The sequence below is a fragment of the Bacteroides sp. genome (genome assembly GCF_030151085.1).
Classification (GTDB): Bacteria; Bacteroidota; Bacteroidia; order Bacteroidales; family Bacteroidaceae; genus Bacteroides.
In genome coordinates this window covers 1-57,179 of sequence record NZ_JASLER010000035.1, presented here as the reverse complement: position 1 = coordinate 57,179, position 57,179 = coordinate 1, and the positions used below count along the sequence as shown (strand labels likewise).

General features: G+C 42.3%; 61 protein-coding genes (1 of these 61 running past the window's edge). 56 read left to right on the top strand and 5 right to left on the bottom strand.

The window, feature by feature from the left end:
- The 36 genes from Q1W14_RS06515 to Q1W14_RS06340 all read left to right on the top strand — a co-directional run.
- Positions 1–253: the 3' portion of a DUF3467 domain-containing protein gene (locus tag Q1W14_RS06515; protein ID WP_300700055.1), read on the top strand. 59 nt of this gene lie to the left of the window's left edge; only the last 253 of its 312 coding nucleotides appear in the window; the start codon falls outside the window, past its left edge; the stop codon is at positions 251–253.
- 117 nt (positions 254–370) lie between these two features.
- On the top strand, positions 371–781 hold the full coding sequence (gene rpsL, locus Q1W14_RS06510) for a 30S ribosomal protein S12 (RefSeq protein WP_300700053.1): 411 nt from the start codon (positions 371–373) through the stop codon (positions 779–781).
- Positions 782–919: 138 nt separating this feature from the next.
- Positions 920–1,396: a 30S ribosomal protein S7 gene (gene rpsG, locus Q1W14_RS06505; protein ID WP_300700051.1), complete on the top strand. Its 477-nt coding sequence runs from the start codon at positions 920–922 to the stop codon at positions 1,394–1,396.
- Positions 1,397–1,454: 58 nt separating this feature from the next.
- Positions 1,455–3,572 (top strand): elongation factor G, encoded by a 2,118-nt coding sequence (fusA, locus tag Q1W14_RS06500; protein WP_300700049.1) that lies wholly within the window; start codon positions 1,455–1,457, stop codon positions 3,570–3,572.
- An 85-nt stretch (positions 3,573–3,657) separates the two neighbouring features.
- The gene (gene rpsJ / locus Q1W14_RS06495; protein WP_004291244.1) at positions 3,658–3,963 is read left to right on the top strand and encodes a 30S ribosomal protein S10; all 306 of its coding nucleotides are present in this window, start codon (positions 3,658–3,660) and stop codon (positions 3,961–3,963) included.
- Positions 3,964–3,982: 19 nt separating this feature from the next.
- On the top strand, positions 3,983–4,600 hold the full coding sequence (rplC, locus tag Q1W14_RS06490) for a 50S ribosomal protein L3 (protein WP_300700047.1): 618 nt from the start codon (positions 3,983–3,985) through the stop codon (positions 4,598–4,600).
- A complete protein-coding gene (rplD, locus tag Q1W14_RS06485) occupies positions 4,600–5,226 on the top strand; it encodes a 50S ribosomal protein L4 (protein WP_300700045.1) in 627 nt (208 codons plus the stop codon). Before rplC ends, rplD begins: the two co-directional genes overlap by 1 nt.
- A 16-nt stretch (positions 5,227–5,242) precedes the next feature.
- Positions 5,243–5,536, top strand: coding sequence for a 50S ribosomal protein L23 (gene rplW, locus Q1W14_RS06480; protein ID WP_300700043.1), 294 nt, complete (start codon positions 5,243–5,245; stop codon positions 5,534–5,536).
- Between the two features lie 5 nt (positions 5,537–5,541).
- A complete protein-coding gene (gene rplB / locus Q1W14_RS06475) occupies positions 5,542–6,366 on the top strand; it encodes a 50S ribosomal protein L2 (RefSeq protein WP_300700041.1) in 825 nt (274 codons plus the stop codon).
- Between the two features lie 20 nt (positions 6,367–6,386).
- Positions 6,387–6,656: a 30S ribosomal protein S19 gene (rpsS, locus tag Q1W14_RS06470; RefSeq protein ID WP_300700040.1), complete on the top strand. Its 270-nt coding sequence runs from the start codon at positions 6,387–6,389 to the stop codon at positions 6,654–6,656.
- A 36-nt stretch (positions 6,657–6,692) separates the two neighbouring features.
- Entirely contained in the window at positions 6,693–7,103 is a 411-nt protein-coding gene (rplV, locus tag Q1W14_RS06465) for a 50S ribosomal protein L22 (RefSeq protein ID WP_300700038.1), read from the top strand.
- Positions 7,104–7,108: 5 nt separating this feature from the next.
- Positions 7,109–7,843, top strand: coding sequence for a 30S ribosomal protein S3 (gene rpsC / locus Q1W14_RS06460; RefSeq protein WP_300700036.1), 735 nt, complete (start codon positions 7,109–7,111; stop codon positions 7,841–7,843).
- Positions 7,844–7,864: 21 nt separating this feature from the next.
- Positions 7,865–8,299, top strand: coding sequence for a 50S ribosomal protein L16 (gene rplP / locus Q1W14_RS06455; RefSeq protein ID WP_004291234.1), 435 nt, complete (start codon positions 7,865–7,867; stop codon positions 8,297–8,299).
- Between the two features lie 5 nt (positions 8,300–8,304).
- Positions 8,305–8,502 (top strand): 50S ribosomal protein L29, encoded by a 198-nt coding sequence (rpmC, locus tag Q1W14_RS06450; protein WP_300700034.1) that lies wholly within the window; start codon positions 8,305–8,307, stop codon positions 8,500–8,502.
- Positions 8,499–8,768, top strand: a complete 270-nt coding sequence (gene rpsQ / locus Q1W14_RS06445; RefSeq protein ID WP_005825701.1) for a 30S ribosomal protein S17 — start codon at positions 8,499–8,501, stop codon at positions 8,766–8,768. Before rpmC ends, rpsQ begins: the two co-directional genes overlap by 4 nt.
- A 2-nt stretch (positions 8,769–8,770) precedes the next feature.
- Entirely contained in the window at positions 8,771–9,136 is a 366-nt protein-coding gene (gene rplN / locus Q1W14_RS06440) for a 50S ribosomal protein L14 (RefSeq protein ID WP_300700032.1), read from the top strand.
- 20 nt (positions 9,137–9,156) lie between these two features.
- Entirely contained in the window at positions 9,157–9,489 is a 333-nt protein-coding gene (rplX, locus tag Q1W14_RS06435) for a 50S ribosomal protein L24 (protein ID WP_300700030.1), read from the top strand.
- The gene (gene rplE, locus Q1W14_RS06430) at positions 9,489–10,046 is read left to right on the top strand and encodes a 50S ribosomal protein L5 (protein ID WP_013546680.1); all 558 of its coding nucleotides are present in this window, start codon (positions 9,489–9,491) and stop codon (positions 10,044–10,046) included. The genes rplX and rplE overlap by 1 nt, the downstream gene beginning before the upstream one ends.
- 4 nt (positions 10,047–10,050) lie before the next feature.
- On the top strand, positions 10,051–10,350 hold the full coding sequence (rpsN, locus tag Q1W14_RS06425) for a 30S ribosomal protein S14 (RefSeq protein ID WP_300700028.1): 300 nt from the start codon (positions 10,051–10,053) through the stop codon (positions 10,348–10,350).
- 54 nt (positions 10,351–10,404) lie between these two features.
- Positions 10,405–10,800, top strand: a complete 396-nt coding sequence (gene rpsH, locus Q1W14_RS06420; protein WP_005656522.1) for a 30S ribosomal protein S8 — start codon at positions 10,405–10,407, stop codon at positions 10,798–10,800.
- 15 nt (positions 10,801–10,815) lie between these two features.
- Complete coding sequence (gene rplF, locus Q1W14_RS06415) at positions 10,816–11,385, top strand: 50S ribosomal protein L6 (protein WP_300700026.1); 570 nt, start codon at positions 10,816–10,818, stop codon at positions 11,383–11,385.
- Between the two features lie 21 nt (positions 11,386–11,406).
- Positions 11,407–11,751: a 50S ribosomal protein L18 gene (rplR, locus tag Q1W14_RS06410; RefSeq protein ID WP_300700024.1), complete on the top strand. Its 345-nt coding sequence runs from the start codon at positions 11,407–11,409 to the stop codon at positions 11,749–11,751.
- 5 nt (positions 11,752–11,756) lie between these two features.
- On the top strand, positions 11,757–12,275 hold the full coding sequence (gene rpsE / locus Q1W14_RS06405; RefSeq protein WP_300700022.1) for a 30S ribosomal protein S5: 519 nt from the start codon (positions 11,757–11,759) through the stop codon (positions 12,273–12,275).
- Positions 12,276–12,286: 11 nt separating this feature from the next.
- The gene (rpmD, locus tag Q1W14_RS06400) at positions 12,287–12,463 is read left to right on the top strand and encodes a 50S ribosomal protein L30 (RefSeq protein ID WP_300700020.1); all 177 of its coding nucleotides are present in this window, start codon (positions 12,287–12,289) and stop codon (positions 12,461–12,463) included.
- A gap of 30 nt (positions 12,464–12,493) precedes the next feature.
- Positions 12,494–12,940 (top strand): 50S ribosomal protein L15, encoded by a 447-nt coding sequence (gene rplO, locus Q1W14_RS06395; protein ID WP_300700019.1) that lies wholly within the window; start codon positions 12,494–12,496, stop codon positions 12,938–12,940.
- A 4-nt stretch (positions 12,941–12,944) separates the two neighbouring features.
- Positions 12,945–14,288: a preprotein translocase subunit SecY gene (gene secY / locus Q1W14_RS06390; RefSeq protein WP_300700017.1), complete on the top strand. Its 1,344-nt coding sequence runs from the start codon at positions 12,945–12,947 to the stop codon at positions 14,286–14,288.
- Positions 14,289–14,301: 13 nt separating this feature from the next.
- Positions 14,302–15,102 carry a type I methionyl aminopeptidase gene (map, locus tag Q1W14_RS06385; RefSeq protein ID WP_300700015.1) on the top strand — a complete coding sequence of 267 codons (801 nt, stop codon included), beginning with the start codon at positions 14,302–14,304 and terminating at the stop codon, positions 15,100–15,102.
- Between the two features lie 9 nt (positions 15,103–15,111).
- Positions 15,112–15,330, top strand: coding sequence for a translation initiation factor IF-1 (gene infA / locus Q1W14_RS06380; protein ID WP_002558052.1), 219 nt, complete (start codon positions 15,112–15,114; stop codon positions 15,328–15,330).
- 9 nt (positions 15,331–15,339) lie between these two features.
- Positions 15,340–15,456, top strand: a complete 117-nt coding sequence (ykgO, locus tag Q1W14_RS06375; protein WP_002558051.1) for a type B 50S ribosomal protein L36 — start codon at positions 15,340–15,342, stop codon at positions 15,454–15,456.
- Positions 15,457–15,490: 34 nt separating this feature from the next.
- Complete coding sequence (gene rpsM, locus Q1W14_RS06370) at positions 15,491–15,871, top strand: 30S ribosomal protein S13 (protein ID WP_004296328.1); 381 nt, start codon at positions 15,491–15,493, stop codon at positions 15,869–15,871.
- Positions 15,872–15,882: 11 nt separating this feature from the next.
- Complete coding sequence (gene rpsK, locus Q1W14_RS06365; RefSeq protein WP_004296327.1) at positions 15,883–16,272, top strand: 30S ribosomal protein S11; 390 nt, start codon at positions 15,883–15,885, stop codon at positions 16,270–16,272.
- Positions 16,273–16,390: 118 nt separating this feature from the next.
- Positions 16,391–16,996: a 30S ribosomal protein S4 gene (gene rpsD / locus Q1W14_RS06360; RefSeq protein WP_300700012.1), complete on the top strand. Its 606-nt coding sequence runs from the start codon at positions 16,391–16,393 to the stop codon at positions 16,994–16,996.
- Between the two features lie 11 nt (positions 16,997–17,007).
- Positions 17,008–18,000 (top strand): DNA-directed RNA polymerase subunit alpha, encoded by a 993-nt coding sequence (locus Q1W14_RS06355; protein ID WP_300700010.1) that lies wholly within the window; start codon positions 17,008–17,010, stop codon positions 17,998–18,000.
- 3 nt (positions 18,001–18,003) lie between these two features.
- Positions 18,004–18,498 (top strand): 50S ribosomal protein L17, encoded by a 495-nt coding sequence (rplQ, locus tag Q1W14_RS06350; protein ID WP_300700009.1) that lies wholly within the window; start codon positions 18,004–18,006, stop codon positions 18,496–18,498.
- A gap of 138 nt (positions 18,499–18,636) precedes the next feature.
- Positions 18,637–19,053, top strand: a complete 417-nt coding sequence (locus Q1W14_RS06345) for a hypothetical protein (RefSeq protein ID WP_300700007.1) — start codon at positions 18,637–18,639, stop codon at positions 19,051–19,053.
- A 107-nt stretch (positions 19,054–19,160) separates the two neighbouring features.
- Positions 19,161–19,700, top strand: a complete 540-nt coding sequence (locus Q1W14_RS06340) for a hypothetical protein (RefSeq protein ID WP_300700006.1) — start codon at positions 19,161–19,163, stop codon at positions 19,698–19,700.
- Positions 19,701–19,740: 40 nt separating this feature from the next.
- Here the strand turns inward: Q1W14_RS06340 and Q1W14_RS06335 are convergent, their stop codons facing one another.
- Positions 19,741–21,552 (bottom strand): MutS family DNA mismatch repair protein, encoded by a 1,812-nt coding sequence (locus Q1W14_RS06335; protein WP_300700004.1) that lies wholly within the window; start codon positions 21,550–21,552, stop codon positions 19,741–19,743.
- 583 nt (positions 21,553–22,135) lie between these two features.
- Between Q1W14_RS06335 and Q1W14_RS06330 the strand changes: the two genes are divergently transcribed.
- The 14 genes from Q1W14_RS06330 (at position 22,136) to Q1W14_RS06265 (ending at position 39,859) form a co-directional block, all read left to right on the top strand.
- The gene (locus Q1W14_RS06330; RefSeq protein ID WP_300700002.1) at positions 22,136–22,762 is read left to right on the top strand and encodes a DUF6563 family protein; all 627 of its coding nucleotides are present in this window, start codon (positions 22,136–22,138) and stop codon (positions 22,760–22,762) included.
- 155 nt (positions 22,763–22,917) lie between these two features.
- Positions 22,918–24,894, top strand: coding sequence for a urocanate hydratase (locus Q1W14_RS06325; protein WP_300700001.1), 1,977 nt, complete (start codon positions 22,918–22,920; stop codon positions 24,892–24,894).
- A gap of 13 nt (positions 24,895–24,907) precedes the next feature.
- Positions 24,908–25,804 carry a glutamate formimidoyltransferase gene (gene ftcD / locus Q1W14_RS06320; protein ID WP_300699999.1) on the top strand — a complete coding sequence of 299 codons (897 nt, stop codon included), beginning with the start codon at positions 24,908–24,910 and terminating at the stop codon, positions 25,802–25,804.
- A 23-nt stretch (positions 25,805–25,827) separates the two neighbouring features.
- A complete protein-coding gene (gene hutI, locus Q1W14_RS06315) occupies positions 25,828–27,081 on the top strand; it encodes an imidazolonepropionase (protein ID WP_300699998.1) in 1,254 nt (417 codons plus the stop codon).
- Between the two features lie 19 nt (positions 27,082–27,100).
- Entirely contained in the window at positions 27,101–27,730 is a 630-nt protein-coding gene (locus Q1W14_RS06310) for a cyclodeaminase/cyclohydrolase family protein (RefSeq protein WP_013546698.1), read from the top strand.
- Positions 27,727–29,223, top strand: coding sequence for a histidine ammonia-lyase (gene hutH, locus Q1W14_RS06305; RefSeq protein ID WP_300699997.1), 1,497 nt, complete (start codon positions 27,727–27,729; stop codon positions 29,221–29,223). The genes Q1W14_RS06310 and hutH overlap by 4 nt, the downstream gene beginning before the upstream one ends.
- 159 nt (positions 29,224–29,382) lie before the next feature.
- Positions 29,383–30,045: a TetR/AcrR family transcriptional regulator gene (locus tag Q1W14_RS06300; RefSeq protein ID WP_300699996.1), complete on the top strand. Its 663-nt coding sequence runs from the start codon at positions 29,383–29,385 to the stop codon at positions 30,043–30,045.
- 26 nt (positions 30,046–30,071) lie between these two features.
- Positions 30,072–31,427, top strand: a complete 1,356-nt coding sequence (locus Q1W14_RS06295; RefSeq protein ID WP_300699995.1) for a TolC family protein — start codon at positions 30,072–30,074, stop codon at positions 31,425–31,427.
- Positions 31,428–31,440: 13 nt separating this feature from the next.
- Positions 31,441–32,454, top strand: coding sequence for an efflux RND transporter periplasmic adaptor subunit (locus Q1W14_RS06290; protein ID WP_300699994.1), 1,014 nt, complete (start codon positions 31,441–31,443; stop codon positions 32,452–32,454).
- A gap of 27 nt (positions 32,455–32,481) precedes the next feature.
- The gene (locus tag Q1W14_RS06285; RefSeq protein WP_300699993.1) at positions 32,482–35,637 is read left to right on the top strand and encodes an efflux RND transporter permease subunit; all 3,156 of its coding nucleotides are present in this window, start codon (positions 32,482–32,484) and stop codon (positions 35,635–35,637) included.
- A 26-nt stretch (positions 35,638–35,663) separates the two neighbouring features.
- Entirely contained in the window at positions 35,664–35,957 is a 294-nt protein-coding gene (locus Q1W14_RS06280) for a PG0541 family transporter-associated protein (protein ID WP_300699992.1), read from the top strand.
- A 123-nt stretch (positions 35,958–36,080) separates the two neighbouring features.
- On the top strand, positions 36,081–37,457 hold the full coding sequence (locus Q1W14_RS06275) for an SGNH/GDSL hydrolase family protein (protein WP_300699991.1): 1,377 nt from the start codon (positions 36,081–36,083) through the stop codon (positions 37,455–37,457).
- On the top strand, positions 37,408–38,376 hold the full coding sequence (locus Q1W14_RS06270) for an SGNH/GDSL hydrolase family protein (protein WP_300699990.1): 969 nt from the start codon (positions 37,408–37,410) through the stop codon (positions 38,374–38,376). The genes Q1W14_RS06275 and Q1W14_RS06270 overlap by 50 nt, the downstream gene beginning before the upstream one ends.
- Positions 38,363–39,859 (top strand): MBOAT family protein, encoded by a 1,497-nt coding sequence (locus tag Q1W14_RS06265; protein WP_300699988.1) that lies wholly within the window; start codon positions 38,363–38,365, stop codon positions 39,857–39,859. The genes Q1W14_RS06270 and Q1W14_RS06265 overlap by 14 nt, the downstream gene beginning before the upstream one ends.
- A 33-nt stretch (positions 39,860–39,892) precedes the next feature.
- On the opposite strand, the gene Q1W14_RS06260 is transcribed toward Q1W14_RS06265, so the two are convergent.
- Together Q1W14_RS06260 and Q1W14_RS06255 are read right to left on the bottom strand one after the other, a co-directional pair.
- Positions 39,893–42,277, bottom strand: a complete 2,385-nt coding sequence (locus Q1W14_RS06260; protein ID WP_300699986.1) for a glycoside hydrolase family 20 protein — start codon at positions 42,275–42,277, stop codon at positions 39,893–39,895.
- A gap of 77 nt (positions 42,278–42,354) precedes the next feature.
- Positions 42,355–43,239 (bottom strand): DMT family transporter, encoded by an 885-nt coding sequence (locus Q1W14_RS06255; RefSeq protein ID WP_300699985.1) that lies wholly within the window; start codon positions 43,237–43,239, stop codon positions 42,355–42,357.
- 225 nt (positions 43,240–43,464) lie between these two features.
- Between Q1W14_RS06255 and Q1W14_RS06250 the strand changes: the two genes are divergently transcribed.
- Together Q1W14_RS06250 and Q1W14_RS06245 are read left to right on the top strand one after the other, a co-directional pair.
- Positions 43,465–46,629, top strand: coding sequence for a tetratricopeptide repeat protein (locus Q1W14_RS06250; RefSeq protein WP_300699983.1), 3,165 nt, complete (start codon positions 43,465–43,467; stop codon positions 46,627–46,629).
- On the top strand, positions 46,626–46,757 hold the full coding sequence (locus Q1W14_RS06245) for a hypothetical protein (protein ID WP_300699982.1): 132 nt from the start codon (positions 46,626–46,628) through the stop codon (positions 46,755–46,757). The genes Q1W14_RS06250 and Q1W14_RS06245 overlap by 4 nt, the downstream gene beginning before the upstream one ends.
- Positions 46,758–47,429: 672 nt before the next feature.
- Here Q1W14_RS06245 and Q1W14_RS06240 read toward each other — a convergent pair.
- Positions 47,430–48,266, bottom strand: coding sequence for an AraC family transcriptional regulator (locus Q1W14_RS06240; protein ID WP_300699980.1), 837 nt, complete (start codon positions 48,264–48,266; stop codon positions 47,430–47,432).
- A gap of 199 nt (positions 48,267–48,465) precedes the next feature.
- Between Q1W14_RS06240 and Q1W14_RS06235 the strand changes: the two genes are divergently transcribed.
- The 4 genes from Q1W14_RS06235 to Q1W14_RS06220 all read left to right on the top strand — a co-directional run bounded on the left by Q1W14_RS06235 (position 48,466) and on the right by Q1W14_RS06220 (position 55,080).
- On the top strand, positions 48,466–49,623 hold the full coding sequence (locus tag Q1W14_RS06235) for an efflux RND transporter periplasmic adaptor subunit (protein ID WP_300699979.1): 1,158 nt from the start codon (positions 48,466–48,468) through the stop codon (positions 49,621–49,623).
- 3 nt (positions 49,624–49,626) lie between these two features.
- Positions 49,627–52,821: an efflux RND transporter permease subunit gene (locus tag Q1W14_RS06230; RefSeq protein ID WP_300699978.1), complete on the top strand. Its 3,195-nt coding sequence runs from the start codon at positions 49,627–49,629 to the stop codon at positions 52,819–52,821.
- Entirely contained in the window at positions 52,818–54,239 is a 1,422-nt protein-coding gene (locus tag Q1W14_RS06225) for a TolC family protein (protein ID WP_300699977.1), read from the top strand. Before Q1W14_RS06230 ends, Q1W14_RS06225 begins: the two co-directional genes overlap by 4 nt.
- Positions 54,240–54,390: 151 nt before the next feature.
- Positions 54,391–55,080, top strand: coding sequence for an SGNH/GDSL hydrolase family protein (locus Q1W14_RS06220; RefSeq protein WP_300699975.1), 690 nt, complete (start codon positions 54,391–54,393; stop codon positions 55,078–55,080).
- A 251-nt stretch (positions 55,081–55,331) separates the two neighbouring features.
- Here Q1W14_RS06220 and Q1W14_RS06215 read toward each other — a convergent pair whose 3' ends face one another.
- Positions 55,332–57,167, bottom strand: a complete 1,836-nt coding sequence (locus Q1W14_RS06215; protein WP_300700110.1) for a DUF4906 domain-containing protein — start codon at positions 57,165–57,167, stop codon at positions 55,332–55,334.
- Between the last annotated feature and the right edge of the window lie 12 nt (positions 57,168–57,179).

Genomic DNA, 57,179 nt, shown 5'->3' with positions numbered 1-57,179 from the left:
ACAAGGAACGTATGCAAATCTTGCCATTATTACTCATTCTAGTTCTGAATTTATTTTGGATTTTGTACGTGTAATGCCGGGTATGCCCAAAGCGGGTGTACAATCTCGTATTGTTTTAGCACCTGAACATGCGAAACGTTTACTTCGTGCACTGGAAGAAAATATAGGAAAGTATGAGCGTGTTTTTGGTCCTATTCGCATGCCGGATGAGCAGGCAATTTCGCCTTTCCCTAACATCAGGGGTGAAGCATAAAATTAAAAAAAAACTTGTAGTGCGTTGATAATTCAAAACTTATTCGTATCTTTGCAGCCCAAAAGTGTATAGTTTTGAATTAATATAAACAATAATATATAACTAAAAACAATTAAAATGCCTACAATTCAGCAATTAGTAAGAAAAGGACGCGAGGTGTTGGTAGAGAAAAGTAAATCTCCCGCCTTGGATTCTTGTCCTCAAAGACGTGGCGTTTGCGTGAGAGTGTATACAACCACTCCGAAGAAACCGAATTCAGCTATGCGTAAAGTAGCTCGTGTACGTTTGACTAACGGTAAAGAGGTGAACTCTTATATCCCGGGAGAAGGTCATAACTTGCAGGAACACTCTATCGTATTGGTACGCGGCGGTCGTGTAAAAGACCTTCCGGGTGTACGTTATCACATCGTTCGTGGTACATTGGATACCGCAGGTGTTGCCGGTCGTACTCAAAGACGTTCTAAGTATGGTGCTAAGCGTCCGAAACCAGGACAAGCAGCTGCTCCTGTTAAAGGCAAAAAGAAATAATTTGTAGCTAATTAAAGATTTAAATTTATAACTAAGTTTTAGTTTGTTGGAAATGCTATAGGTTGAGTAAATTCTCCGGTGGGAGAGTTGAAGAAAACAAGTAAACAACCAAGAACGAAAACATTATTTTTCAAACAAATGAGAAAAGCAAAACCAAAAAAACGCGTTATCCTGCCGGATCCCGTGTTCAGTGATGTGAAAGTTTCCAAATTCGTTAATCACTTGATGTATGACGGAAAGAAAAATACTTCTTATGAGATTTTCTACGCTGCTCTGGAAACAGTGAAAAATAAAATGCAGAACGAAGAGAAGTCTTCTCTCGAAATCTGGAAAAAGGCTTTGGATAATGTAACTCCTCAAGTGGAAGTGAAGTCTCGCCGTGTAGGTGGTGCTACTTTCCAAGTTCCTACTGAAATTCGTTCCGATCGTAAAGAATCAATTTCTATGAAGAACTTGATCCTCTATGCTCGTAAGCGTGGTGGTAAGTCAATGGCTGATAAATTGGCTGCTGAAATCATGGATGCTTTTAATGAACAAGGTGGTGCTTTCAAACGTAAAGAAGACATGCATAGAATGGCTGAAGCTAACCGTGCATTTGCTCATTTCAGATTCTAATACTATTAAGATACTAACCAATTATAGATTAAAAACTTAAAGTAAAAGGATATAGAAAATGGCAAATAATGATTTACGATTGACGCGCAATATTGGTATCATGGCTCACATTGATGCCGGAAAAACAACCACTTCTGAACGTATTTTGTTCTATACGGGTTTAACCCACAAAATTGGTGAGGTGCATGATGGTGCAGCTACAATGGACTGGATGGCGCAAGAGCAAGAACGTGGTATTACTATCACTTCTGCTGCTACTACTACTCGTTGGAAATACGCAGGCGAAACTTTCAAGATTAACCTGATTGATACTCCGGGACACGTTGACTTTACTGCTGAGGTAGAACGTTCATTGCGCATCTTGGACGGTGCTGTTGCTGCTTACTGTGCTGTAGGTGGTGTTGAACCGCAATCTGAAACCGTTTGGCGTCAGGCTGACAAATACAATGTACCGCGTATCGCATACGTTAATAAGATGGACCGTTCTGGTGCTGACTTCTTTGAAGTTGTTCGTCAGATGAAGACCGTTTTGGGTGCAAATCCGTGTCCTATCGTTGTTCCTATCGGTGCTGAGGAATCTTTCAAAGGTTTAGTAGACCTTATCAAAATGAAAGCTATCTACTGGCATGACGAAACAATGGGTGCTGACTATTCTGTAGAAGAAATTCCGGCTAATTTGGTTGAAGAAGCTAACGAATGGAGAGACAAGATGCTCGAAAAAGTAGCTGAATTTGACGATGCTTTGATGGAGAAATATTTCGATGATCCTTCTACTATTACAGAAGAAGAAGTATTGAGAGCTCTTCGCAATGCTACTGTGCAGATGGCTGTAGTTCCGATGTTGTGTGGCTCTTCATTTAAAAACAAAGGTGTACAAACTTTACTTGATTATGTTTGTGCATTCTTGCCTTCTCCACTTGATACTGAAAATGTAATTGGAACAAATCCTGATACAGGTGCTGAAGAAGATCGTAAGCCTAGTGAAGAAGCTAAGACTTCTGCCTTGGCATTTAAGATCGCTACTGACCCGTATGTAGGTCGTCTGACTTTCTTCCGCGTTTATTCAGGTAAGATTGAAGCTGGTTCTTATATTTATAACTCTCGTTCTGGAAAGAAAGAACGTGTTTCACGTTTGTTCCAGATGCACTCAAATAAGCAAAATCCAGTAGAAGTGATTGGTGCTGGTGATATCGGTGCAGGAGTTGGTTTTAAAGATATTCACACTGGTGATACTTTGTGTGACGAAAATGCTCCGATCGTATTGGAATCTATGGACTTCCCCGAACCAGTTATTGGTATCGCAGTTGAGCCTAAGACTCAGAAAGATATGGATAAATTGTCAAATGGTCTGGCTAAGTTGGCTGAAGAAGACCCGACATTTACCGTTAAGACTGATGAACAAACAGGTCAGACTGTTATCTCTGGTATGGGTGAACTTCACTTGGATATCATTATCGACCGTTTGAAACGTGAGTTTAAGGTTGAATGTAATCAAGGTAAACCTCAGGTTAACTACAAAGAAGCTATCACGAAGACCGTTAACTTGCGTGAAGTATACAAGAAACAGTCTGGTGGTCGTGGTAAGTTTGCTGATATTATTGTAAATATCGGTCCTGCTGACGAAGACTTTACTTTGGGGGGCTTGCAGTTTGTTGACGAAGTGAAGGGTGGTAATATTCCTAAGGAATTTGTTCCTTCTGTACAGAAAGGTTTTACAACTGCTATGAAGAATGGTGTGTTGGCAGGCTATCCATTGGATTCACTGAAAGTGACTCTGCTTGATGGTTCTTTCCACCCGGTTGACTCTGATCAGTTGTCATTTGAAATTTGTGCTATCCAAGCATATAAGAGTGCTTGTGCTAAAGCGGGTCCTGTATTGATGGAGCCTATAATGAAACTGGAAGTTGTAACTCCGGAAGAAAACATGGGTGATGTTATCGGTGACTTGAATAAGCGTCGTGGTCAGGTAGAAGGTATGGAATCTAGCCGTTCTGGTGCTCGTATCGTGAAGGCAATGGTGCCGCTGGCAGAAATGTTTGGTTATGTAACAGCATTACGTACTATTACATCTGGTCGTGCAACTTCTTCAATGGTATATTCTCATCACGCTCAAGTTTCAAACTCTATTGCTAAGGCAGTATTGGATGAAGTAAAGGGCCGTGCTGATTTACTTTAAATAAAATAAAGTCCGTAAGCTAGCGAATGACTCTTAGCTTACGGAACTTATTCTTTATATAACACTATTAATAATTAAAAAGACAATGAGTCAAAAAATTAGAATCAAACTGAAATCTTATGACCACAACTTGGTTGACAAGTCAGCTGAGAAGATTGTAAGAACGGTGAAGACAACGGGCGCCATCGTTAGCGGTCCAATTCCTCTTCCTACGCATAAGCGTATCTTTACCGTAAACCGTTCGACTTTCGTTAACAAGAAGTCACGTGAACAATTCGAACTCTCTTCTTATAAGAGATTGATCGACATCTATAGCTCAACAGCTAAGACAGTAGATGCTCTGATGAAGTTGGAGTTGCCGAGTGGTGTGGAAGTAGAAATCAAAGTGTAAGTATTAAAAATTAAGTGAAATGCCAGGATTATTAGGAAAAAAAATCGGAATGACATCCGTTTTCAGTGCCGAGGGTAAGAATGTACCATGCACTGTTATCGAAGCAGGTCCTTGTGTTGTTACTCAAGTGAAAACTGTGGAAAAGGACGGCTATGAAGCTGTTCAGTTGGGCTTTCAAGACAAAAAGGATAAGCATACAACTAAGCCTTTGATGGGCCACTTTAAAAAAGCTGGAGTAGCTCCCAAGAAACACTTGGCTGAGTTCAAAGAATTTGAGACAGAGTTGAATCTGGGTGACACTGTTACTGTAGAATTGTTCAATGACGCAGTTTTTGTTGACGTTGTTGGTACTTCTAAAGGTAAAGGCTTCCAAGGTGTTGTAAAACGCCATGGTTTCGGTGGTGTAGGTCAGGCTACTCATGGTCAGCACAACCGCGCTCGTAAGCCGGGTTCTATCGGTGCTTGTTCATACCCTGCAAAAGTATTCAAAGGAATGCGTATGGGTGGACAACTTGGTGGCGACAGAGTAACTGTTCAAAACCTGCAAGTATTAAAAGTAATCGCAGAGCATAATCTCCTTTTGATTAAGGGATCTGTTCCTGGTTGCAAAGGTTCAATCGTAATAATTGAGAAATAATGGAAGTTAACGTATATAACATTAAAGGTGAAGACACTGGGAGAAAGATTACGTTAAACGAGTCTATCTTCGGAATTGAGCCCAATGACCACGCTATCTACTTGGACGTTAAACAGTTTATGGCTAACCAGCGTCAGGGTACACACAAATCAAAAGAAAGAAGCGAAATCAGTGGTTCTACTCGTAAAATCGGTCGCCAAAAAGGTGGTGGTGGTGCACGTCGTGGTGACATGAACTCACCGGTACTCGTAGGTGGTGCACGTGTTTTCGGTCCTAAACCGAGAGATTACTACTTTAAATTAAACAAAAAAGTAAAAGCTTTGGCTCGTAAGTCAGCTTTGTCATATAAGGCTCAGAACAATGCAGTCGTTGTTGTAGAAGACTTCAATTTTGAAGCTCCGAAGACAAAAGATTTTGTTGCAATGACAAAAAACCTTAAAGTTTCTGACAAAAAGCTGCTTGTGATTTTACCAGAAGCAAATAAAAACGTATATTTGTCGGCTCGTAACGTGAAGGGTGCTAATGTGCAGACTGTCTCAGGGTTAAATACTTACAGAGTATTGGACGCTGGGGTTGTTGTGTTTGCTGAAAGTACGCTTTCTGCTATCGACAATATCTTAATGTAAAAAGGAGGCTTAAATAATGGGAATTATTATTAAACCGTTAGTGACAGAGAAAATGACTACAATTACTGATAAGTCGAACAATCGTTTTGGCTTTATTGTACGTCCTGAAGCTAATAAACTGGAAATTAAGAACGAAGTTGAAGCTCTTTACAACGTTACCGTAGTTGATGTAAATACAATCCGTTATGCTGGTAAAAACAAAAGCCGCTATACGAGAGCAGGTATTATCAACGGACGTACAAATGCTTATAAGAAAGCTATTGTTACGTTGAAAGATGGAGATACTATTGATTTTTATAGCAATATTTAAAAGAAATGGCAGTACGTAAATTTAAGCCCACAACACCGGGGCAAAGACATAAAATTATTGGTACTTTCGAGGAAATTACTGCACAAGTACCAGAAAAGTCTCTTGTATTTGGTAAGAAATCTTCAGGTGGCCGTAACAACGTAGGTAAAATGACCATGCGTTACATCGGTGGCGGTAGTAAGAAGATTATCCGTATAGTAGATTTCAAGAGAAATAAGGACGGTGTACCTGCAGTGGTGAAAACAATTGAATATGATCCGAATCGTTCGGCTCGTATAGCTCTGTTGTTTTATGCTGATGGAGAAAAAAGATATATTATTGCTCCCAATGGATTGCAAGTTGGTGCGACTTTGATGTCAGGTGAAACTGCTGCTCCGGAAATCGGAAATGCACTTCCACTTCAGAATATTCCGGTCGGTACTGTAATTCATAACATTGAATTACGTCCGGGTCAAGGCGCTGCTTTGGTTCGTTCGGCTGGTAACTTTGCTCAGTTGACTTCAAGAGAAGGTAAGTACTGCGTTATCAAGTTGCCTTCAGGTGAGGTTCGTCAGATCCTTAGTACTTGTAAGGCTACTATCGGTAGTGTAGGTAATTCAGATCATGGATTGGAAAGTTCAGGTAAAGCTGGACGCTCTCGTTGGCAAGGTCGTCGTCCTCGTGTTCGTGGTGTTGTTATGAACCCCGTTGATCACCCGATGGGTGGTGGTGAAGGACGAGCTTCAGGAGGACATCCAAGATCTCGTAAGGGATTGTATGCTAAGGGTCTTAAGACAAGGGCTCCTAAGAAACAATCGTCTAAGTATATTATTGAGAGAAGAAAGAAGTAATCTGATTAATTGAGTAAATTATGAGTCGTTCATTAAAAAAAGGTCCGTATATTAACGTTAAGCTTGAGAAAAGAGTGCTTGCTATGAATGAAGCAGGCAAGAAAGTTGTAGTTAAGACCTGGGCCAGAGCTTCAATGATTTCGCCTGATTTCGTAGGCCATACTGTTGCAGTTCACAATGGAAATAAATTTATTCCTGTTTATGTTACCGAAAATATGGTAGGACACAAGTTGGGTGAATTCGCTCCAACTCGTACTTTCAGAGGACACGCTGGTAACAAGAAAAAATAAAACAGGATTTATCTGAAATAATAAAGTAATAATATAATGGGAGCAAGAAAAAAAATATCGGCTGATAGAAGAAAAGAAGCCCTTAAGACCATGTATTTTGCGAAATTGCAAAATGTTCCTACTTCCCCCCGCAAGATGCGTCTCGTGGCTGACATGATTCGTGGGATGGAAGTGAACAGAGCCCTCGGCGTTTTGAAGTTCTCCTCTAAGGAGGCTGCCGCTAGAGTGGAAAAGTTGCTGCGCTCTGCAATTGCTAACTGGGAGCAGAAAAACGAACGTAAAGCTGAAAGTGGTGAATTGTTCGTAACCAAGATTTTTGTTGATGGTGGTGCTACACTCAAAAGAATGAGACCAGCTCCACAGGGTAGAGGTTACAGAATTCGTAAACGTTCGAACCACGTTACGTTGTTCGTTGGTTCTAAAAGTAATAACGAAGATCAAAATTAAGGTAAATGGGACAAAAAGTTAATCCAATAAGCAACCGTTTAGGAATTATCAGAGGATGGGATTCCAATTGGTATGGTGGCAAAAATTACGGTGATTCTTTGCTGGAAGATAGCAAGATTCGCAAATATTTGAACGCTCGTCTTGCAAAAGCCAGCGTATCAAGAATTGTAATTGAACGTACACTGAAACTCGTGACTATTACCGTTTGCACAGCACGTCCGGGTATCATTATCGGTAAAGGTGGCCAAGAAGTTGATAAGTTGAAGGAAGAGTTGAAGAAGGTCACTGATAAGGATATTCAGATCAATATCTTCGAAGTTAAAAGACCTGAGTTGGACGCTGTTATCGTGGCTAACAACATCGCTCGTCAGGTTGAAGGTAAAATTGCCTACCGTCGTGCCATCAAGATGGCTATTGCCAATACTATGCGTATGGGTGCGGAAGGTATCAAAATTCAGATTTCAGGACGTTTGAATGGCGCAGAAATGGCCCGTTCTGAAATGTATAAGGAAGGAAGAACTCCGTTGCACACTTTTAGAGCAGATATCGACTATTGTCATGCAGAAGCATTGACTAAGGTTGGTCTACTTGGTATTAAAGTTTGGATTTGTAGAGGTGAAGTTTATGGTAAGAAGGAGTTAGCTCCGAACTTTACTCAAAGCAAAGAAAGTGGTCGTGGAAGCAATAATAGCGGAAACAATGGCGGAAAGAACTTCAAAAGAAAGAAAAATAATCGCTAACGAATTTTATTTTTAGGAATTATGTTACAACCGAAAAAAACAAAATTCAGAAGACAACAAAAAGGCCGTCAAAAAGGTAATGCCCAAAGAGGAAACCAGCTGGCTTTCGGTTCTTTTGGTATTAAGGCTTTGGAGACGAAATGGATTACAGGCCGTCAGATTGAAGCTGCTCGTATTGCAGTAACAAGATATATGCAACGTCAAGGACAGATTTGGATTCGTATATTCCCGGATAAACCTATTACAAGAAAGCCTGCTGATGTACGTATGGGTAAGGGTAAAGGTGCTCCGGAAGGATTCGTCGCTCCTGTTACCCCAGGTAGAATTATTATCGAAGCTGAAGGAGTATCTTATGAAATCGCCAAAGAAGCTTTGCGCTTAGCTGCACAAAAGCTTCCTATCACAACTAAGTTTGTGGTTAGACGTGATTATGATATTCAAAATCAAAATGCGTAAGGAGTATGAAAATAGCAGAAATTAAAGAGATGCCTACCAATGACTTGGTAGAAAGAGTAGAGGCAGAAGTAGTTAATTACAACCAAATGGTTTTAAATCATTCTATTTCTCCTTTGGATAATCCTGCTCAGATCAAACAATTACGCAGGACTATTGCGCGTATGAAGACTGAATTGCGCGAAAGAGAACTTAACAATAAATGATGAGCTTGATGGAAGCAAGAAATTTAAGAAAAGAAAGAACTGGGGTTGTGCTGAGCAATAAGATGGATAAGACCATTACAGTAGCAGCTAAGTTTAAGGAAAAACACCCCATATATGGTAAGTTCGTTAGTAAGACGAAAAAATACCATGCTCATGATGAAAAGAATGAGTGCAATATCGGTGATACTGTACACATCATGGAAACTCGTCCTTTGAGCAAGACTAAGAGATGGAGATTGGTAGAAATAATTGAAAGAGCTAAGTAATTATGATACAAGTAGAATCCAGAATTACAGTATGTGATAACAGTGGAGCAAAAGAAGCTCTCTGTATTCGCGTTTTGGGCGGTACGGGTCGTCGTTATGCTTCAGTGGGGGACGTGATTGTTGTTTCAGTAAAGAGCGTCATCCCTTCAAGTGATATTAAAAAAGGTGCAGTGTCTAAAGCTTTGATCGTACGTACTAAGAAAGAAATCCGTCGTGCTGATGGTTCTTATATACGTTTTGATGATAATGCTTGCGTGTTGTTGAACAATGCAGGTGAAATTAGAGGTAGTCGTATTTTCGGTCCGGTAGCTCGTGAACTTCGTGCTACTAACATGAAAGTTGTGTCACTCGCTCCTGAAGTACTTTAATTTTGTAAAAGATTTAAGTAATGAGTAAATTACATATTAAAAAAGGCGATACAGTTTACGTAAATTCTGGTGAAGACAAGGGTAAGACTGGTCGCGTATTGAAGGTTCTTGTAAAAGAAGGACGTGCAATTGTTGAAGGTATCAATATGGTATCTAAGAGCACTAAACCGAGTGCAAAGAACCCGCAAGGTGGTATTGTGAAGCAAGAAGCTTCTATCCATTTGTCTAACCTGAATCCGGTTGATCCGAAAACTGGTAAGGCAACGCGTGTTGGTAGAAAAGAGAGTACTGATTCCAATGGGAAGAAGACTTTAGTGCGTTATTCTAAAAAATCAGGAGAGGAGATTAAGTAATGAGTAATACTGCTAGCCTTAAGAAAGAATATGCAGAGCGTATTGCGCCTGCATTGAAATCACAGTTCCAGTATTCTTCTTCTATGCAGATACCCGTACTTAAGAAGATTGTTATCAATCAGGGTTTAGGTATGGCCGTTGCTGATAAGAAGATTATCGAAGTGGCAATTAATGAAATGACTGCAATCACTGGTCAAAAAGCTGTTGCAACCATTTCTCGTAAAGATATCGCTAACTTTAAGTTGCGTAAAAAAATGCCGATTGGTGTTATGGTAACTTTGCGTCGTGAGAGAATGTATGAATTCCTTGAGAAGTTGGTTCGCGTTGCTCTGCCTCGTATTCGTGACTTCAAGGGTATCGAAAGTAAGTTTGATGGTAAGGGTAACTATACCCTTGGTATTCAGGAACAAATCATTTTCCCTGAAATTAATATCGATAGTATTACTAGAATTCTCGGAATGAATATTACCTTTGTAACCTCTGCGCAAACAGATGAGGAAGGTTATGCCTTGTTGAAAGAATTCGGTTTACCGTTTAAAAACGCTAAAAAAGATTGATAATATGGCAAAGGAATCAATGAAAGCACGTGAAATAAGACGTGCTAAATTAGTAGCCAGATACGCCGAGAAAAGAGCTGCATTAAAAGAAATCGTTAGAACAGGTGAACCTGCTGACGCTTTTGAAGCTGCTCAGAAATTGCAGGACCTGCCTAAGAATTCTAATCCGATTCGTATGCACAATCGCTGCAAATTGACTGGTCGTCCTAAAGGATATATCCGTCAATTCGGTGTTTCTAGAATACAATTCCGTGAAATGGCTTCTAACGGCCTTATCCCGGGTGTAAAGAAAGCAAGCTGGTAATTATTGTTTTTAAATATTGTCAGGGAAGTCCTGATTAATTTAATTTATTTTTATATGACTGATCCAATAGCAGATTATTTGACGAGGTTGCGGAACGCTATTCAAGCAAAACACAGAGTAGTGGAAGTTCCGGCTTCAAATTTGAAAAAAGAAATCACTAAGATTCTTTTTGAAAAGGGCTACATTCTTAATTATAAGTTTGTAGAAGATGGTCCCCAAGGTACAATCAAGGTTGCCTTGAAGTATGATCCGGTTAACAAGGTTAACGCAATTAAGAAACTGGAAAGAATTTCTTCTCCGGGTTTGCGTCAGTACACCGGTTATAAAGAAATGCCGCGAGTTATTAATGGTTTGGGTATTGCTATAATATCTACTTCCAAGGGTGTAATGACCAACAAAGAAGCCGCTGAATTGAAGATTGGTGGTGAAGTATTGTGTTATGTATATTAATAGGAGGAAATAGCAATGTCAAGAATAGGAAAATTACCCATTAGTATTCCTGCTGGAGTAACAGTTACTCTGAAGGATGATGTGGTTACCGTTAAGGGACCAAAAGGCGAAATGAGCCAATATATAAATCCTGCTATCAATGTTGCCATCGAAGAAGGTCATGTCGTTCTAACAGAGAATGAAGGTGCAATGCTGGATGATCCGAAGCAAAAACATGCATTCCACGGATTGTATCGTTCTTTGGTTCACAACATGGTTGTTGGTGTATCAGAAGGATACAAGAAAGAGTTGGAGCTTGTCGGTGTAGGTTACCGTGCTTCTAATCAGGGCAATATTATTGAACTGGCTTTAGGTTATACTCATAATATCTTTATACAGTTACCTCCTGAAGTGAAGGTTGAAACTAAGTCTGAAAGAAATAAGAATCCTCTTATTATTTTGGAATCATGTGACAAACAATTGCTTGGTCAAGTTTGCTCTAAAATACGTTCTTTCCGTAAGCCTGAACCGTATAAGGGTAAGGGTATTAAGTTTGTTGGCGAAGTAATTCGTAGAAAGTCTGGTAAATCAGCCGGTGCTAAATAATCATTTTAAATTGATATTATTATGACAACAAAAATAGAAAGACGAATTAAGATCAAATATAGAGTACGCAACAAAATTTCAGGTTCTACTGAATGCCCGCGTATGAGTGTATTTAGAAGTAATAAGCAAATCTATGTTCAGATTATCGACGATTTGTCTGGTAAGACATTAGCTGCTGCTTCTTCTTTAGGTATAACTGAAAAAGTTGCCAAGAAGGAACAAGCTGCCAAGGTAGGTGAACTGATTGCGAAAAAAGCTCAGGAAGCAGGTATAACTACTGTTGTTTTCGACCGTAATGGTTACTTGTATCATGGGAGAGTAAAAGAAGTGGCTGATGCAGCTCGTAACGGTGGACTTAAATTTTAATCATTATGGCAGGACTTAATAATAGAGTTAAGATTACAAACGATATAGAACTGAAAGACAGATTGGTTGCTATTAATCGTGTAACCAAAGTAACCAAAGGTGGTAGAACTTTTAGTTTCTCTGCTATTGTGGTAGTAGGTAACGAAGAGGGTATCATTGGTTGGGGTCTTGGTAAGGCAGGTGAAGTAACTGCTGCGATAGCTAAAGGCGTTGAATCAGCAAAGAAGAACCTGACAAAGGTACCTGTACTGAAAGGTACAGTTCCCCATGAACAATCTGCTAAGTTTGGTGGTGCTGAAGTATTCATTAAACCGGCTTCTCACGGTACTGGTGTTGTTGCAGGTGGTGCAATGCGTGCAGTATTGGAAAGTGTTGGTGTAACAGACGTTTTGGCAAAGTCAAAAGGTTCTTCTAACCCACACAACTTGGTGAAAGCAACAATTTTGGCATTAAGCGAAATGCGTGATGCTCGTATGGTTGCTCAGAACAGAGGAATTAGTATGGACAAAGTATTTAGAGGATAAGGAGGAAGAATATGTCAACTGTAAAGATTAAACAAACTAAAAGTAGAATTGGTGCTCCGGCAGATCAGAAAAGAACTCTCGATGCACTGGGACTTCATAAGTTGAATCGTGTGGTTGAGCACGAATGCACTCCTTCAATTCTTGGAATGGTAAATAAAGTTAAGCACTTGGTTACCATTGTTAAGTAATTATTTGTTGAATATTAAACGAATTACAATATGAACTTAAGTAATTTAAAACCTGCAGAGGGAGCTACTAAAACAAGAAAGAGAATCGGCCGTGGTACGGGTTCTGGCTTGGGAGGTACTTCTACTAGAGGTCATAAAGGAGCTAAATCAAGATCTGGATACTCTAAGAAAATCGGTTTTGAAGGTGGTCAGATGCCTCTTCAACGTCGTGTTCCTAAGTTTGGCTTTAAAAATATCAATCGTGTAGAGTATAAAGCTATCAACTTGGATACAATTCAGAAACTGGCTGAAGCTAAGAATTTGCAGACTGTAGGTGTGAATGATTTCATTGCTGCCGGATTTATTTCTGCAAGCCAGTTGGTAAAAGTATTAGGTAACGGAACTTTGACTGCTAAGTTGGATGTACAAGCACACGCATTCTCTAAGACTGCTGTTGCTGCCATCGAAGCTGCTGGTGGACAAGTAGTAAAACTCTAATTCAATGAGAAAAGCTATTGAAACATTAAAGAATATATGGAAAATTGAGGATCTGAGACAACGGATCCTCATTACCATATTGTTTGTGGCAATTTACCGTTTTGGTTCGTATGTCGTGTTGCCGGGTATCAATCCGACAATGTTGGCACAATTGCATCAACAAACAAGTGAAGGTCTTTTAGCCTTGTTAAACATGTTTTCCGGAGGAGCATTTTCTAATGCATCTATTTTTGCATTGGGTATCATGCCTTACATCTCTGCCTCCATTGTGATTCAGCTTTTAGGAATTGCGGTTCCGTATTTCCAGAAGTTGCAGCGCGAAGGCGAGAGTGGTAGAAGAAAAATGAATCAATACACTCGTTATTTGACGATTCTTATTCTTTTGGTTCAGGCTCCTTCTTATTTGCTCAATCTTAAGATGCAGGCTGGTCCTTCTTTAAATGCTTCATTAGATTGGACTCTGTTTATGTTTACTTCTACCATCATTTTGGCGGCAGGAAGTATGTTTATTTTGTGGCTTGGTGAGAGGATTACAGATAAAGGAATTGGTAACGGTATCTCGCTGATTATTATGATCGGTATCATTGCTCGTTTGCCGCAGTCTTTGTTTCAGGAATTAATTTCCCGTATGACAGATAAGACTGGTGGTTTGGTAATGTTCCTGATTGAACTTGTAGTTTTACTGGCAGTTATAGCCTTTGCCATTCTTTTGGTTCAAGGTACCAGAAAAATTCCTGTTCAATATGCAAAGAAGATCGTGGGTAATAAGCAATACGGTGGTGCCAGACAGTATATCCCTTTGAAAGTGAATGCAGCTAATGTGATGCCTATCATTTTTGCTCAGGCAATCATGTTTATTCCTATCACTCTCGTAGGTTTTTCAAATGTAAATGACGCGAGCGGTTTTGTACGTGCATTAACTGATCATACAAGCTTTTGGTATAATTTGATTTTTGCGGTATTGATTATATTATTTACGTATTTCTATACTGCAATAACCATCAATCCAACTCAGATGGCTGAAGATATGAAGAGAAATAACGGCTTTATTCCGGGTATCAAACCAGGAAAGCAAACAGCTGAGTACATTGACGTGATTATGTCACGCATTACTTTGCCTGGTTCTTTCTTCTTGGCTTTGGTTGCTATTATGCCTGCATTTGCTGGTATATTCGGTGTGAAAGCTGAATTTGCTCAATTCTTTGGTGGTACATCTTTGTTGATTCTTGTAGGTGTAGTTCTTGATACTCTCCAGCAGGTTGAAAGTCATTTGTTGATGAGACATTATGACGGTTTGCTGAAATCTGGACGTATTAAAGGACGTAGTGGCACTGTAGCTGCATATTAATCTTTTTTGAAGAATGATATTTCTTAAAACAGAAGATGAAATAGAGCTGCTCCGCAAGAGTAATTTGCTTGTTGGAAGAACGTTAGCTGAAATAGCTAAAGTTATTAAGCCCGGAGTAACTACAAAAGAGCTGGATAAGGTTGCGGAAGAGTTTATTAGAGATAATGGAGCTGTTCCAACATTTAAAGGTTTTCCAAATCAATATGGTGATCCATTTCCAGCTTCTATCTGTACATCTGTTAACGAACAGGTCGTACATGGAATTCCGGGAGAAAATGTAGTACTGAAAGAAGGTGATATTGTTTCTGTTGATTGTGGTACTTACATGAATGGCTTTTGTGGTGATTCAGCTTATACGTTTAGTGTAGGTGAAGTTGATGAAGAAGTTCGCAAATTACTCAAGGTTACAAAAGAAGCATTATATATAGGAATTCAGAATGCCGTTCAAGGCAAGCGGTTGGGAGATATCGGTTACGCGATACAACAACACTGCGAGTCTAATTCTTATGGTGTAGTGCGAGAATTTGTTGGTCACGGTATTGGTAAAGAGATGCATGAAGATCCTCAGGTTCCTAATTACGGTAAACGTGGTTACGGTACGATGTTAAAGAAAGGATTATGCATAGCTATCGAACCAATGATTACCTTTGGAGACCGACAGATCGTAATGGAGCAAGATGGCTGGACAGTCAGAACCAGAGACCGCAAGTGTGCCGCTCATTTTGAGCATACAATAGCAGTCGGAATGGGAGAAGCTGATATATTATCATCTTTCAAATTCATTGAAGAAGTATTAGGAGATAAAGCAATTTAAAAAAATAATATGGCTAAGCAATCTGCAATAGAACAAGATGGAGTTATAGTTGAAGCATTGTCTAATGCAATGTTTCGTGTTGAATTAGAAAACGGACATGAGATTACTGCACATATTTCCGGTAAGATGAGGATGCATTACATCAAAATCCTGCCCGGTGATAAAGTAAGAGTCGAAATGTCTCCTTACGATTTATCGAAAGGAAGAATTGTATTTAGATATAAATAAAATTAAGATATGAAAGTAAGAGCATCCTTAAAGAAACGTACGCCAGAGTGTAAGATCGTTAGACGTAATGGCCGTTTGTATGTTATTAACAAGAAAAATCCTAAGTATAAACAACGTCAAGGATAATATTATTATTTTTGCAAAAAAAATAATTTAGTATATGGCTATAAGAATAGTTGGTGTCGATTTGCCTCAAAACAAGAGAGGTGAAATTGCGTTGACCTATGTATATGGTATAGGTCGTAGTAGTTCAGCAAAGATTTTGGATAAAGCAGGTGTTGACAAAGACCTGAAAGTGAAAGACTGGACGGATGATCAGGCTGCCAAGATTCGTGAGATCATTGGTGCAGAGTATAAAGTTGAAGGTGATCTTCGCTCTGAAATTCAATTGAACATTAAGCGTTTGATGGATATCGGTTGTTACCGTGGTGTACGTCACCGTATCGGTCTTCCTGTTAGAGGTCAGAGCACAAAGAATAATGCTCGTACTCGTAAGGGTAGAAAGAAAACCGTTGCTAATAAGAAAAAAGCTACTAAATAATAATTGTTGATATGGCAAAAAAAACAGTTGCAGCAAAGAAGAGAAATGTAAAGGTAGATGCTAATGGACAGTTGCATGTTCATTCATCTTTCAACAACATTATTGTTTCTCTGGCAAATAGTGAAGGTCAGATCATTTCTTGGTCTTCAGCCGGAAAGATGGGATTTAGAGGTTCTAAGAAGAACACTCCTTATGCAGCACAGATGGCTGCCCAGGATTGTGCTAAAATTGCATTCGATCTTGGCCTGAGAAAGGTAAAAGCATATGTGAAGGGTCCGGGTAACGGTCGTGAGTCTGCTATCAGAACTATCCATGGTGCAGGTATTGAAGTTACTGAAATCATTGACGTAACTCCACTTCCACATAATGGTTGTCGTCCTCCGAAAAGACGTAGAGTTTAAGATTTACCTTTAATAAAAATGATACTTGATTTTGTTTTTGGATTGTGTTAATTCTTCTCTGCAATCGCGGCTGCAACAAATTAAGTTCATGAATAAACAATTAAATATTTAAAAAGAAATGGCTAGATATACTGGACCAAAATCAAGAATAGCCCGTAAATTCGGTGAAGGTATCTTTGGAGCTGATAAAGTATTGTCAAAGAAGAACTATCCTCCCGGACAACATGGTAATTCAAGAAAGAGAAAGACTTCTGAATATGGTGTTCAACTTCGTGAGAAACAGAAAGCCAAATACACCTATGGAGTTTTGGAAAAACAATTCCGTAACTTGTTTGAGAAGGCAGCTACTGCAAAAGGTATTACCGGTGAGGTATTGCTTCAATTGCTTGAAGGTCGTCTTGACAACATCGTATTCCGTTTGGGTATTGCTCCTACTCGTGCAGCTGCTCGTCAGTTGGTGAGTCACAAGCATATAACAGTGGATGGTGAAGTAGTAAATGTTCCTTCTTACGCTGTAAAACCAGGTCAAGTGATTGGTGTTCGCGAAAGATCCAAATCTTTGGAAGTTGTTGCTAACTCATTGGCAGGTTTCAACCACAGCAAGTATCCTTGGTTGGAATGGGATGATAACTCTAAATTAGGTAAGCTATTGCATATACCTGAAAGAGCAGACATTCCTGAAAACATTAAAGAACATTTGATCGTAGAATTGTATTCTAAATAATAATTAATTTCATGGCGATATTAGCATTTCAAAAACCTGATAAAGTATTAATGTTGGAAGCGGATTCAAGATTCGGTAAATTCGAATTTCGTCCGTTGGAGCCCGGTTTTGGTATTACTGTAGGTAATGCACTGCGCCGCATCCTGCTTTCTTCATTGGAAGGTTTTGCTATCACTACTATTAAGATAGATGGTGTTGAGCACGAATTTTCCAGTGTCCAGGGAGTTAAAGAGGATGTTACTAACATTATCTTGAATCTGAAACAGGTGAGATTCAAGCAAGTAGTTGAAGAATTCGAGAGCGAAAAAGTAAGTATTACAATCGAGAATTCAAGTGAATTTAAAGCAGGTGACATAGGTAAGTATCTGACTGGATTTGAAGTGTTAAATCCTGAATTAGTTATTTGTCATTTAGATTCAAAGGCTACAATGCAGTTAGATATTACAATTAACAAGGGTCGTGGTTATGTTCCTGCTGACGAAAACCGCGAATTTTGTACTGATGTTAATGTAATTCCTATTGATTCTATTTATACACCGATACGTAATGTGAAGTATCTGGTAGAAAACTTCCGTGTAGAACAGAAGACTGACTACGAAAAGCTGATACTTGAGATTAGTACCGACGGTTCTATACATCCGAAAGAGGCTCTGAAAGAAGCTGCAAAAATTCTGATTTATCACTTCATGCTCTTTTCTGACGAAAAGATTACGTTAGAGAGCAACGATGTTGACGGCAATGAAGAGTTTGATGAAGAAGTATTGCACATGCGTCAGTTGCTGAAGACTAAGCTCGTTGATATGGATCTTTCTGTTCGTGCCCTCAACTGTTTGAAGGCAGCAGATGTAGAGACACTTGGCGACTTGGTTCAATTCAACAAGACGGATTTGCTGAAATTCAGAAACTTCGGAAAGAAATCGCTTACCGAGCTTGATGATTTGCTGGAAAGTCTGAATCTGTCGTTTGGAACCGATATTTCTAAATACAAATTAGATAAAGAATAAAAAATGAGACATAATAAGAAATTCAACCATTTGGGTCGTACTGCCTCTCATAGAAGCGCTATGCTGTCTAATATGGCGTGTTCTTTGATTAAGCACAAAAGAATCACTACGACTGTTGCAAAGGCTAAAGCATTGAAGAAATTCGTTGAGCCTTTGATAACTAAAGCTAAAGATGATACGACTAATTCTCGTCGTGTAGTATTTAGCAATTTGCAAGACAAGTTTGCTGTTACTGAACTGTTCAAAGAAATCTCTGTGAAGATTGCTGATCGTCCGGGTGGTTATACTCGTATTATCAAGACTGGTAACCGTTTGGGTGACAACGCAGAAATGTGCTTCATTGAACTCGTTGACTACAACGAAAACATGGCTAAGGACAAAGTTGCTAAGAAAGCTACTCGTACCCGTCGTTCAAAGAAGAACGCTGCTGAAACTGCTCCTGAAGCTGCTGCACCGGTTGCAGAAGCACCAGCTGCTGAAGAAGCAAAAGCTGAATAATTCAACTATTCTTTTTATATATAGAAAGCCGTCCCAGATATTGGGGCGGCTTTTTTTGTCATTAATCCTTGAACAAACATTAAAAGATATTGGATTTAAACAATTACATTAAAGAAACTGTTATATTTGCAGATAGATATGGCAAAATACTTAAGATTCATAGGATTTCTGGTACTTGCATTGGCTTTATGGCAAACAGCGAGTGGTACATTTATCGATAAAACGGTAGGTGAAGGAAGGAGTATGGATACAAAGAGTATTGTTATGTTTCATCAGCAAGAGGAAGCATGCATTGCAGTGCCTCAGTTACCATATTTGCCTGAAGCCGAACTGGCTGGAGGAATTGGGCAATCACAACTGTTGAATTTCCTGCGTGTGCAACGGTCTTTTGCTATAGAATATGTTTTCTCCTTAAAAGATTGGGTGGATATGTTAGCGCAGCGAGATGCCGTTTTATCCCTTCATCGAGAGAAATTATATGATACTTCTGCTTATTATCGATGTCATCCCGTGTGTGAATACTATATATTCACATTAAGGCGGATTCTAATTTAGTGTTTTATTGAATTTAGTTTTATTCCTGTGCGGCATACAATATAGTGCATGCAGAGGAGAGATTGTGTTTTTTCTTTTCAAATAAATTCTTTAAAACAATTATAATTATGGCAACTCAAACTATTGATGCAACTTTGTTTGCGTCGACACATCCCGATATTACAAAGCGTACCAGTGTTTCAGGACTTATCCTTTCAGTAATCATGCTGCTGGTAGGTGTTCTTGTTTTTGCATCAGTCTTCGAAATGAATGATAAATCTTCTTCTATTAGCATGATGTTAATGGTGGTAGGTACGGCACTAGTTCTATTCGGTATTTTCCGCCTGTTCTGGAGATCGAAAGAGATTGTATACCTGCCTACAGGAAGTATCACAAAGGAACACAGCATCTTCTTCGATTTGAAGTATTTGGGTAGACTGACTGATATGCTTGAACATAAGCAACTGAGTGGTGAAACTGAAATTAAAAGCGATACCAGCGGAAATGTTCGTATGGATGTAATGGTATCACAAGATAATAAGTTTGCAGCAATACAGCTGTTCCAATTTGTGCCTTATACATATACCCCTGTGACTTCTGTTTGTTACTTTACGGGGAATGAGGCGGCTGCGATCACAGCTTTCTTGCTAAAGTGTAAAACGGCATAACCTGTTATAGGGAAAATTAGACTTGACTATAGATAGGGGATCAGTCGGCAACGGCGATCCCCATTTTTTTCATCAGGAAACAAGCATTCATATTCTGTGCGATTCCGGGGCGCATACGGTATGAGAAGGTGAGTTCGTTGTTTGTAATATCCGCTTCGAAACAATAATTGCGAATATTTTCGGGGAACAATTCGATGAGAGTACCTAACAACAGGTCATGGGTGGCAATGATACCATTAGCTTGTAACGTCATGAATTGTTTGATAAGGGCGAAAGACCCTTTCTGCTTATCCATAGAATTGGTTCCTTTGAGTATTTCATCGAGAATGATGAAAAGCTCTTCTCCGGCTTGAAGCTTATCGATGATAAGTTTCAGGCGTTTGAGCTCGGCGAAGAAATAAGATTCATTATCGTTTAAAGAATCTGATGTACGCAGGCTGGTGATGAGCTGTGCGGGGTATAGTTCCATTTGGGTGGCACAAGCGGGAGCACCGATGCAGGCAAGCAGATAATTGATACCTACTGTACGAAGATACGTACTTTTACCTGCCATATTGGCACCGGTAATGATGATAAAGAATGGACGTTTCTCCATATCAAGGTCGTTGTGTACGCAGCGGTCACGTTGCATCAACGGGTGTCCCATGCTTTGGGCACAAAGGTGGAATGAGTGCGGACATATGGAAGGATAGATATAGTTCGGATGATTATAGGCAAAAGTAGCCAGTGAATTGAGGGCGTCAATGTCTCCAATAGCAGTAAGCCAATGGGGTAATTCGGCGGCATATTGTTCTTTCCAGGCTTCGATACGCATAATCTGCCATAACTCCCAGAAAAAAGAACCATTGAGAACGGTGTACATAAAATAATTATTGCGCTGATCTAATTCATTCATGAGTTTGTCCAGACGTTGAATGGAATAAGATGCTTTCCGTTTTTCCCCTCCGATTTCCTCCTTGATACTTTTAAGTAACGTACTTTTCATCTGCTGTTCATCCATGAGATGAAGTAATTTGGCGTATGTTCCAAGTATTTGTAGCTTTTTGCCGTAGACTGCTTGTACTTTACTTATTCTTTTGGTAAAGCTGAAGCTTGCGATGAGGAAACACATCCAGATGAAGCCTCCTATGTTTGCCGACAAGAATCCTGCTATTACAAGGGCGATACATACGATATTGGTTCCTGCTACCAACATCGGTAGAATACGAAGAAACTTATTTGTCCGGAAGACGCTTGGACTGACTGCCCAGGCTTTCAGTTCCGCTTCGTCTGCTGTTTTTCCTTTATGCAGCAAACCTAGGATGCGAAAACGTTGGCGAAACTCCAGTTCGGGAGCTAATTCGTGTATGGCTTCCTGGCGTTCTGTAATTTTCTCCTTGTTTGTAAGGTGCTGGTCCAACCAATGTGCTAATCGGTTTTTCCCTAGCTGCGTACAGGTGCGGTTGATGTATTGAAATAGAGAATGTGAGCCGAATACATCCAAATCGAAAGTATAAAGATGCGACGGATCTATGAATTCTTCCCCGTCATCGAAAGTGGAAGTGTCATAATTCAGTGCAGAAAGTTCCTGCTGGTTCACTTCTATCATTTTTTCCAGATAGTCTTTCTGATAGAATAAACGGTTGTGGTATTTAATAAGAAGAATAAATGGTAGTAAGGTGACGAGCGCAATTCCACCCAATACAAGCCAGCTTTCCGACCAAAAATAAATGATGCCTGCAACTCCGGTAACGAAAAGCAGCAGGCGCAAAGTGCCGATACGATAGATTTGTTGTTGTACTTTGCTTAGTTTTTGCTGAGACTCCCTAACGATATTGCTGTAAGTAGTCTCTATTTCTTTGATGGGTTTCATAGGCTATACACGTAAAATATTTCCCAAAGATACACCTTTTATAAGATTTTCCAATGCGATAAGGCTTTATGATGATAGCCATTCTCTCATAGATTTTATTTTTCAAAATCATCTATCATGCTATCACGCTATGCTGCCTATCCGTTTATTTATTAGTGTATTAAGGCGTGATAGATAGGTGTGATAGATCAACTTTCCTGTAATCATCTATCACGCATGCATATCTCTGGACAAAAGACACTTTCGTATTTGCATAACTATTTTGCTTACTTTATTGGTTCTCAGTATGAAACTATTAGTTTTGACTATATAAACCAAAAGTTTCAACAGTCTAAACTAAAAGTTTCAACGGTCTAAACCTTTAGTTTCAACAAGCAAAACCTCAAGTTCCAACAAGCAAAACAAGCAGTTTCAATAAGTTGAAACTATCATAGATGACACTCCGTCAGAAATGCACAAGAAGTGCCCGTGCAAAGAATAGCAGAATGAGAAATGATTTTTTTCCTTATATGTTTGCTTGAAAGCGATAAAAAATGTAACTTTCGCTCTGGAAAATAAAGTTTCAGAAAGAAAGAGGTGGAGTATGAAAAGATGGTGGTTATTAGGTATTTGTGCATTGCTGGCTGCGCTTCCATGTGCGGCTCAACAAGTGCTATACTCCAATTTGAAAGAACTGGTGAGTAATGTTGGCGATACGGTTACAACGCTAAGAGTGGAGAAGCGTACTAAAAACCAAATACTTTTGATGGGTGGCGGTGATTATCGCGTAGAAGCTAAAGATAATCCGGGACTTTGCAAGTATTTGAAATCCCGTTGTTATGCAGTAAGAATAGACACATCGTTGTATGTCAACTGTAAGAAGATGCGCTATAAGCGCTATCGTTTCGGCGGTTGGTATGCTCCTGCTATGTGGTTGAATAAGAAAATTTATTTCTGTGCGCAACCGGTCGGGCAAGCCGCAGCCAGTACTACAGCACCAGCCGATGCAACGAAATTGGGTGGTGAAGTTGGTGATGCCATTGCTGCATCAGGCTTGATTAATGCGCGCGTATTTTATGAACTGGACCCCGAGACTGGTAAATCGGTCTTCGTAGGAAAAGATAAGATGATGGAATTGCTGAAGAATCGGCCCGCCTTGCAATCAGCCCTTTCTCAAGAAACGAGTGAGTCTGCAAAAGTCATCGGAAAGTATCTAAAGCAACTTAAATAAGAGTTTCTTTTGCCAATCTATCAAGTGGTATTTAGGAAATTGACGTTATGATAAATAATCCCGGTATTCTATTGTGAATATCGGGATTTATTTTTATATTGCGGCAGATATATAGTTGTATCTGCTGACAATTTGTAACCAACTATCCAATTGCTATGGAGATAACCTTAAGTAAAACCATCCCCCCGTTCCCTGCATTTGTTGAAGGCATCCGGCGGGCACCCGACCGTGGCTATACACTTACCCCGGCGCAGACTGCCACGGCGTTGAAAAACGCATTGCGTTATATCCCTAAAGAGTTGCACGAAACACTCGCTCCCGAATTTATGGAAGAACTTCGTACCCGTGGACGAATTTACGGTTACCGTTATCGTCCGCAGGGTGATTTGAAAGCAAAGCCGATTGATGAATATAAGGGTAATTGTATTGAAGGCAAAGCCTTCCAAGTGATGATTGACAATAACCTTTGTTTCGATATTGCCCTCTATCCCTACGAATTGGTTACCTACGGTGAGACGGGGCAAGTGTGCCAAAACTGGATGCAGTATCGGCTTATCAAACAATATTTGGAAGTGTTGACTCGGGAACAAACCTTGGTTATCGAGAGCGGGCATCCCTTGGGACTGTTTAAATCGAAACCCGAAGCACCTCGTGTTATTATCACCAATGCCCTCATGGTAGGACTCTATGATAATCAGAAAGATTGGCATACTGCCATGCAAATGGGTGTAGCCAACTATGGTCAAATGACCGCCGGTGGCTGGATGTATATCGGGCCTCAGGGTATTGTGCACGGTACATTCAATACCTTGTTGAATGCAGGAAGACTGAAATTAGGTATCCCACAGGGTGGCGATTTGCGTGGTCATCTGTTTGTCTCCTCCGGTTTGGGAGGTATGAGCGGTGCACAACCCAAAGCTGCTGAAATGTCGGGAGCCGCCGCTATCATTGCCGAAGTAGATGCGTCCCGTATCGAAACCCGTCATAGCCAAGGATGGGTGGGGCATGCCACAGACTCTATTTCAGAAGCTTTCGCATGGGCACAAGATGCCATGAACAAGCGGGAGCCTATTTCCATTGCCTATCACGGAAATGTTGTAGACCTGTTGGAATATGCTGTACAGAAACATTTAAAGATAGATTTACTTTCCGATCAAACTTCTTGCCATGCCACGTACGAAGGTGGTTATTGTCCTGTGGGGCTGACTTTTGAAGAACGTACCCGTATGCTTCACGAAAATCCCTTAGAGTTTCGTCGCTATGTCGATGTTTCTTTAGAACGCCATTTCAAGGCTATCGAAATATTGGTGAACCGTGGAACCTATTTCTTCGATTATGGCAATTCCTTTATGAAAGCTGTTTTCGATGCCGGTGTCAGCGAGATTGCACGGGACGGTGACGATAAGAATGGTTTTATATTTCCCAGTTATGTAGAAGATATTATGGGGCCAGAGCTTTTTGATTACGGATACGGTCCATTTCGTTGGGTATGCCTGAGCGGGAAGCATGAAGATCTTGTCAAAACAGACCGTGCCGCTATGGAATGCATTGATCCTACACGTCGCGGACAAGATATGGATAACTATAACTGGATTCGCGATGCAGAAAAGAATAATCTTGTAGTCGGCACTCAGGCACGCATACTTTACCAGGATGCCGAAGGACGTATGAATATTGCTCTTCGTTTCAATGAGATGGTGCGCAAAGGTGAAGTCGGTCCTATCATGTTGGGGCGCGATCACCATGATGTTAGCGGCACGGACTCTCCATTCCGCGAAACTTCGAATATAAAAGATGGCAGTAATGTGATGGCGGATATGGCTGTACAATGTTTTGCCGGTAATTGCGCCCGGGGGATGAGCTTGGTGGCTTTGCACAATGGAGGTGGCGTAGGTATTGGTAAAGCCATAAACGGCGGTTTCGGTATGGTGTGCGATGGCTCCGAAAGAGTTGATGAGATATTGCGTTCCGCCATGTTGTGGGATGTGATGGGAGGTGTGGCACGTCGTTCGTGGGCACGGAATCCGCATGCGATGGAGACAAGTGAAGAATTTAACCATACTCATGCCAATGGATACCATATTACGTTGCCATACGTAGCGGATGATGAATTGATTGATAAGTATATATAATAAATGAAGAATTATGAATAGAATTATTGAGTGCGTTCCTAACTTCAGCGAGGGACGTGACCTGCAAAAGATAGACGAGATAGTAGCTCCTTTCCGTGCCCGTCAAGGCGTGAAATTGCTCGATTATAGTAACGATGAAGACCACAATCGTTTGGTGGTTACTGTTGTGGGCGAGCCCGAACCGCTTCGCGAAGCAGTGCTCGAAGCTATTGGCGTAGCAGTCCGCCTTATTGACCTCAATGTCCATAAGGGGCAGCATCCACGTATGGGAGCAGTGGATGTAGTGCCTTTTATTCCTATCAAGAATGTAACGATGGAAGAAGCGATTGCTCTTTCTAAAGAGGTAGCCGGGGAAGTGGCAAAACGTTATAATCTCCCCGTCTTCTTGTATGAGAAATCTGCTTCCGCATCGTATCGCGAAAACCTTGCAGCCATCCGCAAGGGCGAATTCGAAGGAATGGGAGAAAAGATAAAACAACCGGAATGGCACCCCGATTTCGGTCCCGCCGAGAAGCATCCTACTGCTGGTACGGTAGCCATCGGTGCCCGTATGCCTTTGGTAGCTTATAATGTCAACCTCAGCACTCCTAATCTGGAAATAGCTCACGATATAGCCAAGAAGATCCGTTTCATCGGTGGCGGTTTGCGTTATTGCAAAGCTATGGGTGTGGAACTGAAAGACCGGGGCATTACCCAAGTCTCCATTAATATGACGGACTTTACACATACAGCCCTTTACCGTGCTTTCGAATTGGTTCGCATTGAAGCTCGCCGTAACGGAGTGAGCATTGTGGGGAGTGAAATCATCGGACTTGTACCTATGGAAGCGCTGATTGATACTGCATCCTATTACTTGGGCTTGGAAAACTTTTCTATGCAGCAAGTGTTGGAAGCAAGAATTATGGAGTAGTTATAATTAGAAATCAGGTTACTATGACAGAAAACCTTATCATCTTCAACGCCCGTGTAGTCACTCCGATAGGCTTTACCGCCCGGCGTGGAGCGGAAATGTCCGAACTTATCATATTGGATAATGCTACGGTAGAAGTTGCCGACGGTATCATTACCTACGTCGGTGCAAACCGTGGGGAAGTCCGCGATGGTTATTACCAACACTATTGGCACTACAATGCTCGTGGCAAATGCTTGTTGCCCGGTTTTGTGGATTCGCATACACACTTCGTCTTTGGAGGTGAGCGTGCCGAAGAATTCTCTTGGCGTCTGAAAGGTGAAAGCTATATGTCTATCATGGAACGTGGAGGAGGAATTGTGAGCACCGTAAAAGCAACTCGTGCGTGTAACTTTATCCAGTTGCGTAGCAAAGCGGAAGGCTTCCTGAAGCAAATGAGTGCCATGGGGGTAACTACCGTCGAGGGCAAAAGTGGCTATGGATTGGACAGAGAAACCGAACTTCTCCAACTTCGCGTCATGCGCAGTCTGAATAATGACGAACATAAACGGGTGGATGTGGTATCGACTTTTCTCGGTGCCCATGCTGTGCCCGAAGAGTACAGCGGACGCACGGACGATTATGTCGATTATCTCATTAGGGAAATCATACCGGTCGTTGCCCAAAACAATTTGGCGGAGTTCTGCGATGTCTTTTGTGAGCAAGGTGTCTTTTCTATCGAACAATCCCGCCGCCTGCTGCTTGCTGCCAAGGAAATGGGATTTGCTTTGAAACTTCATGCCGACGAAATAGTACCTTTGGGTGGTGCCGGATTAGCTGCTGAACTTTCTGCTGTTTCAGCCGATCATCTGCTGCATGCTTCTGATGCGGATATTCGTGCCATGGCTGATAAAGGTGTAGTGGCTACCCTGCTGCCTTTGACTGCTTTTGCCTTGAAGGAACCATACGCCCGCGGACGTGAAATGATTGATGCCGGTTGCGCTGTAGCCCTTGCTACTGATCTTAATCCCGGTAGTTGTTTTTCCGGTTCTATTCCGTTGACCTTCGCTTTGGCGTGCATCTACATGAAACTAAGTATCGAAGAAGCTATTACCGCCCTCACCCTGAACGGTGCCGCCGCTTTGAATCGTGCTGATAGCATCGGCAGTATTGAAATAGGCAAGAAGGGTGATTTTGTACTACTGAATACGGATAATTATCATTTCCTACCTTATTATATAGGTATGAATTGTGTGAATACCACTATTAAAGAGGGGGTGATTTATCCTGTACTATAATAATTAAAATCTGAAACCCATGTTAGTCGATTTAACAGTAAAAGAATTCTTGAATAAAGTAGCAGGAAGCGATCCAGTCCCCGGCGGTGGAAGCATTGCTGCATTGAATGGTGCTATAGCTTCTGCTTTGGCAGCCATGGTTGCTAACCTCACCATCGGAAAGAAAGGCTACGAACCCCATGAAGATCTGATGCAGTATATTTCGGATGTAGCCCTACAGCAAAAAGAAATGTTTATAGCCGATATAGACCGCGATTCGGATGCATACGACAGTGTATTTGCCTGCTTCAAGATGCCTAAAGCTACTGATGAAGAAAAAGCGGCCCGTAGTGCAGCTATTCAGGAAGCCACTAAATATGCTGCCCTTGTACCTATGCAAGTGGCCCGTAATGCTTATAAATTAATGACCATCATCATGGATGTGGCACGTCTCGGCAATCGTAATGCCGTGACCGATGCTTGTGTGGCAATGATGTCTGCCCGCTCTGCCGTATTGGGTGCATTGATGAATGTACGCATCAATTTAGGATCTTTGAAAGATAAAGAGTTCGTAGCACAACTTCAAACGGAGGCGGATGAGTTGGAACATCTTGCTTGTGCAAAAGAAAAAGAATTGTTGGATGAAATCAATCAAGAACTGAAAGTATGAACAATGTCTATTTTGTAGGTTCGGGCGAACTCACATTCGACCTTATCGAACGCATTATCAACGAAAACCTGAAGCTGGAACTGGCTCCCGAAGCCAAGCAGCGTATACAGAAATGCCGCGATTATCTGGATAAGAAAATAGCCGAGTCCAACGAACCACTATACGGAATCACTACCGGCTTCGGCTCCTTGTGTAGCAAGAGTATCTCATCCGACGAATTGGGGACCTTGCAGGAAAATCTGATTAAAAGCCATGCTTGCAGTGTCGGTGAAGAAATCCGTCCTGTGATCATCAAACTGATGTTACTGCTCAAAGCACATGCCCTCTCTTTAGGACATAGTGGCGTACAGGTGATTACCGTGCAACGCATTCTCGACTTCTTCAATAATGATGTCATGCCTATTGTCTATGACCGTGGCTCATTGGGCGCTTCCGGCGATCTTGCCCCTCTTGCCAATCTTTTCCTTCCTCTTATTGGAGTAGGCGATGTTTATTATAAAGGCAAGAAGTGCGAAGCCATCAGTGTACTCGATGAATTTGGTTGGGAGCCCGTAAAGTTGATGAGTAAAGAAGGCTTGGCATTACTCAATGGAACGCAATTTATGAGTGCCAATGGTGTATTTGCTATTCTTAAAGCCTTCCGTCTTTCTAAGAAAGCCGATTTGATTGCCGCTCTTTCGCTCGAAGCTTTCGATGGGCGTATCGATCCTTTTATGGATTGCATCCAGCAAATTCGTCCACACAAAGGACAGATTGAAACGGCTGCAAACTTCCGCCGCCTGTTGGAAGGCAGTGAACTGATAGCTCATCCCAAGCAACATGTTCAGGACCCTTATTCTTTCCGTTGCATCCCGCAGGTACACGGTGCCACGAAAGATGCCATTAATTATGTTGCCTCCGTACTGCTGACCGAGATTAACTCCGTAACCGACAATCCCACGATCTTCCCCGATGAAGACTGTATTATCTCCGGTGGCAACTTTCACGGTCAGCCGCTTGCCATTTCATACGATTTCCTAGGGATCGCTCTTGCGGAATTGGGCAATATCTCCGAGCGTCGTGTTGCCCAGCTTATTATGGGCTTGCGCGGACTTCCCGAATTTCTTGTTGCCAATCCGGGGCTGAATTCCGGTTTTATGATACCGCAATATGCTGCCGCCTCGATGGTAAGCCAGAATAAAATGTATTGCTATGCCGCCAGCACAGATTCCATTGTTTCCAGCAATGGGCAGGAAGACCATGTAAGCATGGGAGCCAATGCTGCAACAAAACTTTACCGCATCATGGACAACCTGGAACATATACTCTCTATCGAGTTGATGAATGCTGCCCAAGGTATAGATTTCCGTCGTCCGTTGAAGACCTCTCCCATTTTAGAACGTGTTCTGCATGCGTATCGCAAAGAAGTTCCCTTTGTAAAGGACGATATCGTAATGTACAAAGAGATTCATAAAACAGTAGCATTTCTTAACCGGACAAAGATTGACTACTAATACCTGCCTAATAAATCTACCGGAAATATAATAATCATTAATCTTTTAACAATAGGAAGGAAACTCAATTGTTCGTTTGAGTTTTCTTCCTATATTTGTCCCGTTTCATTCCGATAATGAATAATTATGATCTGTTTTTGGTTTTAAAAAAAGGAAGAAATGGGAGAACATGCAAAACAGCCGGCTGCTCGGTTGGAGTTAAGAGAACGAATACTTGAAACTGCCAGGGCATCATTTTCTACACATGGTATCAAAGGTATTACTATGGATGATATCGCTGCATCCTTAGGTATCTCTAAACGTACACTTTACGAAGTGTTTCCTGATAAAGAAACACTGCTTGAAGAGTGTATCCAGAGGGGTAGGGAAGAAGCCGAAATATTCTTGAAAGAAGTACTGGCTAACTCTGCCAATGTACTTGAAGTCTTATTGAAATGCTATCAACGAAGCATTGAGAAATTCCACGCTACTAATAAAAAGTTTTTTGAGGATATCAAGAAATATCCCAGAGCATACGAGTTGATGAAGAAAGATCATAATCGCAATTCAGAAGAAGCTATCAATTTCTTTAAAGAAGGTGTGACACAAGGTATTTTTCGTGCCGATGTGAATTTTGCTATTGTCAGTATGTTGGTGCGCGAGCAGTTGGATTCATTGATGCACACCGAACTTTGCAATAAATATTCCTTTTTAGAAGTTTATGAGTCAATTATGTTCACGTTCTTGCGGGGTGTTTCTACCGAGCGAGGAGCGGCTGAACTGGAAAGTTTTATTCGTGAATACCGTAAGAAACAGATTCTTAGCGGTGAAAAGAAACAATAAATAACAAACAAGCTATTATTATTTTTATGAAGATGCAGAAATTTTTGGCGGAAAGGGTATTGTTAGCAGCCACGATATTGTGTATCGGTGGTTATGCACATGCACAAGAGGCTAAAGAAACCTTGACCTTGAACCTTGACAAAGCAATAGAAATTGCTTTGAGCGATAATCCTACCATTAAAGTGGCGCAAGAGGAGATTGCTTTAAAAAAGGTGACACACAAGGAGACTTGGCAAAATTTACTACCCGAAGCAAGTATTGGCGGTACGTTGAATCACACAATTACTGCCGCACAGATGAATCTTGGTGGTCAGTCCTTCAAGATGGGTATGGACAATTCTAATACGGTAAGTGGTGTACTCAACATCAGTTTACCTATTTTTGCTCCTAGTGTCTATCGTGCTATGTCGATGACAAAGACCGATATCGAATTGGCAGTGGAGAAATCCCGTGCTTCCAAACAAGATTTGGTGAATCAGGTGACGAAAGCGTATTATCAGTTGATGCTATCGCAAGATTCATACGATGTATTACAAAAGAGTTATAAGTTGTCCGAAGACAATTTCAATATTGTCAATGCCAAGTTCCAGCAAGGTGCTGTGAGCGAGTTCGACAAGATTAGTGCCGAGGTACAGATGCGTAGTATCAAACCCAATGTAATCTCTGCGGGCAATGCCGTTACGTTATCTAAACTGCAATTGAAGGTTTTGATGGGAGTTACTGCCGATGTGGACATTAAGATTGACGACTTTCTGACTAATTACGAAACATCTTTGTTCGTAAATGAACTGGGACAGCCTGATGCGACGTTGGACAACAATACTACCATGAAGCAATTGGAATTGAACCGGAAGATGCTTCAGCAGAACATCAAGACATTACGTACTAACTTTATGCCTACACTGAGTATGAACTACTCCTACCAATACCAATCTTTGTACAATGATAATTGGAACTTATTCAATTATAACTGGGGCGGTAGTTCTTCTTTGGTATTCAATCTAAGCATTCCTTTATACAAAGCAAGTAATTTTACGAAATTGAAATCGAACCGCATCCAAATAAGCCAGTTGGAGCAGAACCGTATTGACACGGAACGCAAACTGAATATGCAGATAACCAGCTATCAGAATAACATGGCTGCCAGCTCCGAACAGGTAGTCAGTAATCGTGAGAATGTGATGCAGGCTAAGAAAGCAGTGCAAATTGCCGGCAAGCGTTATGAAGTAGGTAAGGGTACGGTTCTCGAACTGAACACTTCACAGGTACAACTCACAGAAGCGGAGCTAACCTATAACCAGTCTATTTATGATTATCTGGTATCTAAGGCAGATCTCGACCAGATATTGGGCAAAGATTATTTAATTAATGAACAGAAATAAAAAGAACAACGATATGAAAAAAGGTTTTCAATTGATAGCTCTGCTTGCTATTGCAATGCTGGGAGCATGTACTGGAAGCAAGGAAAATACTGCAGAAAAAGTAGAAGAAAAGCCAAGAGTAAAATTGGCAGATGTAGCAGCTCGTCCCGTAGAGCAAATTCAAGAATATACTGCTACGGTAGAAGCTGAGGTTAAAAATAATATCGCTCCTTCTTCTCCTGTACGTATCGACCGGATTTGGGTGGAAGTTGGTGATCGTGTAGCGAAAGGTCAGAAGTTGGTAAGTATGGATGCTGCCAACTTGAAACAGACTAAGTTCCAACTGGATAATCAGGAGATTGAATTCAAACGTATAGACGAATTATATAAAGTAGGAGGTGCTTCCAAATCAGAATGGGATGCAGTTAAGATGGCTTTGGATATTAAGAAGACTGCTTATAATAATCTACTGGAGAATACTTCATTGGTCAGCCCCATCAATGGAGTGGTAACGGCACGCAACTATGATAGCGGCGATATGTATAGCGGTGGTGATCCTGTGCTGGTAGTTGAGCAAATCACTCCGGTGAAACTGATGATTAATGTTTCCGAAACTTTCTTTACCCAGGTAAAGAAAGGAACTCCTGTTTCGGTTAAACTCGATGTATATGGTGACGAAGCGTTTGAGGGTGTTATCAGTCTGGTTTATCCTACGATAGATGCTACTACACGTACATTCCCGGTAGAAATAAAGCTGGCTAATAAAGATCAGAAGGTGCGTCCGGGAATGTTTGCACGCGCTACTCTGAACTTTGGAACGAAGGAGAATGTAGTAGTTCCAGACCTTGCTATCGTGAAGCAAGCCGGTTCCGGCGATCGCTATGTCTACGTTTATAAAGATGGCAAAGTATCTTATAATAAGGTAGAACTGGGACGTCGCATGGGGACGGAGTACGAGTTGATTTCCGGTGTACCCAACAACTCTCAGGTAGTAATAGCTGGACATACGCGTTTGATTAACGGTAGCGAAGTCGAAGTGGAAAAATGATTATAAATGAAGAATTAAGAAAAGAATATGAGTTTATACGAAGGTGCGGTTAAGAAACCGATTATGACCTCCCTCTGCTTCTTGGCAGTGGTGATATTTGGTCTGTTCTCTTTGTCCAAATTGCCTATCGACTTGTATCCGGATATTGATACAAATACGATTATGGTGATGACGGCGTATCCGGGTGCTAGTGCATCGGATATTGAGAACAATGTGACCCGTCCGCTTGAAAATACATTGAACGCTGTAAGTAACCTGAAGCACATAACTTCACGTTCATCAGAAAATATGTCATTGATTACATTGGAATTCGAATTTGGTGAAGATATTGATGTGTTGACCAATGACGTGCGTGACAAACTGGATATGGTAAGTTCTATGCTTCCCGATGATGTAGAGACGCCTATCATCTTCAAGTTCAGTACGGATATGATTCCTATTGTTATGTTGTCTGTACAAGCCAATGAGAGCCAGTCAGCACTCTATAAAATCCTGGATGACGGAGTCGTAAACCCTTTGGCACGTATTCCGGGTGTGGGTACTGTGTCTATTAGTGGTGCACCGCAACGTGAGATTCAGGTATATTGTGACCCTATTAAGCTGGAAGCTTATAATCTGACTGTTGAGGGAATCAGCTCCATCATCGGTGCAGAAAATAAAAACGTACCGGGTGGTAATTTTGATATTGGTAATGAAACCTATTCGTTGCGTGTGGAAGGTGAGTTCAATGACAGCCGCCAACTGGAAAATATCGTTGTAGGTACATCCAATGGTGCTACAGTCTATCTGAAAGATGTGGCACGAGTAGTCGATACGGTGGAAGAACGTGCACAGGAAACCTATAATAATGGTGTGCAAGGTGCTATGATTATTGTTCAGAAGCAGTCTGGTGCCAACTCTGTAGAAATTTCCGAAGAGGTGTTGAAAGCACTTCCCCGCTTGCAGAAGAATCTGCCTGCCGATGTGAAGTTGGGTATTATTGTCGATACTTCCGAAAACATTTTGAATACAATTGACAGTTTGACGGAGACGGTAATGTATGCGTTACTGTTCGTTGTGCTCGTGGTATTCTTGTTCCTGGGGCGTTGGCGTGCTACGTTGATTATCTGTATTACGATTCCACTTTCGTTGATTGCTTCGTTTATTTATCTGGCAATTACGGGTAACACCATTAATATTATCTCGCTTTCGTCCTTGTCTATCGCAATCGGTATGGTGGTGGATGATGCTATCGTAGTATTGGAGAATGTGACGACGCACATCGAACGAGGCTCCGAACCGAAACAGGCTGCTGTTCATGGTACGAATGAGGTCGCTATTTCGGTAGTTGCTTCTACGTTGACCATGATTGCTGTGTTCTTCCCGTTGACGATGGTAACCGGTATGTCCGGAGTATTGTTCAAACAGTTGGGATGGATGATGTGTGTGATTATGTTTATTTCTACAGTAGCCGCTCTGACGTTGACTCCGATGCTTTGTAGCCAATTGTTGAGGTTGCAAAAGAAACAATCAAAGACATTTACTATCCTATATGGACCGATTCAAAAGGCGTTGGACGGTTTGGATGCATGGTATGGCCGTATGATAAACTGGGCGGTTCGTCATCGTGGATGGGTGTTGTTGGGCTGTTTGGTATTCTTTATCTTGAGTATGTTCACGTCCAAGTATATCGGTACTGAGTTCTTCCCGGCGCAAGATAATGCACGTATTGCGGTGAAACTCCAATTACCTATTGGTGCCCGTAAAGAGATGGCGCAGGAATTGTCGAGTAAGTTGACTCAGCAATGGATGAAGGAATATCCGGAGATTAAGGTATGTAACTATACAGTGGGACAGGCCGATTCGGACAATACCTGGGCATCTATGCAAGAAAATGGTTCGCACATCATTGACTTTAATATCAGTTTGACCGACCCAGAAGACCGTAAACGTACATTGGAGCAGATTTGCGAGCTGATGCGTGAAGACTTGAAGGCATATCCAGAATTTGACAAGGCACAGGTAATCTTAGGAGGTAGTAATCAAGGTATGTCCGGTCAGTCTTCTGCCGATTTCGAAATTTATGGTTATAGTATGGAAGAAACGGACAGCGTGGCAACCCGTATGAAACGTGAGTTACTGAATGTGGAAGGTGTAACCGAAGTTAATATCAGCCGTAGCGATTACCAACCGGAGTATCAAGTTGACTTTGACCGTGAGAAGTTGGCTTTACACGGATTGAATCTTTCTACTGCTGCATCGTATTTGCGTAACCGTATCAATGGTGCCATAGCATCTAAGTTCCGTGAAGACGGTGACGAATACGATATCAAGGTGCGCTATGCTCCCGAACACCGTACCAGCTTGGAAAGTATTGAGAATATCCTTGTGTATAATAATAAAGGAGAAGCCATCCGCATCAAAGACCTAGGTACAGTTGTTGAACGTTTTGCTCCACCTACCATTGAACGTAAAGACCGTGAACGTATTGTAACCGTGTCTGCTGTAATTTCCGGTGCTCCTTTGGGAGACGTGGTAGCGGCAGGTAATCAGATTATCGAGAAGATTAATATTCCGTCTGGTGTAAACGTACAGATATCCGGTTCGTACGAAGACCAGCAGGATTCATTCCGGGATTTGGGTACGTTGGCGATACTTATTTTCGTGTTGGTATTCATTGTGATGGCGGCACAGTTCGAGTCATTGACTTATCCGTTCATTCTTATTCTTTCCGTACCTTTTGCGGTGAGTGGTGTGTTACTTGCGTTGTTCATCACCAATAATACGCTGAGTGTAATGAGTCTTTTGGGTGCCATCATGTTGATTGGTATTGTGGTGAAGAACGGTATCGTACTTATTGACTATACCATCCTCTGCCGTGAACGCGGACAATCGGTGATAAATTCGGTAATTACCGCAGGTAAGAGCCGTCTCCGTCCGGTATTGATGACCACTGCTACCACTATTCTAGGTATGGTTCCGATGGCTATAGACTCAGGACAGGGTGCCGAAATGTGGCGTCCGATGGCTATTGCCGTAATTGGTGGTTTGGCTGTATCTACCGTGATGACCCTGATATACGTACCTACCATGTATTGTATTTTTGCCGGTACCGGTATCAAGCGCCAACGTCGCAAGAATCGCAAAGATCGTGAAATGCAGGAGTATTTCGATGCCCATAAGCATGAAATCATTAAGAAGTAACAAGTAAAAAAGAGGGATAGTAAGATATGAAATCTGTATTAATAACATTTGACCAAGCGTACTACGAACGCATCATGACTACTTTGGACCGATTGAATTGTAGGGGCTTCACTTATTGGGAGCAAGTACGCGGTCGTGGTTCCAAGACGGGCGAACCGCATTACGGAAGCCATGCATGGCCTTCTATGTGTTCCGCAATTCTGACGATGGTTGAGGACGAGAGGGTAGACCCGCTGCTGAAAGTTCTGCATGAAATGGACATGCAGACCGAACAGCTGGGACTCCGCGCCTTTGTATGGAATATTGAAAAGACCATCTGATAGGTTCAAATCAATAACTGGTTATTATCCTCGAAGTAAAAAGATGTTTGCTTCGAGGATAATTCTTTTTTGTGCAGTGAGAATTATCCCGTCTAATCCCTATCTTTGCGCCCGAATTGAATTATGGAAAAGAATGTTTTGAAATATACGGGTTTATTGGTGTTTATAGTTGTAGGGGTACTGCTGCTGATGCACCTGCTGCCGGGCATTACAATAAAAGGCCGTGTACTGAGGCGTGTAGATATTCTGGGCGATGTACGTCGTCCTTCCGAGCCTGTGAGCGAGCCGGATAGCTTGCTTCCACCTCCCACTAAAGTAAAACCTGCTTTTGTCGACACTTGTCGTGCAGGCATGACTTGCATTGAAGATTATAGTGATTCCACTATGCGGGGTATGACAGGGTTTTATCAGGCACTCGATGATTTGTCCAAAACTCCCCGACCTGTACGTATTGCCTACTTTGGCGATTCATTTATAGAAGCTGATATTCTGACAGCCGACTTGCGCGAGATGCTTCAAAAACGATATGGTGGCTGTGGAGTAGGTTTCGTAACGATTACTTCTATGACCAGTGGTTACCGCCCTACGGTACGCCATTCTTTTGGCGGATGGCAGAGCCATTCCGTGATGGACTCCGTATTCTTCGACCGAAGCAAGCAAGGAGTTTCCGGACATTACTTCGTTCCCAATTCCGGCGCATACGTTGAGTTGAAAGGACAAAAGGCATACGCATCTCGCCTAGATACTTGTGAGCGTGCCAGTATTTTCTTTTTTAATAGGGGAGAAGCAACCCTTTCTGTAAGTGTAAATCGGAGAGAAACGACTTCTGAAACCTTTGAGCCAACCGGAGAATTGCAGGAAATGAGTGTGGAAGGTAATATCGGTTCAGTTCGCTGGACGGTGGAGAATGCTGATTCCACTCTTTTCTATGGTCTTGCTATGGACGGAACTTCCGGCATTGCGGTGGATAATTTCTCATTGCGTGGCAGTTCGGGTCTTTCGCTTCGCTCTGTTCCGGTTTGGATGATGCGTGAGTTTAATGAACAGCGCCCATACGACTTGATTATTCTGCAATACGGTTTGAATGTTGCTACGGAGCGTGGACGGAATTATGACAATTATATAGCCGGTATGCAAACCACACTGGAACATCTGAAAGAAGCTTTTCCGAAGGCTGCTATCCTGGTGGTCAGTGTAGGCGACCGTGATTATAAAACCGAAGAGGGCGATTTGCGAACGATGCCTGGTATTAAAAACCTTGTCCGTTATCAGGAAAACCTGGCTGCCGACAATGCCGTTGCTTTTTGGAATCTTTTTGAAGCGATGGGAGGCGAGGGTAGTATGGCGAAGATGGTACATGCAAAACCTTCATTAGCTAATTATGACTATACACATATCAACTTCCGTGGTGGTAAGCATCTGGCAGAACTGCTTTATGACGCACTAATCTATGGAAAGGAACAATATGACAGGAGGCGTGCGTATGAAGCGGAACCATAAGGAGGATTTACGATTGGACGATTTACGATGTACGATTTGCTGCGCGGTGTTTATGCTGCTTGCGGCTTGGCAGGGACTTTTTGCCCAAGATGCTTTGCCGGTCAGTATTTTGCCTGATAGAGCTCACTTGCACACCGATACACTTCTACTCTATTCACAACGCACCGATACAATCATGGTTCCTCGCCTTTCTTTTCCGGCGGCCTTTCAACAACTGAAGGCGAATGAGCTGATAGACAGCATTGGAATACTTAATCCGTTTTGGGAGAAGTTGCGTATGAACCGTTTGGGGATTTCTACTGATACTATCCGTATCGTACATATCGGTGATAGCCATATTCGCGGACATATCTTTCCCCGTACTACCGGCGAGTTGATGCAAAAAGCATTCGGCACACTTACTTATACTGATGAGGGGATTAATGGAGCTTTCTGTGTTACATTCACTCGTCCGGACCGGATAGCCGAGATTGCCGCTTTGCATCCCGACCTGCTTATACTCTCGTTTGGGACGAATGAAAGTCATAATCGATCTTACAATTCAATGTTGCATTACCGGCAGATGGACGATCTTGTTCGTATGCTTCGTGATAGTTTGCCCAATGTACCGATGCTGATGACTACTCCTCCCGGTTCCTACGAAAGTACTCGTATACGTCGTCGTCGTCGTTCTTACTCAATTAATCCGCGTACTGCTATAGCTGCGCAGACAATTCGTAAGTATGCCGATGACAATGGTTTGGCGGTATGGGATATGTACGAAATTCTTGGAGGTATCCGTCGTGCATGCCTTAACTGGCAAGAAGCCGGATTGATGCGTCCCGACCATGTACACTACATGCCCGAAGGTTATGCGTTGCAAGGTGAACTTTTCTATCAAGCCCTAATAAAAGCATATAATGATTATGTGGAGTATTGATGAACTAAATATTGACTTGAACCGTTTGCGTGATATCTTCACTTACGATCCGCAAGCGCCGATGATATTCAGCAGTGGTATTTTCCTCTGGCTGTTTGCTGCTTTTATAGTGGTTTACCTATTGTTGCAGCGGCGTGCCACGGCACGCTTGCTATTTGTCACCCTGTTTTCTTATTACTTTTATTATAAGAGTAGTGGATCTTACTTCTTTTTGCTTGCACTCGTCACGGTCACCGATTTTTTTCTTGCTCGTTTAATGGATCGTACCATTACACCTTGGCGGCGTAAAGCATGGGTGGTGGTAAGTCTTCTTATAAATTTGGGGCTACTCTTTTACTTCAAATATACCAATTTCCTCTGCGATTTCTTTGCTTCGCTGACAGGAGGAACCTTTACGGCAATGGATATCTTCCTTCCGGTGGGTATCTCGTTCTTCACTTTCCAATCACTGAGCTATACTATCGACGTATATCGTAAGGAGATAAAGCCGCTCACTAATCTACTGGATTATGCCTTTTATGTTTCTTTCTTCCCCCAATTGGTAGCCGGACCTATTGTACGCGCCAAGGACTTCATACCCCAAATCCGCCGTCCGTTGTTTGTTTCCAATGAAATGTTCGGAAGAGGAATCTTTCTTATCGTGAGCGGGCTTTTTAAGAAAGCAATTATTTCCGATTATATCAGTATCAACTTTGTAGAGCGTATTTTTGATAATCCTACTCTGTATTCGGGTGTCGAAAATCTGATGGGTGTTTATGGGTATGCCTTACAGATTTATTGCGACTTTTCCGGCTATAGCGATATGGCAATTGGTATTGCGCTGCTGTTGGGATTTCATTTTAATATTAACTTTGATTCTCCTTATAAGTCTGCTTCCATCACGGAATTTTGGCGCAGATGGCATATCTCGCTTTCCAGTTGGCTGCGCGATTATCTCTACATCTCATTGGGAGGTAACCGTAAAGGGAAAATCCGTCAGTATGCCAATCTTATTATTACTATGTTTTTGGGTGGCTTATGGCATGGCGCTTCCTGGAACTTTGTGTTTTGGGGGATGCTGCACGGTGTGGCGCTTGCCTTGCATAAGTTTTGGATGAGTATTATCGGGCATAAGAAAGGAGAACACAGTCACGGAATTCGTCGTTTCTTCGGCATACTTATTACATTCCATTTCGTTTGCTTCTGCTGGATTTTCTTCCGTAATGCAGACTTCTCGACCTCTATTGATATGTTGAAGCAGATATTCACTACGTTCAGGCCACAGCTTTTCCCGCAATTGCTGACAGGCTATTGGGAAGTATTTGCTTTGATGGGGTTGGGTTATTTCCTGCATTTTGTACCCGATAGCTGGGAACATGCCTGTACAAAAACAGTAATCCGCCTCCCCCTGTTGGGAAAGGCGGTACTGATGATTGTTATGGTTTATCTGGTTATTCAGATGAAAAGTTCAGAAATACAACCATTTATCTATTTTCAATTCTGACGGATGGAGTGTTTGACTCCGGAGAATAGTTCCCTATTCAACTTCGATTTCGTCGATGAACAAGAAAGGAACTTTTCCTTCTCCTGCATGCCCTTTGGGTAAGGCAGGTGTACGCTTGATGACAACTTTTACATAGCGTGCATTTACCGGCTCAAAGGTTACTTCATAATTACCTATTTCCTTTTTGTTGATATCTGTTTCAGCAGGAAACACTTTGCTTGCTACTTCACGAAACTCCTTGTTGTCATCCGACACGGAAACTACCAGACCGGTGCTTCCCATAATCCAGGAATTCAGTTCTACAATTGCATGAGTGGCCACACGTTTAACTTTTATCGGTTCTGCATTTACGGCGGCCGGATTGCCAAGGTCAATAACTGCGGTCACATCTCCGTCTATAAAGCCCAACCAGGAACCGGATGAATAGCTTTCATTCCCAATCATACCATCTACTAATGTGTTAGCTCCTCCGAAAGAGTACTTTGGAGCAGGTTGAGTACCGATCAGTTCAATAGGGCGGAGGGTTGCTTTATTAAAAGAGATTTTCTTTTCAATCATTTTACTTGTTCCTTCGGGACGAATGGCAATGGCACGAAAATCGGCTGATTGGTCGATGACTACTCCTGTTCTATTATATAACTGTGATGCGGAAGTCGGTTCTGTTCCATCCAGAGTATAGTAGATGGGCGCATTATCAATCGTACTTAGAACAGCTACAATTGCTCCGTTGCTATTTCCCGACTCCTCTTTGGTGGAGTTGTATTCAGCTTTTATGTCGAATACGTGTTTAGCGTAATTCAAACCGTCTCTTTCATATAATTTAATGAGACGTGCCAGACGACTGGTAAAGTCTTTGTAGTCTTTCTTTTCCGGTTGTGTCCATTGTACTTCGGCAAGGGCTGCCATACGGGGTAGTATCATATACTCCACATGTTGAGGGGTGGCAATATACTCTGTCCAAAGGTTGGCTTGTGCGCCGAGGATGTGCTTAGCTTGTTCTTCAGTAAGTGAAGCGGTAGGTTCCAAACTATATACTTTTTCTACAGGTACATAGCCTCCGATGCCGAATGGCTCGTCTTTGGAATCGGCCGACTGATAATAATCAAAGTAGCAAAAATTATTAGGGGTCATAATCACATCGTGTCCCATTTGTGCGGCTTTGATACCACCTTCCGAACCGCGCCATGACATTACAGTGGCATTCGGAGCAACATCACCTTCCAATATTTCGTCCCAACCGATAATCCGGCGTCCTTTGCTGTTGAGGAACTTCTCGATACGGGTCATGCAATAACTCTGCAAACGGTCTTCGGCTGTATGTTCCTTATCCGCTTTCAATCCTTCCGCTTTGATACGTGCCTGGCATTTGGGACATTTTTCCCAACGGGTACGGGGTGCTTCGTCGCCACCGATGTGGATATATTCGGAGGGGAATATCTCGACAATTTCTGCCATCACATCTTCGAGGAACTGCATGGACTTCTCGTTGCCGATACAGATTACATCTTCAAATACGCCCCAGCGCGGGCATACTTCGTAAGGACCACCGGTACAGCCCATATCCGGATAAGCGGCCAGCGCAGCCAGCATGTGACCGGGAAGATCGACTTCGGGAATCACTGTAATATAGCGGTCTTGTGCATACTTTACGATTTCCTTAGCTTGCTCTTGAGTATAGAAACCACCGTAAGGGGTATTGTCATACTCATTTGTATTTCTGCCAATCACGGTACGGTTACGTATTGAACCTATTTCTGTCAGCTTGGGATATTTCTTGATTTCAATTCGCCAGCCTTGGTCTTCGGTCAGATGCCAGTGAAAAGTGTTCATATTATGCAGAGCCAACAGGTCGATATACTCTTTGATGAATTCTACGGGGAAGAAGTGGCGCCCTACGTCGAGGTGCATACCACGATAAGAGAATCGGGGAGCGTCCTTGATGGTTCCGGTGGGTAAAGCGATATTTTCAAAGCCGGTCTTTGTAGGTGGGATTGATTTGCGTAGTGTTTGAATGCCATAGAATACTCCATTTTCTGTTTTTCCTTTGATGAATACATTCTTGGGAGTTACGGTCAGCACATAGCCTTCTTGGTTTTCGATGGTAGGATCAAGTCCCAGTACAATGGTTTGACCCTTCACTTCTGCACCTTCGGCAACGGCTTGTGTTGGAGGATTATCGATACCGATAGCTGCCTGCGTCAGATACTCTGCCAGGAATTCAGCATTACGTTTCAGTAGAACATTATTTTCAGGATAAACAATTGTTGTGTTTCCATCTAGCTCGAATGGTGTTTCCTTTGTAAAATTCATCTCTTGGGGGAGGGGAATTACTTGATAATTGGCTTCAGTTACTTTGTGGCAGGAAGTGCAGACTAAAGCCAAAGCACCCGCAAAGAGTGCACGGTTAAGTTTTTTCATGGTATAAATAGATTAAATGAATACCTGACAAATATAAAGAAAATTTAGTGAAGTGATGATAGAATAGGGCCGGTATATTATGTTTTCTTTCTTCCAGCCAAATATACTCCCCCCAGTATAAGCCCTGCACCGATCACCATCATATAAGTAATAGGTTCGCTCAACAGAAAAGCGGAACCCAGCATTGTTGCAAGCGGATTGAGATAAATGTAATTGGAAGCACGGATAGTCCCCAGCCGTTTCAGGATAATATTCCAGACAACGAAGCAGACCAGCGATGCAATAACTCCTAAAAATAGAAGGTTCAGCAGTACGCTGGGTTCGGTTAGGATAGACAAATTTACCTGCCAAGGCGAATAAAGGAAAGCGGGAAGTATAGTCAGCAAACCGTAGAAGAATATTTTGCGGGTAATGAAAACGGTATCGTATCGGTTGAGCAGTTTGCGCATAATCAGGCTATAGAATGCCCATGATAGTGCGGCCAGCAGTGAAAGGAAATCTCCCAGTGGAGAGAGATTCAGCACGAAGTGTCCGTTATAGACCACCATTGCAACACCTGCCAACGCTATAAGTGAACCACCGATTAGCATCGGAGTAGCCCGCTCTTTCTTATAGATTAGCAAAGCCAGTATAGTAGTCAACAGCGGAGTCATGCAAACAATGAAAGCAACATCGCAGGCAAGTGTAATACCTAATGCTGTATTTTCCGTAAGGAAGTAGATTGACCCACCTGTAAGTCCACCCAGCAATAACCAACCTTCATCTTTCCACGAATTGGCAAATAGTTTCCGGGGAGAAATAAACCAGATTCCGATATAAGCAATAACAAAACGTAACAGGAAGATTTCTTGCGGTGTCAGTCCGTTGTTTATTAATACTTTAGTAGAGATAAAGGTCAATCCCCAGATAGAAACTGTGAGAATGGCTATCAGATGATAGATGTAGTTATTCTTAGCATTCATGTGCTTCCTTATAAAAGTAGGGGCAAAGGTAATACTTTCAGATAGATATACAATAATAGCCGTTTCCTTTTCAAGCAGTTTCTAAGGACAAGGCTACGGGGGATTCTTGAAAAATAACTTGACAGAGCATTTTTTACAGTGAAAGACACCACTACTCCAATTATTTTCTTTACATTTATGCTAAATTTTAAAAAATCACCATGAATTACACACCATCCTATTACCATGAAAACCATCAAGATATTTTTAGCTTCCAGCGACGAGTTGGAGGTTGACAGAGCACGATTCGGCAATTTAGTACGCCGTTTAGACAAAATCTACGAGAAGCGGGACATCCGTATTGAACTGATTGAATGGGAAGACCTCGATGCAGCCTACAACGGGCAACGCAAACAAGATGAATACAATCAAGAGATTCGTGAGAGCGACCTCTTCCTGGCGGTATTTCATCAAAAGGCGGGCAAATTCACGCTTGAAGAGTTCAATGTGGCAACCGAAGAGTTCAAAATGCACGCTTCGCCCAAAGTTTATGCCTATATGAAGGACTTGGCGGAGGACGAGCAGGAACAGCCCGAACTGACAGCCTTCAAGAAACGCTTGTTCGACGAGATGGGGCACTACTGGTGCCGCTATGGCAATACCGATACCATGCAGCTCCACTTTGTGATGCAGTTGCAATTAGTGGAGAGCAACCGCCTGTCGGGACTAAAGTTGGAAGTGGAGAACGCACAAGTAAAGCTGGACTCCATGCCTGTAGCCGACTTGAGCCAAGTGCCTTTTACAGCCAATAACCAACAGTATATTGAATGGAAAGAGAACCTTGCCAAAGTACAAGGCGAAATCGCCGCCTTTGAAAGCATCCTTGCCACCACGCCCAACGAGACCATAGAACAATTACTGGGCAGTAAGCGCACTGAGCGATATAACCTCCAAGAGAAGCTGAATGATTTAGAGAAATCACTCTTGGATACCGCCCTCACCATTGTGTCGCTGCAAGGACGTGCGTCAAGCGACCGCCTGCGCCGTGCCATTGATCGCTTCGAAGCGGGCGACAACATGGGAGCCAATGCCATTCTCGACCCCAAAGAAATAGAAGCCGACACCCGACGCAACTTAGAGAACTACCGCATGGGCAAGCAACTGACCGAAGAGGCTCAAAAGGCTGTATTCTCTAATATAGAAGAGTATCGCCTGCGAGCCAAAAACTTGCTAACTATCTACAGTAATGAAAACCGTTTCGTGGAGATTGAACAATGCTATGACGAAGCGATGCGATTGGCTAAAGAAGTGGAGATGAATAAAGAAGTGTATGGGGATTTACTCCGTGAATATGGAACTTTTCTTTTTAATTATGCCCGGTATGACAAGGCCTTAGTAATTTATCAAGAACTAATTTCTATTGGCAAAATCTTGTATGGCTTGGAAAATCAGCACACAGCCACCAGCTATAACAATATAGGAATGGTATATGATAACCAAGGAGAGTATGATAAAGCATTGGAATGGCATTTTAAGGCTTTAGCTATCTATGAAAAGGTTCTCGGGGTTGAACATCCTAAGACAGCCAGCAGCTATAACAATATAGGAGCGATATATGATAGCCAAGGAGAGTATGATAAAGCATTGGAATGGTATTTTAAAGCTTTAACGATTCGTGAAAAGGTTCTCGGAATCGAACATCCTGATACAGCCGGCAGCTATAACAATATAGGAGTTGTATGTAATAGCCAAGGAGAGTATGATAAAGCATTGGAATGGTATTTGAAAGCTTTAGCTATTCATGAAAAGATTCTCGGGGTTGAACATCCTAAGACTGCCACCAACTATAGCAATATAGGCTCCATATATAGTAACCAAGGGGAGTATGACAAAGCATTGGAATGGTATTTGAAAGCTTTAACTATTCGTGAAAAAGTTCTCGGGGTTGAACATCCTGATACAGCCACCAGCTATAACAATATAGGCTCCATATATAGTAGTCAAGGAGAGTATGATAAAGCATTGGAATGTTTTTTTAAGGCTTTAGCCATTCGTGAAAAGATTCTCGGGATCGAACATCCTAATACAGCCACTAGCTATAACAATATAGGAGCGATATATAGTAACCAAGGAGAGTATGATAAAGCATTGGAATGTTTTTTTAAGGCTTTAACCATTCGTGAAAAGGTTCTCGGGGTTGAACATCCTAAGACAGCCACCAGCTATAACAATATAGGATCTGTATATGATAGCCAAGGAGAGTATGATAAAGCATTGGAATGGCATTTTAAGGCTTTAGCTATTCGTGAAAAAGTTCTCGGGGTTGAACATCCTGATACAGCCGACAGCTATAGCAATATAGGATTGGTGTATGATAACCAAGGAAAGTATGATAAAGCATTGGAATGGTATTTGAGGGCTTTAGCCATTCGTGAAAAGATTCTCGGGATCGAACATCCTGATACAGCCACCAGCTATAACAATATAGGAGCGATATATGATAGCCAAGGAGAGTATGATAAAGCATTGGAATGGCATTTTAAGGCTTTAGCTATTCGTGAAAAGGTTCTCGGGGTTGAACATCCTAAGACAGCCACCAGCTATAGCAATATAGGATCTGTATATGATAGCAAAGGAGAATATGATAAAGCATTGGAATGGCATTTTAAGGCTTTAGCTATTCGTGAAAAGGTTCTCGGGGTTGAACATCCTAAGACAGCCACCAGTTATAACAATATAGGATTTGCATATGATAGCAAAGGGGAGTATGATAAAGCATTGGAATGGTATTTTAAAGCTTTAGCTATTCATGAAAAGGTTCTCGGGGTTGAACATCCTGATACAGCCACCAGCTATAACAATATAGGATCTGTATATGATAGCCAAGTAGAGTATGATAAAGCATTGGAATGGCATTTTAAGGCTTTAGCTATTCGTGAAAAAGTTCTTGGGGTTGAACATCCTGATACAGCCACCAATTATTACAATATAGGAAGTGTGTATAATAACCAAGGAGAGTATAATAAAGCATTAAAATGGTATCTTAAAGCTAATATAGGAGGCCCCAATGATGTTAGTCTTATTAGAGCAATAGGAGATACCTATTGTGATTTGAATAATTTATCAAAATCTATAGAATGGTATCAGAAAGGATTGGAGATAGACGGGAATAATACCATAATACTAAACAATCTCGCCTATACCTATAATCAGATGGGTGAGCATCAAAAAGCGATTGAAACCGCAATGAAAGCCATAGACATTGATTCTGATTATGCGAATCCATATCGCCATGTAGCGATAGCTTACGAGGCGATAGACGACATGAATAAAGCGATAGAGTATTATATTCGTAGCGCTGAATTAGGCAATGAAAAGGCCAAGCAGTGGTTGAAAGAACATAAACCATGAAAACCATCAAGATATTTTTAGCTTCCAGCGACGAGTTGGAGGTTGACAGAACACGATTCGGCAATTTAGTACGCCGTTTAGACAATATCTACGAGAAGCGGGACATCCGTATTGAACTGATTGAATGAGAAGACCTCGATGCAGCCTACAATGGGCAATGCAAACAAGATGAATACAATCAGGGGATTCGTGAGAGTGACCTCTTCCTAGCGGTAAAAGTCACCTATATGCAGACTGGTAAATTATCATTTACCTCATTTCGGATGGGTTTTGAGGTAAATGGGAGTTTAGCGCAGCTTAAGCCTGAAGGGCTTTTATCTTACAGCCCAGGGCATCGCCCTGGGTACATATAATAGGTTGTTAACGTTGCGCCCTGAAAGGGCAAAAGTCTCTATAACAGGTCTTATGCCCTTTCAGGGCGCAGAGTGTGTAGGCATTCAGAGACCCAGGGCGATGCCCTGGGCTGTAAGATAAAAGCCCTTCAGGCTTAAGCTGCGCTAAATAGTCATTTAGTTCATGTATCATCCAGTTATGTGCAATAGAAATTCAGTTTGTTTCTGCATTTGAGAAGACCATGTGATAATGTTTAAATTTAATCAAGTTCTCTCTCTAATGAGCTATCCCCCGTCAGAGTACCTTCTGAGTAGGGTCTTTCTTCAACACCGAGGAAGGTAGGGTTCGGCACCGAGTAACCCCTTGCTCGACACCGGGGAACAAGCCCTTCCTCGGTGTCGGAAAAAACAAAGATAAGTATTACTGTTTAGAATGTAATATTCTGTTTCCTTTTCTTTGTGTATTCATTATTCCTTCTTCGTCCGATACTCCTTGGGCGACATCCCTGTATGCTTCTTAAAATATCGTCCGAAAAAGGATTGGTCGGGGAAGCGATACTTGTCTGCAATCTCCTTCAGCGATAAGTCGGTTGATTGCAGGGCAACTTTCAACTCCAACATCAAAACCTCATCAATAATTTCTTTGGCGGAATCTTTTGCTATTTTATTGGTGATGGACGACAGATAGCGGGTAGAGATGCAAAGTTGTTCGGCGTAAAAAGCAACATCCCGCTGGGTGATACAGTACGTATGTACCAAACTTATGAACTTTTTGAACAATTCTTCTCCTCGGTTACTACCATTTATCTGTTCGGGTGTGAAGAGGCGGGATACCTTGTCGAAGGTATCGAAGAAGAAGATTTGCAGCAGGTTTTGTGCAATGGTTTCACGGAAGCGATTTTCGGAGTCGAGATAGATACCTTCGCTTGCAGCGATTAGTCCACGGAGTGCGCGCAATGGGTTTTCCTCAGTATGCGTATAGCAAGCATTCTCTTTCAGAAAATGGATAAAAGGAGGGTCCAACCGGAAGCAGGCGGTCTTGAACATCACGTCCGAATAAGCGAAATAGCGGGCACTGAAGTCTTCGCTTGCCGATGTTAGTGAGAATATGCACTTGGGTAATATGATAATGCTCGTATTAGGCACAATGTGATATTTCTGCAAATCAATGGTGATTTCCGCTTCTCCCTGAATACAAAATATCAAGGCGCCATTGTTCATTTTTACAAGTCGGTTATGGAAGTATTCCAGATCATCTGTTCCCGATCTGAACGTTTCTTGCTGAGTAGTTAATAATGGGTTCATATTTTAGTTTCGTTATGAATTACGCTGGCAAAGGTACAAGTTCTTTTTGACTTGTTAAATAACATGTTCCGAAAATGAACAATTGTGTGCACTCTATGAAACAAGTTATTGTTCAAAAACGGCATAACTTTGCCGCCGGCTTTCAACAAAGAAGTGGAACGAATGAGAGACAAAACATTATTTTTTTAAGATAAAGAGTATGATAACAAAAAAGAGTATGATGAACCAGATGATAGTATTCATCTGTAGTGTGACATTGGCAGCTTGTGGCAACGCCCCTGCCGTTCAACCCCAATCGGAGTATCAGGTGATGAACATCACGACGACCGACAAAGAACTGCAAACTGCTTATTCGGCAGCGATCCGTGGACGTCAGGACATTGACATTTACCCGCAAGTATCGGGTACTTTAACTAAGCTTTGTGTAGAAGAAGGACAAGCGGTACGCAAAGGACAAGTGCTGTTTATTATAGACCAGGTGCCTTACTTGGCAGCCTTGCGTACAGCTGAGGCGAATGTGGAGGCCGCGCGTGCCGGAGTAGCCACTTCCCAACTGACGTATGACAGCAAGAAGGAATTGTATGCCCAGAAAGTAATTTCGGAATTCGACCTGAAAACCTCCTATAATAGCTTGCTGACGACGAAAGCACAGCTGGCACAAGCTGAGGCACAACAGGTGAACGCCGCCAATAATCTTTCTTATACGGAAGTGAAGAGTCCGGCTGACGGTGTAGTGGGAACCTTACCTTACCGGGTAGGTACATTGGTGAGCGCAAGTCTGCCGAAGCCATTGACTACCGTTTCGGACAATTCCAATATGTACGTGTACTTTTCAATGACGGAAAATCAACTGCTGGATATGACTCGCCGTTATGGTTCAAAAGACAAAGCACTGGAGGAAATGCCTGCTATCATTTTGCAGTTGAATGACCGTTCTGCATATTCTGAGCAAGGTAAGATAGAAACGATTAGTGGGGTGATTGATACTTCTACAGGTACGGTAAGTTTACGCGCAGTATTCCCTAATAAAGACGGATTGTTAACCAGCGGTGGCTCGGGCAATGTCGTTATTCCGGTACAGAAGCAGAATTGTATCGTTGTTCCTCAGGCAGCTACTTACCAAGTGCAGGATAAGGTCTTTGTATTTAAAGTGGTAGATGGCAAAGCGCAATCGGCACCGGTACAAGTGACCCGTGTGAATGGTGGACAAGAATATATTGTAGACGATGGGTTGAAAGTAGGCGATACGATTGTTGCCGAAGGAGTGGGACTGTTGCGTGAAGGTACGCCTATTCAAGTAAAAACGGTTTCAGCACAAACACCGGAAACAGCTAAAGAACAAACAAAGGAGGATTAATTTATGAATTTACGAACCTTTATAGAACGCCCCGTCTTTTCGGCAGTCATCTCTATTACGATTGTCATTCTGGGCATCATCGGCTTGTTCACACTACCCGTAGAACAATACCCCGATATCGCACCGCCTACCATCATGGTGAGCACCACCTACTACGGTGCTAGTGCCGAGACCCTTCAGAAGAGCGTTGTCGCCCCGTTGGAGGAAGCTATCAACGGTGTGGAGAATATGACCTACATGACCTCCAGCGCTACCAATGCCGGAACCGTTTCCATCACCGTTTACTTTAAACAGGGCACCGACCCCGATATGGCGGCGGTGAATGTGCAGAACCGCGTTTCCAAAGCTAATGGTCAGTTACCCGCTGAAGTAACCCAGGTGGGTGTTACTACCAGCAAGCGTCAGACCAGTACCTTGCAGATGTTCTCCCTCTTTAGTCCCGACGACAGTTACGACGAGAACTTCCTGTCCAACTATATCAGTATTAACCTCAAACCTCAGATTCTTCGAATCTCCGGGGTAGGTGATATGATGATTATGGGTGGCGACTACTCCATGCGTGTTTGGATGAAGCCCGACGTAATGGCGCAGTATAAGTTGATTCCTTCGGACGTAACGGCTGTATTGTCGGAACAGAACATCGAGTCTGCTACCGGTTCCTTCGGCGAGAACTCTGACGAAACCTATCAATATACCATGAAGTATACCGGACGGCTCATCACCCCCGAAGAGTTTGGTGATATCGTTATCCGCTCTACCGAAGACGGCGAAGTGCTGAAGCTGAAAGATATTGCCGATGTAGAGTTGGGCAAGGATAGCTATGCCTACAAAGGCTCGATGGATGGACATCCCGGTGTTTCTTGTATGGTGTTCCAGACCGCAGGCTCCAATGCAACGGAGGTAAACCAGCAGATTGACAAACTTCTCGAAGAAGTGAGTAAGGATCTTCCACAAGGCGTGGAGCTGACCCAGTTAATGTCGTCCAACGACTTCCTTTTCGCCTCTATCCACGAGGTTGTGAAGACCCTGATTGAAGCTATCCTGCTCGTAATCCTTGTGGTGTATGTTTTCTTGCAGGACATTCGTTCTACACTCATTCCGTTGGTGGGCATTGTCGTTTCGCTTGTCGGTACGTTCGCTTTTATGGCGATTGCCGGATTTAGTATCAATCTGATTACACTATTTGCACTGGTGCTGGTCATCGGTACGGTGGTGGACGATGCCATTGTGGTGGTGGAGGCGGTGCAGGCACGGTTCGATGTCGGCTATAAGTCCTCCTACATGGCTAGTATTGATGCGATGAAAGGTATCAGTAATGCTGTAATTACTTCTTCACTGGTGTTTATGGCGGTATTTATCCCCGTGTCATTTATGAGCGGTACTTCGGGTACGTTCTATACACAGTTCGGATTGACGATGGCTGTGGCGGTAGGTATCTCGGCAGTCAATGCTTTGACACTGAGTCCGGCTCTCTGTGCCCTGCTGCTGAAACCTTATATTAATGAAGATGGCACGCAGAAACAGAATTTTGCTGCTCGTTTCCGTAAGGCATTCAACGCTGCTTTTGATGTAGTGTCAGAGAAGTATAAGAAGATTGTATTGCTCTTTATCAAACGCCGTTGGTTAGCATGGTCGCTGTTGACATGCTCCATCGTGTTACTGGTTTATTTGATGAACACTACCAAGACGGGACTCGTGCCCGACGAAGATCAAGGTGTGCTTTTCGTGAATGTCAGCACTGCTCCGGGTAGTTCGCTCAAAACCACAAGCGATATCTTGGATCGTGTGGAGAAGCGCCTCGAAGGTCTTCCGCAGAAGTTGCACATGCAGAAGGTGGCAGGCTACGGACTTCTCTCCGGTCAGGGAAATTCTTTCGGTATGATTATCATGAAGTTGAAGCCTTGGGACGAACGTAAGGGGGATGAAGACCAAGTGCAGGCAGTCATTGGTCAGATTTATGCACGTACGGCTGACGTTAAGGATGCTACTGTATTTGCTATCGCTCCGGGTATGATTCCGGGTTATGGTATGGGTAACGCACTCGACCTCAATGTGCAGGATAAGCAGGGTGGTGATATCAACACCTTCTTTCAGACTACACAGGAATATATGGCTGCGCTGAACGGGCGCCCCGAGATTGCAATGGCATACTCCACCTTCGATGTACGCTATCCACAGTGGACGGTAGAGGTCGATGCCTCGAAGTGCAAGCGCGCCGGCATTACGCCGGATGCAGTGCTCTCTACACTTTCCGGCTATTATGGTGGACAGTATGTATCTAATTTCAACCGCTTCTCCAAAGTATATAAGGTGATGATACAAGCCGATCCGAAGTCACGTATGGATGAGACTTCGCTCAACAATACCTTTGTGCGTATGAGCAATGGTGAGATGGCACCTCTGAGTCAGTTTGTCACCTTGACTCGTAGTTATGGCGCCGAGTCGTTGAGCCGCTTCAATATGTTCAACTCCATCGCTGTGAATGCTATGCCTGCCAATGGTTATAGTACGGGAGATGCTATTCGTGCCGTACAAGAGGCGGCGGTGGCTGCACTTCCTAAAGGCTATGGTTACGACTTTGGCGGTATCACTCGCGAAGAGAGCCAGCAGGGGGGAACCACAGTAATCATTTTCGGAATCTGTATTCTGATGATTTACCTTATCCTGAGTGCGCTCTATGAGAGTTTCATTGTGCCTTTTGCCGTAATCCTTGCTGTTCCTGCGGGATTGATGGGTAGTTTCCTTTTTGCCCGTATGATGGGGTTGGAGAATAACATTTATCTCCAGACCGGTTTGATTATGCTTATCGGTCTTCTTGCCAAGACCGCCATTTTGCTGACGGAGTATGCCGTTGAGCGCCGCAAATCCGGTATGGGACTGATAGCTTCTGCCGTCAGTGCAGCCAAAGCTCGTTTCCGTGCCATCTTGATGACGGTACTTACGATGATTTTCGGTCTTTTCCCGCTTATGGTAGCCACCGGTGTAGGTGCCAATGGTAACCGTTCGTTGGGTACGGGCGTGATTGGTGGTATGACTATCGGTACGTTGGCATTGCTTTTCATCGTACCTGTGCTATTCATCACTTTCCAGTGGTTGCAGGAACGTGTGAAACCTGTGCAGGCACCCCAAGCCCTCGACTGGCAGATTGAAGAAGAAATGGAAATTAGTAAGAAAGAAATAGAAGAATCGCATAAATGAAGAAACAAATAATCACCTTGTCCGTAGCTGTTCTGCTTTTGAGCAGCTGCGGCATCTACACCAAATATGAACGTCCGGAAGTGAAGACTGACGGACTCTATGGTCAGGACGCCCTCAGTGGGCAAAGCGTTGAGGCGCAAGATACCGCCTCCATCGCCTCCCTTTCCTGGCGTGAACTTTTCGGCGATCCGCAACTGCAATCGCTCATCGAGCAGGCTTTGGCAGGAAATACCGATCTCCTTTCGGCTCAGCAACGTATCAAGGAGGCTGAGGCTACCCTTTCATCGGCCAAGTTGGCTTATCTGCCATCCTTCATGCTTACTCCGCAAGGAGGTGTAAGTAGCTTTGATAAGTCTAAAGGCTCGTGGACTTATTCGGGAATTGCTTCTGCCAGTTGGGAAGTAGATATATTCGGTAAACTTACCAACTCCAAACGCCGGGCCAAAGCACTCTATCTGCAAAGTGTGGAATATGAGCAAGCTGTCAGCACTTCGTTGATTGCCAACGTTGCCAATCTTTATTATACCTTATTAATGCTTGATGAGCAATATCGTATTTCCGAAGAAACCGCTGCCAACTGGGGCGAAAGCGTACGTACTATGCGTGCCATGATGGCTGCTGGAATGACGAACGAAGCTTCGGTTGCTCAATCCGAAGCAAATTGCCGTCAGGTAGAAGCATCTTTGCTCGACATGAAGCAGCAAATCAAGGAAGTGGAGAATAGTCTTTCTATTCTTCTTGGAAATGTACCCGGTGATATAGCTCGCGGCAATCAGTCTTTGAAGGGTGAATCATCCGCAGTTAGCAGTCCGCTTTTCACGCAAGCGTTTCCCGGTGAACTTACGGTAGGTATTCCTTTGCAACTCCTTTCCCGCCGTCCCGATGTGAAGAGTGCGGAACTCTCTTTGGCAGCCGCTTTCTATAATACGAATGCCGCCCGTTCCGCTTTCTATCCTTCCATTACTTTAAGTGGTACGGCAGGGTGGACTAATTCAGCCGGAAGTATGATTATCAATCCGGGTAAACTTCTGCTTTCTGCCGTGGGTTCATTAACCCAGCCACTTTTCAATAAAGGCTTGAATCTGGCTCAACTGAAAATAGCCAAAGCTCAGCAGGAAGAAGCTAAACTTTCTTTCCAACAAGCTTTGCTCAATGCCGGTAGTGAGGTAAACAACGCCCTAACCCAAGTGCAGGTGGCCCGTGGCAAAACTCAACTCCGAACGGAACAGATTACTTCTTTGGAAACAGCTGTCCGTAGTACCCAACTTCTGATGCAACATGGTACATCCACTTATCTGGAAGTCCTCACCGCACAGCAATCTTTACTCTCTGCCCAACTTACCCAAGTAGCCGATCGTTTTGATGAGATACAAGGTGTCATCAACCTGTATCAAGCACTCGGTGGTGGCAGAAATTAACAGCATACTCTCTCTTTTTCTCTCTCTGCCTCTCTATTCCTTTGTCATTTCCCAATCTGGAAAGATGGAGGGTAGAGGGGTTTTCTTTTGACTTTTGGGTTGGATCTATATTTTTTCTCTATATTTGACCCTGATTAAATATAACATAGCTATGAATTACAAATCCTTACCCCTTTTTCTTTTTCTACTCTTGATTTTAACTTCTGTCGGTGATGTTTTTTCTCAGCAGAAAGTGTCTATATTGGGTGATTCTTACTCTACCTACTACGGTCATGTAACTCCTGATACGAATTTATGTTGGTACGGTGTACCCGGTGAAAAGAAAGAAAATGACGTGAAGAAGGTAGAAGATACATGGTGGTATCAATTTATAAATGGTAATGACTACCAACTGGAGAAAAATAATTCCTATTCCGGTTCTACTATCTGTAACACTGGTTATAAGAAAGCCGATTATTCAGACCGTTCTTTTATAACCCGTATGAGTAACCTTGGCAAACCGGATATCATTCTTATTTTTGGAGGTACCAATGATAGTTGGGCGGGTGCGCCTATTGGCAATTATAAGTATGCCAACTGGACAAAAGCCGATCTTTATAATTTCCGTCCTGCCTTCTGCCAATTGCTGGACTATATTGCCAAGAACTACCCGGAAGCCAAGGTGTATAATATCACCAACTCCGAACTTTCAGCGGAAGTTACCGATTCTATGGATAAGATCTGCCGTCATTATGGAATTACTAATATCCGCCTACACGATATAGACAAGCAGTGGGGGCATCCGTCTGTTCAGGGGATGAAGAGCATTAGCGAACAAATTTATAAAGAGCTGAGTAATTAAAATATCCTCCACGCTTCGCAGCGTAGAGGATATGCAAACAAACAAAAAACAGACGTTGACAATTACATCTTCAGTGTTGAGGGATACTTTTCACTGAATGATTGGAACACTTTCCTTGTACTCTAAATTGATATAAAGAGTTTAAGTGTAGTTGCAAAGTCTGTTGAGTATATATTTTGTTTTTCTGGTATAATTAATTTTTTGGAGTAAGTATTTACTCGGGATTGCTTTTATGAATTTGGAATTCTGATTTATTCTTTTACACAACGTACTGTAAGACCAAGTGCTCTATAATAATCACTTGCAAGATGTGCATTATTGATTGGATGATAATAATAGAAATAAGTAGCATGTTCGTGATTTTGTCCGGAAGGCGAGGACCACCACATAGAATACTGTATTCCGGAGTTACGTAATAGTCCGGTAGTTGCCCAGCGAAATCCAGTCAGTGGGCAAAAGATTTCTTCCGAACAGGTTTTAAATTTGCAGGTTATTCCATTAGTTATTTGTGTAATTGCCATACTTGTAGTTGTTGATACCCAACTCGAAATTCCATCATCTGCTAATCCTGTCCAACTGTCAGCTGGTGCAATTCGCCATCCGGCTGGACAAGGATCATAAATTGTCTTTTTCCCCGTTTCTCCTACTACTCCCCAAGGCAGAGGATCTAAATATCCTGCATTGACACCTATTCCGTCTGCTGTTGTTACTTTATTATTGTCTCCCCATAAGCAATTTGATATTTTCCATGCGCTAGAGTTTATGGTAGCATTATAAATCCAGTTATATGTCGAACCATTGTAATATATAAAACGTTCGGGATGATTGATAGTATAATTTAAAAGTTCCTGGGTCGTGCTGCCTAATGAGGAGTTACTTGGTACTATTTCACTGCCAATAGTAAATCCGGTCGTTTTGTAGGCTGTTGACGAGCCGTAACCATAAATAGTTGATTCGCTATCTGCTGTATAAGTACTACCTCCGGGAAAGGGGTCTTTTCTTCCATATTGGTATTGCATATTATAAATACCGATATTGCCTGCAGGTGTTAGATAGCTTTTAGCCGTATTTAGTTGTGATCCTAAACTGCATCGTGTCATGACTATTGAACGTTTTCTCCCAGCACTAGCACCTATTCCTGGCAAACTTGTATACCAAGTTCGTGCTGTATTAGTTATGATTGTCATAGTATGACTACTGTTTAGAGTTGCTAAATCTACTTCATCTGTGCGCCAGATATGCCAGCTCCATAAGATTTTACCACTAGTGTCACGTATGGCAATTACTGCATTTCCCTTATCTGTACCTGTTTTAAACTTTATGGTGCCTGTATTGCAGTCCCATATAACCCACTCAATTAAACCTTTGCTTGTTTCCCAAACGACTACTGCATCTTTTACGGCAGATATAGGGATATCTATGGCACGTGTCGCTTCGGGTATTATAGAAGGTAGCATACTAACTCCAGGATACTGTTCATTGGCATAATCCTGTGTACTGCCATTTCCGCGTATTGTTCCAGTTATACTATACCATTGTTTATTTTTGGCTGCTAAATAGCAATTGGCATTTCCTGCACTACTCAAATTGGAGATTCCGGTTGCTTCTATATTAACTCTGGAGTCTGCTTTCCCTGCTTCTAATGTGATGTTATATGTATAGCTGCTATTCCGTTTAATATTGAAGTCTGTTGTATTATTTTCGCCTAAATAAACTCTCCAGTTTACAGCTATACCTGATAAATTGCCATTGATTACAATATAGGTTGCATAAGTGGGGGCATTAATTGCAGTTTTATCTTTTTGCTGAGTGATAGTACTGACAACTCCTTGGCGATTTTCAAACATGTAAAACACAATGTTAGTAGTTATAACATTGCCTATATCTTGGATTCCGCTTTCAAGCCAAGTGGTGTTGTTAGCATCCGTGCTACCAGATAGGTAATACGATTTTGAGGGTAAATTGCAAACTTTGTAGCCAGTAATAGTTATTCCACTTTCCGACTTTATTTTGATGTTCAGGGTTATTTTTGCTGCCATTCTGGTTACTGTTATTTCTTCCGATAGGGATTGTATCCCTGCTACAATATTTACTTTACT

What these genes read in the sequence shown, in the direction of transcription:
- Q1W14_RS06235 (WP_300699979.1), top strand. Translation starts at nt 48,466, where the DNA reads ATGATAACAAAAAAGAGTATGATGAACCAGATGATAGTATTCATCTGT.
- Q1W14_RS06265 (WP_300699988.1), top strand. Translation starts at nt 38,363, where the DNA reads ATGTGGAGTATTGATGAACTAAATATTGACTTGAACCGTTTGCGTGAT.
- map (WP_300700015.1), top strand. Translation starts at nt 14,302, where the DNA reads ATGATATTTCTTAAAACAGAAGATGAAATAGAGCTGCTCCGCAAGAGT.
- Q1W14_RS06230 (WP_300699978.1), top strand. Translation starts at nt 49,627, where the DNA reads ATGAATTTACGAACCTTTATAGAACGCCCCGTCTTTTCGGCAGTCATC.
- rplP (WP_004291234.1), top strand. Translation starts at nt 7,865, where the DNA reads ATGTTACAACCGAAAAAAACAAAATTCAGAAGACAACAAAAAGGCCGT.
- rpmC (WP_300700034.1), top strand. Translation starts at nt 8,305, where the DNA reads ATGAAAATAGCAGAAATTAAAGAGATGCCTACCAATGACTTGGTAGAA.
- rpsJ (WP_004291244.1), top strand. Translation starts at nt 3,658, where the DNA reads ATGAGTCAAAAAATTAGAATCAAACTGAAATCTTATGACCACAACTTG.
- rplB (WP_300700041.1), top strand. Translation starts at nt 5,542, where the DNA reads ATGGCAGTACGTAAATTTAAGCCCACAACACCGGGGCAAAGACATAAA.
- rplC (WP_300700047.1), top strand. Translation starts at nt 3,983, where the DNA reads ATGCCAGGATTATTAGGAAAAAAAATCGGAATGACATCCGTTTTCAGT.
- rplQ (WP_300700009.1), top strand. Translation starts at nt 18,004, where the DNA reads ATGAGACATAATAAGAAATTCAACCATTTGGGTCGTACTGCCTCTCAT.
- Q1W14_RS06255 (WP_300699985.1), bottom strand. Translation starts at nt 43,239, where the DNA reads ATGAATGCTAAGAATAACTACATCTATCATCTGATAGCCATTCTCACA.
- Q1W14_RS06240 (WP_300699980.1), bottom strand. Translation starts at nt 48,266, where the DNA reads ATGAACCCATTATTAACTACTCAGCAAGAAACGTTCAGATCGGGAACA.
- rpsD (WP_300700012.1), top strand. Translation starts at nt 16,391, where the DNA reads ATGGCTAGATATACTGGACCAAAATCAAGAATAGCCCGTAAATTCGGT.
- Q1W14_RS06275 (WP_300699991.1), top strand. Translation starts at nt 36,081, where the DNA reads ATGGAAAAGAATGTTTTGAAATATACGGGTTTATTGGTGTTTATAGTT.
- rplN (WP_300700032.1), top strand. Translation starts at nt 8,771, where the DNA reads ATGATACAAGTAGAATCCAGAATTACAGTATGTGATAACAGTGGAGCA.
- rplV (WP_300700038.1), top strand. Translation starts at nt 6,693, where the DNA reads ATGGGAGCAAGAAAAAAAATATCGGCTGATAGAAGAAAAGAAGCCCTT.
- rplW (WP_300700043.1), top strand. Translation starts at nt 5,243, where the DNA reads ATGGGAATTATTATTAAACCGTTAGTGACAGAGAAAATGACTACAATT.
- hutI (WP_300699998.1), top strand. Translation starts at nt 25,828, where the DNA reads ATGACAGAAAACCTTATCATCTTCAACGCCCGTGTAGTCACTCCGATA.
- Q1W14_RS06220 (WP_300699975.1), top strand. Translation starts at nt 54,391, where the DNA reads ATGAATTACAAATCCTTACCCCTTTTTCTTTTTCTACTCTTGATTTTA.
- rplX (WP_300700030.1), top strand. Translation starts at nt 9,157, where the DNA reads ATGAGTAAATTACATATTAAAAAAGGCGATACAGTTTACGTAAATTCT.
- Q1W14_RS06325 (WP_300700001.1), top strand. Translation starts at nt 22,918, where the DNA reads ATGGAGATAACCTTAAGTAAAACCATCCCCCCGTTCCCTGCATTTGTT.
- ftcD (WP_300699999.1), top strand. Translation starts at nt 24,908, where the DNA reads ATGAATAGAATTATTGAGTGCGTTCCTAACTTCAGCGAGGGACGTGAC.
- rpsQ (WP_005825701.1), top strand. Translation starts at nt 8,499, where the DNA reads ATGATGAGCTTGATGGAAGCAAGAAATTTAAGAAAAGAAAGAACTGGG.
- Q1W14_RS06280 (WP_300699992.1), top strand. Translation starts at nt 35,664, where the DNA reads ATGAAATCTGTATTAATAACATTTGACCAAGCGTACTACGAACGCATC.
- rpsL (WP_300700053.1), top strand. Translation starts at nt 371, where the DNA reads ATGCCTACAATTCAGCAATTAGTAAGAAAAGGACGCGAGGTGTTGGTA.
- rpsH (WP_005656522.1), top strand. Translation starts at nt 10,405, where the DNA reads ATGACTGATCCAATAGCAGATTATTTGACGAGGTTGCGGAACGCTATT.
- Q1W14_RS06260 (WP_300699986.1), bottom strand. Translation starts at nt 42,277, where the DNA reads ATGAAAAAACTTAACCGTGCACTCTTTGCGGGTGCTTTGGCTTTAGTC.
- rplE (WP_013546680.1), top strand. Translation starts at nt 9,489, where the DNA reads ATGAGTAATACTGCTAGCCTTAAGAAAGAATATGCAGAGCGTATTGCG.
- Q1W14_RS06340 (WP_300700006.1), top strand. Translation starts at nt 19,161, where the DNA reads ATGGCAACTCAAACTATTGATGCAACTTTGTTTGCGTCGACACATCCC.
- rpsC (WP_300700036.1), top strand. Translation starts at nt 7,109, where the DNA reads ATGGGACAAAAAGTTAATCCAATAAGCAACCGTTTAGGAATTATCAGA.
- rpsS (WP_300700040.1), top strand. Translation starts at nt 6,387, where the DNA reads ATGAGTCGTTCATTAAAAAAAGGTCCGTATATTAACGTTAAGCTTGAG.
- Q1W14_RS06295 (WP_300699995.1), top strand. Translation starts at nt 30,072, where the DNA reads ATGAAGATGCAGAAATTTTTGGCGGAAAGGGTATTGTTAGCAGCCACG.
- Q1W14_RS06245 (WP_300699982.1), top strand. Translation starts at nt 46,626, where the DNA reads ATGAAAACCATCAAGATATTTTTAGCTTCCAGCGACGAGTTGGAGGTT.
- rpsE (WP_300700022.1), top strand. Translation starts at nt 11,757, where the DNA reads ATGGCAGGACTTAATAATAGAGTTAAGATTACAAACGATATAGAACTG.
- rpsM (WP_004296328.1), top strand. Translation starts at nt 15,491, where the DNA reads ATGGCTATAAGAATAGTTGGTGTCGATTTGCCTCAAAACAAGAGAGGT.
- Q1W14_RS06300 (WP_300699996.1), top strand. Translation starts at nt 29,383, where the DNA reads ATGGGAGAACATGCAAAACAGCCGGCTGCTCGGTTGGAGTTAAGAGAA.
- Q1W14_RS06270 (WP_300699990.1), top strand. Translation starts at nt 37,408, where the DNA reads ATGGAAAGGAACAATATGACAGGAGGCGTGCGTATGAAGCGGAACCAT.
- ykgO (WP_002558051.1), top strand. Translation starts at nt 15,340, where the DNA reads ATGAAAGTAAGAGCATCCTTAAAGAAACGTACGCCAGAGTGTAAGATC.
- rpmD (WP_300700020.1), top strand. Translation starts at nt 12,287, where the DNA reads ATGTCAACTGTAAAGATTAAACAAACTAAAAGTAGAATTGGTGCTCCG.
- rplF (WP_300700026.1), top strand. Translation starts at nt 10,816, where the DNA reads ATGTCAAGAATAGGAAAATTACCCATTAGTATTCCTGCTGGAGTAACA.
- Q1W14_RS06345 (WP_300700007.1), top strand. Translation starts at nt 18,637, where the DNA reads ATGGCAAAATACTTAAGATTCATAGGATTTCTGGTACTTGCATTGGCT.
- Q1W14_RS06355 (WP_300700010.1), top strand. Translation starts at nt 17,008, where the DNA reads ATGGCGATATTAGCATTTCAAAAACCTGATAAAGTATTAATGTTGGAA.
- Q1W14_RS06330 (WP_300700002.1), top strand. Translation starts at nt 22,136, where the DNA reads ATGAAAAGATGGTGGTTATTAGGTATTTGTGCATTGCTGGCTGCGCTT.
- rpsN (WP_300700028.1), top strand. Translation starts at nt 10,051, where the DNA reads ATGGCAAAGGAATCAATGAAAGCACGTGAAATAAGACGTGCTAAATTA.
- hutH (WP_300699997.1), top strand. Translation starts at nt 27,727, where the DNA reads ATGAACAATGTCTATTTTGTAGGTTCGGGCGAACTCACATTCGACCTT.
- Q1W14_RS06285 (WP_300699993.1), top strand. Translation starts at nt 32,482, where the DNA reads ATGAGTTTATACGAAGGTGCGGTTAAGAAACCGATTATGACCTCCCTC.
- infA (WP_002558052.1), top strand. Translation starts at nt 15,112, where the DNA reads ATGGCTAAGCAATCTGCAATAGAACAAGATGGAGTTATAGTTGAAGCA.
- fusA (WP_300700049.1), top strand. Translation starts at nt 1,455, where the DNA reads ATGGCAAATAATGATTTACGATTGACGCGCAATATTGGTATCATGGCT.
- Q1W14_RS06225 (WP_300699977.1), top strand. Translation starts at nt 52,818, where the DNA reads ATGAAGAAACAAATAATCACCTTGTCCGTAGCTGTTCTGCTTTTGAGC.
- rpsG (WP_300700051.1), top strand. Translation starts at nt 920, where the DNA reads ATGAGAAAAGCAAAACCAAAAAAACGCGTTATCCTGCCGGATCCCGTG.
- Q1W14_RS06250 (WP_300699983.1), top strand. Translation starts at nt 43,465, where the DNA reads ATGAAAACCATCAAGATATTTTTAGCTTCCAGCGACGAGTTGGAGGTT.
- secY (WP_300700017.1), top strand. Translation starts at nt 12,945, where the DNA reads ATGAGAAAAGCTATTGAAACATTAAAGAATATATGGAAAATTGAGGAT.
- Q1W14_RS06335 (WP_300700004.1), bottom strand. Translation starts at nt 21,552, where the DNA reads ATGAAACCCATCAAAGAAATAGAGACTACTTACAGCAATATCGTTAGG.
- rplR (WP_300700024.1), top strand. Translation starts at nt 11,407, where the DNA reads ATGACAACAAAAATAGAAAGACGAATTAAGATCAAATATAGAGTACGC.
- rplD (WP_300700045.1), top strand. Translation starts at nt 4,600, where the DNA reads ATGGAAGTTAACGTATATAACATTAAAGGTGAAGACACTGGGAGAAAG.
- Q1W14_RS06290 (WP_300699994.1), top strand. Translation starts at nt 31,441, where the DNA reads ATGAAAAAAGGTTTTCAATTGATAGCTCTGCTTGCTATTGCAATGCTG.
- Q1W14_RS06310 (WP_013546698.1), top strand. Translation starts at nt 27,101, where the DNA reads ATGTTAGTCGATTTAACAGTAAAAGAATTCTTGAATAAAGTAGCAGGA.
- rplO (WP_300700019.1), top strand. Translation starts at nt 12,494, where the DNA reads ATGAACTTAAGTAATTTAAAACCTGCAGAGGGAGCTACTAAAACAAGA.
- rpsK (WP_004296327.1), top strand. Translation starts at nt 15,883, where the DNA reads ATGGCAAAAAAAACAGTTGCAGCAAAGAAGAGAAATGTAAAGGTAGAT.